43 protein-coding genes, 1 tRNA gene and 1 pseudogene (2 of these 45 only partly in view) are annotated in these 57,671 nt (G+C 70.9%); 17 read left to right on the forward strand and 28 right to left on the reverse strand.

What is annotated here, in order from left to right; translation table 11 throughout:
* From ACZ5U5_RS09575 to ACZ5U5_RS09590, 4 genes are all read right to left on the reverse strand, one after another.
* On the reverse strand, positions 1-967 hold the 5' portion of the coding sequence (locus ACZ5U5_RS09575; protein WP_469019388.1) for a Cys-Gln thioester bond-forming surface protein. It extends 476 nt beyond the left edge of the window; only the first 967 of its 1,443 coding nucleotides appear in the window; its start codon is at positions 965-967; its stop codon lies off the left edge, out of view.
* A 333-nt stretch (positions 968-1,300) separates the two neighbouring features.
* Positions 1,301-1,762, reverse strand: a complete 462-nt coding sequence (locus ACZ5U5_RS09580; protein ID WP_469018586.1) for a single-stranded DNA-binding protein — start codon at positions 1,760-1,762, stop codon at positions 1,301-1,303.
* A gap of 166 nt (positions 1,763-1,928) precedes the next feature.
* The gene (locus ACZ5U5_RS09585; protein ID WP_469018588.1) at positions 1,929-3,881 is read right to left on the reverse strand and encodes a GTPase; all 1,953 of its coding nucleotides are present in this window, start codon (positions 3,879-3,881) and stop codon (positions 1,929-1,931) included.
* A 5-nt stretch (positions 3,882-3,886) separates the two neighbouring features.
* Complete coding sequence (locus ACZ5U5_RS09590) at positions 3,887-5,551, reverse strand: dynamin family protein (RefSeq protein ID WP_469018591.1); 1,665 nt, start codon at positions 5,549-5,551, stop codon at positions 3,887-3,889.
* Positions 5,552-5,858: 307 nt separating this feature from the next.
* On the opposite strand from ACZ5U5_RS09590, the gene ACZ5U5_RS09595 reads away from it, so the two are divergent.
* Positions 5,859-5,931, forward strand: a tRNA-Arg gene (locus ACZ5U5_RS09595).
* A gap of 98 nt (positions 5,932-6,029) precedes the next feature.
* Here the strand turns inward: ACZ5U5_RS09595 and ACZ5U5_RS09600 are convergent.
* The 4 genes and pseudogenes from ACZ5U5_RS09600 to ACZ5U5_RS09615 form a co-directional block, all read right to left on the reverse strand.
* Positions 6,030-6,242, reverse strand: coding sequence for a hypothetical protein (locus ACZ5U5_RS09600; RefSeq protein ID WP_469018594.1), 213 nt, complete (start codon positions 6,240-6,242; stop codon positions 6,030-6,032).
* A 22-nt stretch (positions 6,243-6,264) separates the two neighbouring features.
* Positions 6,265-7,089: pseudogene (locus ACZ5U5_RS09605) on the reverse strand (FAD-binding protein); the annotation flags it as partial.
* Entirely contained in the window at positions 7,037-8,989 is a 1,953-nt protein-coding gene (locus ACZ5U5_RS09610) for an AMP-dependent synthetase/ligase (protein WP_469018596.1), read from the reverse strand. The pseudogene ACZ5U5_RS09605 and the gene ACZ5U5_RS09610, both read right to left, overlap by 53 nt.
* A 209-nt stretch (positions 8,990-9,198) precedes the next feature.
* Complete coding sequence (locus ACZ5U5_RS09615; protein WP_469018599.1) at positions 9,199-9,873, reverse strand: TetR/AcrR family transcriptional regulator; 675 nt, start codon at positions 9,871-9,873, stop codon at positions 9,199-9,201.
* Between the two features lie 69 nt (positions 9,874-9,942).
* Between ACZ5U5_RS09615 and ACZ5U5_RS09620 the strand changes: the two genes are divergently transcribed.
* The 3 genes from ACZ5U5_RS09620 to ACZ5U5_RS09630 all read left to right on the forward strand — a co-directional run bounded on the left by ACZ5U5_RS09620 (position 9,943) and on the right by ACZ5U5_RS09630 (position 13,589).
* Positions 9,943-10,413, forward strand: coding sequence for an SCP2 sterol-binding domain-containing protein (locus ACZ5U5_RS09620; RefSeq protein WP_469018601.1), 471 nt, complete (start codon positions 9,943-9,945; stop codon positions 10,411-10,413).
* A 39-nt stretch (positions 10,414-10,452) separates the two neighbouring features.
* Positions 10,453-11,676: an acyl-CoA dehydrogenase family protein gene (locus ACZ5U5_RS09625; protein ID WP_469018604.1), complete on the forward strand. Its 1,224-nt coding sequence runs from the start codon at positions 10,453-10,455 to the stop codon at positions 11,674-11,676.
* A 200-nt stretch (positions 11,677-11,876) separates the two neighbouring features.
* Positions 11,877-13,589 (forward strand): arabinofuranosyltransferase AftB family protein, encoded by a 1,713-nt coding sequence (locus ACZ5U5_RS09630; RefSeq protein WP_469018607.1) that lies wholly within the window; start codon positions 11,877-11,879, stop codon positions 13,587-13,589.
* A gap of 10 nt (positions 13,590-13,599) precedes the next feature.
* Here the strand turns inward: ACZ5U5_RS09630 and ACZ5U5_RS09635 are convergent, their stop codons facing one another.
* The 8 genes from ACZ5U5_RS09635 to iolC all read right to left on the reverse strand — a co-directional run bounded on the left by ACZ5U5_RS09635 (position 13,600) and on the right by iolC (position 25,508).
* Positions 13,600-15,258, reverse strand: coding sequence for a vWA domain-containing protein (locus tag ACZ5U5_RS09635; protein WP_469018610.1), 1,659 nt, complete (start codon positions 15,256-15,258; stop codon positions 13,600-13,602).
* Positions 15,259-15,743: 485 nt separating this feature from the next.
* Entirely contained in the window at positions 15,744-16,619 is an 876-nt protein-coding gene (locus tag ACZ5U5_RS09640) for an ABC transporter permease (RefSeq protein ID WP_469018613.1), read from the reverse strand.
* A complete protein-coding gene (locus ACZ5U5_RS09645; protein WP_469018616.1) occupies positions 16,616-19,270 on the reverse strand; it encodes an alpha/beta fold hydrolase in 2,655 nt (884 codons plus the stop codon). Before ACZ5U5_RS09645 ends, ACZ5U5_RS09640 begins: the two co-directional genes overlap by 4 nt.
* 125 nt (positions 19,271-19,395) lie before the next feature.
* Positions 19,396-20,898 (reverse strand): CoA-acylating methylmalonate-semialdehyde dehydrogenase, encoded by a 1,503-nt coding sequence (gene mmsA / locus ACZ5U5_RS09650; RefSeq protein ID WP_469018619.1) that lies wholly within the window; start codon positions 20,896-20,898, stop codon positions 19,396-19,398.
* A 24-nt stretch (positions 20,899-20,922) separates the two neighbouring features.
* Positions 20,923-22,797: a 3D-(3,5/4)-trihydroxycyclohexane-1,2-dione acylhydrolase (decyclizing) gene (iolD, locus tag ACZ5U5_RS09655; RefSeq protein ID WP_469018621.1), complete on the reverse strand. Its 1,875-nt coding sequence runs from the start codon at positions 22,795-22,797 to the stop codon at positions 20,923-20,925.
* 16 nt (positions 22,798-22,813) lie between these two features.
* Complete coding sequence (gene iolB / locus ACZ5U5_RS09660) at positions 22,814-23,629, reverse strand: 5-deoxy-glucuronate isomerase (protein WP_469018624.1); 816 nt, start codon at positions 23,627-23,629, stop codon at positions 22,814-22,816.
* Positions 23,630-23,638: 9 nt separating this feature from the next.
* Positions 23,639-24,520, reverse strand: coding sequence for a Cgl0159 family (beta/alpha)8-fold protein (locus ACZ5U5_RS09665; RefSeq protein ID WP_469018626.1), 882 nt, complete (start codon positions 24,518-24,520; stop codon positions 23,639-23,641).
* Positions 24,513-25,508 (reverse strand): 5-dehydro-2-deoxygluconokinase, encoded by a 996-nt coding sequence (gene iolC, locus ACZ5U5_RS09670; protein WP_469018629.1) that lies wholly within the window; start codon positions 25,506-25,508, stop codon positions 24,513-24,515. The genes ACZ5U5_RS09665 and iolC overlap by 8 nt, the downstream gene beginning before the upstream one ends.
* A 136-nt stretch (positions 25,509-25,644) precedes the next feature.
* Between iolC and ACZ5U5_RS09675 the strand changes: the two genes are divergently transcribed.
* From ACZ5U5_RS09675 to ACZ5U5_RS09690, 4 genes are all read left to right on the forward strand, one after another.
* Positions 25,645-26,544 carry a sugar phosphate isomerase/epimerase family protein gene (locus tag ACZ5U5_RS09675; protein WP_469018631.1) on the forward strand — a complete coding sequence of 300 codons (900 nt, stop codon included), beginning with the start codon at positions 25,645-25,647 and terminating at the stop codon, positions 26,542-26,544.
* A 254-nt stretch (positions 26,545-26,798) separates the two neighbouring features.
* Positions 26,799-26,996 (forward strand): MarR family transcriptional regulator, encoded by a 198-nt coding sequence (locus tag ACZ5U5_RS09680; RefSeq protein ID WP_451203820.1) that lies wholly within the window; start codon positions 26,799-26,801, stop codon positions 26,994-26,996.
* A 133-nt stretch (positions 26,997-27,129) separates the two neighbouring features.
* Positions 27,130-27,450 carry a heavy-metal-associated domain-containing protein gene (locus ACZ5U5_RS09685; protein WP_365816812.1) on the forward strand — a complete coding sequence of 107 codons (321 nt, stop codon included), beginning with the start codon at positions 27,130-27,132 and terminating at the stop codon, positions 27,448-27,450.
* An 82-nt stretch (positions 27,451-27,532) separates the two neighbouring features.
* Positions 27,533-29,770 (forward strand): heavy metal translocating P-type ATPase, encoded by a 2,238-nt coding sequence (locus ACZ5U5_RS09690; protein WP_469018634.1) that lies wholly within the window; start codon positions 27,533-27,535, stop codon positions 29,768-29,770.
* 433 nt (positions 29,771-30,203) lie between these two features.
* On the opposite strand, the gene ACZ5U5_RS09695 is transcribed toward ACZ5U5_RS09690, so the two are convergent.
* Complete coding sequence (locus ACZ5U5_RS09695; protein ID WP_363211302.1) at positions 30,204-31,496, reverse strand: citrate synthase; 1,293 nt, start codon at positions 31,494-31,496, stop codon at positions 30,204-30,206.
* A gap of 197 nt (positions 31,497-31,693) precedes the next feature.
* Complete coding sequence (gene recD2 / locus ACZ5U5_RS09700) at positions 31,694-33,946, reverse strand: SF1B family DNA helicase RecD2 (RefSeq protein WP_469018637.1); 2,253 nt, start codon at positions 33,944-33,946, stop codon at positions 31,694-31,696.
* Between the two features lie 280 nt (positions 33,947-34,226).
* Here recD2 and ACZ5U5_RS09705 point away from each other — a divergent pair, with 280 nt between their 5' ends.
* Positions 34,227-34,760 carry a DUF937 domain-containing protein gene (locus tag ACZ5U5_RS09705; RefSeq protein ID WP_469018639.1) on the forward strand — a complete coding sequence of 178 codons (534 nt, stop codon included), beginning with the start codon at positions 34,227-34,229 and terminating at the stop codon, positions 34,758-34,760.
* Between the two features lie 219 nt (positions 34,761-34,979).
* On the opposite strand, the gene ACZ5U5_RS09710 is transcribed toward ACZ5U5_RS09705, so the two are convergent.
* From ACZ5U5_RS09710 to ACZ5U5_RS09720, 3 genes are read right to left on the reverse strand one after another with little or no spacing between them, the layout of a single operon-like run.
* The gene (locus tag ACZ5U5_RS09710; protein ID WP_469018642.1) at positions 34,980-35,843 is read right to left on the reverse strand and encodes a sugar phosphate isomerase/epimerase family protein; all 864 of its coding nucleotides are present in this window, start codon (positions 35,841-35,843) and stop codon (positions 34,980-34,982) included.
* Positions 35,840-36,997 carry a dihydrodipicolinate synthase family protein gene (locus tag ACZ5U5_RS09715; RefSeq protein WP_469018645.1) on the reverse strand — a complete coding sequence of 386 codons (1,158 nt, stop codon included), beginning with the start codon at positions 36,995-36,997 and terminating at the stop codon, positions 35,840-35,842. Before ACZ5U5_RS09715 ends, ACZ5U5_RS09710 begins: the two co-directional genes overlap by 4 nt.
* Complete coding sequence (locus ACZ5U5_RS09720; protein WP_469018647.1) at positions 36,994-38,160, reverse strand: Gfo/Idh/MocA family protein; 1,167 nt, start codon at positions 38,158-38,160, stop codon at positions 36,994-36,996. Before ACZ5U5_RS09720 ends, ACZ5U5_RS09715 begins: the two co-directional genes overlap by 4 nt.
* Positions 38,161-38,282: 122 nt before the next feature.
* Here ACZ5U5_RS09720 and ACZ5U5_RS09725 point away from each other — a divergent pair, with 122 nt between their 5' ends.
* The 7 genes from ACZ5U5_RS09725 (at position 38,283) to ACZ5U5_RS09755 (ending at position 45,851) form a co-directional block, all read left to right on the forward strand.
* The gene (locus tag ACZ5U5_RS09725) at positions 38,283-39,341 is read left to right on the forward strand and encodes a LacI family DNA-binding transcriptional regulator (protein WP_469018650.1); all 1,059 of its coding nucleotides are present in this window, start codon (positions 38,283-38,285) and stop codon (positions 39,339-39,341) included.
* 41 nt (positions 39,342-39,382) lie between these two features.
* A complete protein-coding gene (locus ACZ5U5_RS09730) occupies positions 39,383-39,955 on the forward strand; it encodes a Uma2 family endonuclease (RefSeq protein ID WP_469018653.1) in 573 nt (190 codons plus the stop codon).
* 120 nt (positions 39,956-40,075) lie between these two features.
* Positions 40,076-41,023, forward strand: coding sequence for a bifunctional helix-turn-helix transcriptional regulator/GNAT family N-acetyltransferase (locus ACZ5U5_RS09735; protein ID WP_469018656.1), 948 nt, complete (start codon positions 40,076-40,078; stop codon positions 41,021-41,023).
* Positions 41,020-41,823 (forward strand): sugar phosphate isomerase/epimerase family protein, encoded by an 804-nt coding sequence (locus ACZ5U5_RS09740; RefSeq protein WP_469018659.1) that lies wholly within the window; start codon positions 41,020-41,022, stop codon positions 41,821-41,823. The genes ACZ5U5_RS09735 and ACZ5U5_RS09740 overlap by 4 nt, the downstream gene beginning before the upstream one ends.
* Before the next feature lie 162 nt (positions 41,824-41,985).
* Complete coding sequence (locus ACZ5U5_RS09745; RefSeq protein WP_469018662.1) at positions 41,986-42,912, forward strand: LysR family transcriptional regulator; 927 nt, start codon at positions 41,986-41,988, stop codon at positions 42,910-42,912.
* 363 nt (positions 42,913-43,275) lie between these two features.
* Positions 43,276-45,114 (forward strand): glycoside hydrolase family 3 protein, encoded by a 1,839-nt coding sequence (locus ACZ5U5_RS09750; protein ID WP_469018665.1) that lies wholly within the window; start codon positions 43,276-43,278, stop codon positions 45,112-45,114.
* Between the two features lie 113 nt (positions 45,115-45,227).
* Positions 45,228-45,851 carry a hypothetical protein gene (locus tag ACZ5U5_RS09755; protein ID WP_469018668.1) on the forward strand — a complete coding sequence of 208 codons (624 nt, stop codon included), beginning with the start codon at positions 45,228-45,230 and terminating at the stop codon, positions 45,849-45,851.
* A gap of 224 nt (positions 45,852-46,075) precedes the next feature.
* Here the strand turns inward: ACZ5U5_RS09755 and ACZ5U5_RS09760 are convergent, their stop codons facing one another.
* The 7 genes from ACZ5U5_RS09760 to ACZ5U5_RS09790 all read right to left on the reverse strand — a co-directional run bounded on the left by ACZ5U5_RS09760 (position 46,076) and on the right by ACZ5U5_RS09790 (position 57,354).
* A complete protein-coding gene (locus ACZ5U5_RS09760) occupies positions 46,076-47,494 on the reverse strand; it encodes a S28 family serine protease (RefSeq protein WP_469018670.1) in 1,419 nt (472 codons plus the stop codon).
* A 139-nt stretch (positions 47,495-47,633) separates the two neighbouring features.
* Entirely contained in the window at positions 47,634-48,029 is a 396-nt protein-coding gene (locus tag ACZ5U5_RS09765; RefSeq protein ID WP_469018672.1) for a hypothetical protein, read from the reverse strand.
* A 96-nt stretch (positions 48,030-48,125) separates the two neighbouring features.
* Positions 48,126-51,806, reverse strand: a complete 3,681-nt coding sequence (locus ACZ5U5_RS09770) for an ABC transporter ATP-binding protein (protein ID WP_469019390.1) — start codon at positions 51,804-51,806, stop codon at positions 48,126-48,128.
* A gap of 171 nt (positions 51,807-51,977) precedes the next feature.
* Entirely contained in the window at positions 51,978-52,916 is a 939-nt protein-coding gene (locus tag ACZ5U5_RS09775) for a serine hydrolase (RefSeq protein ID WP_469018675.1), read from the reverse strand.
* Positions 52,917-53,104: 188 nt separating this feature from the next.
* On the reverse strand, positions 53,105-54,790 hold the full coding sequence (locus tag ACZ5U5_RS09780) for a thiamine pyrophosphate-binding protein (protein ID WP_469018677.1): 1,686 nt from the start codon (positions 54,788-54,790) through the stop codon (positions 53,105-53,107).
* Complete coding sequence (gene speB, locus ACZ5U5_RS09785) at positions 54,787-55,785, reverse strand: agmatinase (protein WP_383277501.1); 999 nt, start codon at positions 55,783-55,785, stop codon at positions 54,787-54,789. The genes ACZ5U5_RS09780 and speB overlap by 4 nt, the downstream gene beginning before the upstream one ends.
* A gap of 99 nt (positions 55,786-55,884) precedes the next feature.
* Positions 55,885-57,354: a sodium:solute symporter family protein gene (locus tag ACZ5U5_RS09790; RefSeq protein WP_469018680.1), complete on the reverse strand. Its 1,470-nt coding sequence runs from the start codon at positions 57,352-57,354 to the stop codon at positions 55,885-55,887.
* A gap of 172 nt (positions 57,355-57,526) precedes the next feature.
* Between ACZ5U5_RS09790 and ACZ5U5_RS09795 the strand changes: the two genes are divergently transcribed.
* Positions 57,527-57,671: the beginning of a PucR family transcriptional regulator ligand-binding domain-containing protein gene (locus tag ACZ5U5_RS09795; protein ID WP_469018683.1), read on the forward strand. The gene runs 1,376 nt beyond the window's last position; only the first 145 of its 1,521 coding nucleotides appear in the window; the start codon lies at positions 57,527-57,529; its stop codon lies beyond the right edge, outside the window.

Consider the following 57,671-nt stretch of genomic DNA (forward strand, 5'->3'; position numbering starts at 1 on the left):
TCTTGGCCCAGGTCGCGCTCGCCGTGGCGGAGACCGTGGATTCGCTGGAGCCCGCGAGGATCTGCGTCTGGCTCCGGGTCTCGGAGGCGAAGGCCCGGCCGACCGGGATCGTGGTCGACGCCTGTACGGCGAGTGCCGCCGAGCCGTCGGGGGCGTCCTCGGGGATGTCGAAGAACAGCTGACTGCCGTTGGCCGCGGAGGTGACCGGCTTGCCGTTCTTGCCGATGATCTTCACCCCGCTCGTCGCCGCGTCCGCGGGCGGCGTCACGGACACGGCGTCCGCGTCCGTCCGCACGGTGACCGGACCTACCCGCTCCCCCGCGCGTCCGGAGACCGCGGGCGGGTCGAGGGTCAGTGAGGCCCTGGGCTCGGCGGCGCCGCGGGCGTTCTTGTAGAGGTAGTCCGCGAGCTTCTCGGCCTGCGGGTCGACCGCGTCCACGTCGGCGCCGTCCGAGTAGCGCCAGATCGCCACCTGAGTGCCGGCGGCGGCCTCCTGTTCGCTGAGCGCCCGCGCGCCCGCCTTGTCGGCCAGCGCCGCGAGGTCGTTCACCTGCGGGTAGGAGTTCTGCAGGATCCAGCGGATTCTGCCCGCGTCCTTGTTGCTGCTCAGCGACGTGCCGCTCCAGGGGGTCTCCTGGTACTTCGCGTCCTTCTGCGTGGGGTTCTGGATGTCGACGCAGTACGTCTGCAGGGTGCCGCCGTCGTCCACGGACATCTCGAAGAGCCCGGCGGGCACCTGCTGGCTCGTGCCGTTCTCACGGATGACGGCCTGGTCGTACGTCTGGAGCCCGCCCAGTGTCGCGACGGCTCCGCCCTGGTGCTGCGGAACCTCTTCCGCGGCCGCGGGACCCGCGGTGGCTATCGCGCCGGCCGCGAGGGCTCCGGTCGCCAGCGTCACCGCGGCGAGGCGCGTGGCGCCCCGTCTCCCCCGGGACGGGGCAGAGAACGCCGAGAACGCGGAAACCACTGAACGTGCAAAAGACACAGAATTCCCCTCCGGGCGGGACCCGTTCACGTCGAGGGGGGTGGTCCCGCCAGCAGATTGAAGGGGCAGAATCACCTGCCACCTGCGTGGCATCCACTACCAACTGCCCCGTGAGCTACCTTCGGCATCCTAGGGACGCGGCACACCACGGGCCCCCGTCCTACCGTTCGATAACCGATCCGACTCGGAATCGTTATCGCCAACAACCTTTCAGAACCGGGCTTATCGACAAATCAACGGCACCCATTCGCCGATAAGCCGCACATCGGTCGCCACCTCGGTCGCCACATCAGTCACCCTCTCTCTGACGGACCATCACCTCACCGGCTCGGGCTCAGGCATCGGCTCGGGCTCGGGGTCGGGTTCATGGCCGGGCACCCACTCGCGAGCCGCCGCCGGATCCGTCAGTGCCGCGTTGGCCTTCAGCACGCGCCGGAAAGCCGCCGTCCCGCGCGAGAGATCGTGGCCGACGGTCGTCGCGTCGATGTCCGCCGACGTCCAGTGCTGGCCGCCCCGCTCCTCGTCGCGCACCTTCAACTTGCCCTGCACGATGACGGGTTCACCGATCGTCAGTGAGCCCTGCACGTTCGCACCGAGCGACCGCCTCGCCCACACCGTGAAGAAGTTGGTGTGGCCATCCGCCCAGACGTTCCGCACCGCGTCGTAGTACCGCGCCGTCACCGCGAGCCGGAACCGTGCCACCGGCCCGGAGGGCAGCTCCCGGAACACCGGCGTCGTCGCGACGTTCCCCACCACCGTCACCAAGGTCTCGTTCATGTCGAACCCCTCCCTCGTCCACTCGTCCACTCCGCTTCCGCCGCCGCGGAGGTCGTCCCGCGGCTTCGATCTCAGAGTGGACCGGTCGAGGCGGCCCCGCTGAGCCCTGTGGTCTACCGGGCAGTTGTGGACAACTCCCTCACCCGGACGAGGGTGGGGACGGGGCTCACCCGACCGCCGCCCCCGTCACCCGCACGTACTGCTCCCGTACCTCCAGATACCGCAGCAGCTCCGCCGCCACCGGATCCAGGACCCTCGCGCGCCCGCACCCGGCGGCCGCCTCACGCAATCGCCGTTCCGCGTCCGCGCCGTAACGCCGCGCGGGCCCCCGCGCCGCCATCCGGCTCGCCCACTCCACACAGGGGCCGCCCACGATGCCGACCAGCATCAGCAACACCGGCACGCCCAGGTTCGGCTCGGAGACCCCGATGATCTGCGCCACCAGCCAGAGCCCGCCCACGACTTGGAGCAGCGTCATCGCCGCCTGGGCGAAGACCGCGACCGGCCACCATCCGGGCCGCGGCGGCTTCCCCTCCGGCACCCCGGCCGACGCCGTCAGCTCGTCGAGTGCCTCGGGCAGACCGTCCGAGCCGCGCGTCGCGGCCTCCCGCACCGCCTGCCCCCAGGGCTGCGGCAGCCCCCAGGCGGCCTCGTCGGCCACCGTGCGCACCGCGTTCTCGACGCGCTGCCGGGCCGTGGCCTCCTCGTCCGCGGGCGCCTGCGCCACGGGCCAGCCGATGCCGCGCGGCGAGCGCTGGGCCTCGTACCAACGCCACAGCCGCAACCACGGCGTCCCGCACGCCTTGCCCGCGTTGCGCCGCCAGGCCCGTTCCGCGGCCTGCCCGGCCGCGGCCGCTCCCACCGCGTCCGCGAGCCGGTCGGCGAACTCCTCGCGCGCCTCCTCGCTGAGGCCGATCCACGTGCGGCCCCCACGGCTTCCGTGCGATCCGGCCCCGGCCGCGTACACGGGCCACAGTTGGTCGGCGGTGGCGTCCAGGTCGGCCGCGATCCGCCGAGCGGCGGCGCCTCGCTCCTTGGTGAACTGACCGAGGGAGTCCCGGAGTTCATCGACCCCGTCGCCGGTCAGCGCGGACAGGGCGAGCACGGTGGCGCCGGGTTCGCCGTGCTCGCCGAGTGCGATGCCGTCCTCGTCGAGCAGCCGTCGCAGATCGTCGAGCACCTGGTCGGCGGCGTCACCAGGAAGGCGGTCCACCTGGTTGAGCACGACGAACATGACCTCGGCGTGCCCGGCCATGGGCCGCAGATAGCGCTCGTGGAGCATCGCGTCGGCGTACTTCTCCGGGTCGACCACCCAGATGACCGCGTCGACTAGCGCGAGGATGCGGTCCACGTGCGCGCGGTGCTCCCCGACCGCCGAGTCGTGGTCGGGCAGGTCGATCAGGACGAGCCCCTCCAGGGTGTTCAGGTCCGGGCCCTGGAGCGGACGTCTGCGCAGCCGCCCGGGGATGCCGAGCCGGTCGAGGAGCCCCGCCGCCCCATCCGTCCAGCTGCACCCGATGGGGGCCGCCGTGGTGGGCCTGCGGACGCCCGTGTCCGAGATCGTCACGCCGGCGAGGGCGTTGAAGAGCGTCGACTTGCCGCTCCCCGTGGCGCCCGCGATGGCGACGACGGTGTGCCGGCCGGAAAGCCTGCGCCGGGCGGCGGCCTCGTCCAGGACCCTGCCCGCCTCGGCGAGCGTGGCGCTGTCCAGCCGGGTGCGGGAGAGCCCGACGAGTTCCCGCAGAGCGTCGAGCCGGGCGCGCAGGGGCCCTTCGTAGGCGGTCGAAACACCGGACGACACGCTGGACGACGTACCGGACGGCGTACCGGATGACGTACTGGAAGGAGCACCGGATGGCTTAGTGGCAGGCGTGGTGAAAGGCGTGCCGGAGGGCGCCGCGGGCGGGGTTTCCGCGGGGGCGTACGCGTCGGCGCCGCCCCCCGTCCCCTGGGCGGAGCCGCTTCGTGTGGCGCCGCCGCGCCGCGCGATCAGCCCGTCGTCCCAGACGACTTCGGAGTCGCCACGGGCCTCCCCGGCGGCGCCATCGGGATTCGTCGGCTTCGGCTCCTTGGGGGGCTCGTCGCGCTCGTGCTCGGTGTGATCAGTGACGGCAGTCACCGCGGTCACCTCTCCTTCTGCAGTACGGACAGCGCGGCGATCAGGTCGGCCTGGGGTTCGGGGTTCACGTCGAGGCTGTCGAGGGGGGCGAGGCGCCGTTCGCGCTCCGCGTCCAGGACGTTGTCCAGGTAGGTGGTGAGCAGGCGTCCGCCCCGGTCCCGCAGCCGGAGCGCTCCTTGGGCGCCGATCCGTTCGGCGAGCGTCTCGCCCGCCGAACGTCCGCGGTCACCGCCGAGCAGGGCCGTGGCGAGCAGGGCGGCCACCATCTCGGGGTCGGGCACGAGGTTCTTCTCGATCCGGTCGAGCCCGCGGACCTCGTCCTCCGCGTACTCCTCCAGGATGCGTCGCCAGCGCCGTACGGCCATCCCGATGCGGTGCTCGACGCTCTCCGCGCTCTCGGTGCTCTGCACGGACCGGTCACGGCCGCCGAGCCCGGGTGCCGCGGCGGCCGGCTCACGGCGCCACGCCTCGTCGATCCGCTCGTCGGCGGCGGTCACCGCGCAGAGCAGCAGCGCCTCCAGGCTCTCGGCGACCGCGTCGAGGAGTTCACCCGCGCCGCAGTCCAGCGGATAGCTGCGCCACCGCTTCAGCGCGTCGCCCGCGAGGACGGCGCCCGCCTGCAGGCGCTCCCGCACGCGCGCGTGCTCGTGTCCATAGGCCTCGTCGACGGCCGCGGTGAGCCGCAGTGCGGCCGCGTACTGGATGGCGACGGCGCCCGCGAGTTCCGGGACCCGCACATTGAGGGACTGGATGACGCCATGCGCGGTGCGCGCGATGGCCTCCGCACGGGCCGTGGGCTCCTGGGACCGGTGGGTGAGCCAGGCCCGCAGCGGGGCGACGGCGGTGGCGGGGAGCAGCCCGCCACCGCCCGTGGATTCGGGCAGCTCGGGCACGGTGAAGCGCGGCACGTCGCCGAGGCCCGCCTTGAGGAGCAGCGCCCCGTACTGCCGCGACACCTCGGCCACCAGCTGGTGCGGCACGCGGTCGAGGACGGTGACGAGGGTCGCGTCGTGCTCCTTGGCGGTACGCAGCAGATGCCAGGGCACGGCGTCCGCGTACCGGGACGCGGTGGTCACCATGACCCAGACGTCGGCCGCGGAGATCAGTTCGGCGGCGAGGATCCGGTTGTCGGAGATGAGCGAGTCGACGTCGGGGGCGTCCAGGAGGGCGAGCCCCTTGGGCAGCGTCTCTGCGGTCTCGATGCGCAGCGCGCGCTCGCCGTCGGGCTCGGGCGGCAGCAGGTCGTCGCTGCCGTCGTCGTCCTCGTCCCGCCCGGCCGAAGGCTCCGGACGCGGCACCCACACGCGCGTGAGGTCGGGCAGTACGCGCATGCCGGCGAACCAGTGATGATCCTCCGGATGGCATACGAGGACCGGTGTGCGGGTCGTCGGCCGCAGCACCCCCGCCTCGCTGACCTGCCGCCCGACGAGGGAGTTCACCAGGGTCGACTTGCCCGCCCCGGTGGAACCCCCGATCACGGCGAGCAGGGGCGCTTCGGGGGCCCGCAGGCGGGGCACCAGGTAGTCGTCGAGCTGGGCAAGGAGCTCGTCCCGGTTGGCACGCGCGCGTGGCGCCCCCGGCAAGGGGAGCGGAAAGCGTGCGGCGGCGACACGCTCGCGCAGCGCGGAGAGAGCGTCGAGCAGTTGAGGCCGTACGTCCAAGGTCACCACATGCGAAGAATGCCCAATTTTGGTGGCTTTCTGAAGCATATGGGCACCCCTGCGCGCCGATCGGACACATGGGATGGAAGGGGCGACTGGGGCGCAGGCATAACGAGTGCACAACACCCGGGGCGTGAGACGCCAAAAGCGATGCGAGATTCGCACCTGCCTGCGATTATCAGGACCGCTTCACTGAACCTCCACATAGTGCCGCGGAGGCGAAGCACCAGGGACAAGGACCCGGGAGCCCTATCCTTGTCCCCGGCAAGGTCACGGCTCGTCCCAACCCGGGCTCCAGGCCACCGGCCACCATCCGGCCCCCGTAGCTCAGTGGATAGAGCAGGCGCCTTCTAAGCGCTTGGCCGCAGGTTCGAGTCCTGCCGGGGGCGCTTCGCGCCATCCCTGTTCGGCCCTCCCTCCGGGAGGGCCTTCTTGCTGGTCGGGGCGACCGGCCGTTCGGCGGCATCATCGACGTCGAGCCCACCGCTCACTCCGGCAGCCGTAGCTCCCCGTAAGCCCCCTTCGGGACAGTGGGCCTCTTCGGGATGACGGCCCGCACGCGCGCGTACCGCGTGCCCGGAGCCGGACGGGCGTCCGGATCGCCCTTGTTGGGCCAGTGCGCCATGGCCCGCTCCGCCTGTGCCGTGATCGTGAGCGACGGGTTCACGCCCAGGTTCGCGGAGATCGCCGAGCCGTCCACCACGGAGATCCCCGGGTGGCTCCGCGCCCGCCCGCTCGGCCAGGTACAGGTAGTTCTCGGTGAGCGTGTTCTTGGCGCCGACCTTGCAGCCCGTCATGCACGATCCGCACTCGGTGCAGGCCGCCCGCGCAGGACCGGCCCCGCCGAAGTACGGATCGGGAACTTCCGGGCGCGCCCCGGCCGTTGAAGGACTGGAGCCGGTGGCGCCGCCGGTACCGCCACTGACCCCAGCGGTCGCACCGCCGCCCGCGTCCGCCCCGTCACCGAAGAACACCCCCACGGGCGTCAGCCGGAAGGTGTCCGCCACCCCCATCCGGTCCGCCGCGGCCCGCAGGTGCTCGTCCGCCTCGGTCGTCGTCGGGTTCTGGCGTACGCCGAGCATGCGCCGGGCCTGGTCGTAGTACGGGGCGAGTTCTGTCTGCCAGTCCGTGATGCCCGCCCACTGCTTGTCCCGGAAGAAGGGGGGCGGCGGTACGTAGAGGGTGTTCGCGTAGTTCAGCGAGCCGCCGCCCACCCCGGCGCCCGCGAGGACCATGACGTTGCGCAGGAGGTGGATGCGCTGGAGGCCGTAGAGACCGAGGGCAGGGGCCCAGAGGTAGTTCCGCAGGTCCCAGGAGTGCCGGGGCAGGGAATCGCGGGTGAAGCGGCGCCCCGCCTCAAGGACGGCGACGCGATAGCCCTTCTCGGTCAGGCGCAGGGCGGCCACCGAACCGCCGAAGCCCGAGCCGACCACCAGTACGTCGAAGTCGAAGTCATGGTCATGCGCCTCCTGAGCCCCGGCGGCCCCCGCCCCCTCACTCACCGTAGAGCGCCTCGATCTCGTCCTCGTACGCCGCCGCCACCGCATGCCGCTTGATCTTCAGGGACGGCGTGAGCAGGCCGTTGTCCTCGGTGAACTCGCCCTCGACGAGGGAGAACTTGCGGATGGACTCCGCCCGCGACACCGCCTCGTTCGCGTAGTCCACGGCCTTCTGGATCTCCGCGATCATCTTCGGGTCCCGGCACAGTTCGGCGAGCGGGGTGTCCTTCGGGCGCTTGCGCACGGCGAGCCAGTGCTCGACGGCCTCCGGGTCCAGCGTGATGAGCGCGGCGACGTACGAACGGTTGTCGCCCACGACGATGCACTGGCCGACCGGCGCCCTGCTGCGCAGCCGGTCCTCCAGGATCGCCGGGGAGACGTTCTTGCCCCCGGACGTGACGATGATGTCCTTCTTGCGCCCGGTGATCGTGAGATAGCCGTCGCCGTCGAGGGCGCCCAGGTCACCGGTGGCGAACCACTCGTCCCGCAGCACGGCATCCGTCGCTGCCGGGTTGTTCCAGTACGAGCCGAAGACGATGCCGCCCTTGATGAGCACCTCGCCGTCGTCCGCGATGCGCACGGCCGTGCCCGGCACCGGAAGGCCCACCGTGCCTGGGCGGGGCTTGAGCGGCGGCGTGATGGTCGCGGCGGCCGTGGTCTCCGTCAGGCCGTACCCCTCGTAGATGATGATCCCGGCGGCGTAGAAGAAGAGGTTGAGGCGCCGGTCCAGGGGCGAGCCACCGCTGATGGCATAGCGCAGCCTGCCGCCGACCTCCTTGCGGATACGGCGGTAGACCAGCAGTTCGTACAGCGCCCAGCCGAGGTGGAGCCCGAGGGAAGGTCCGGGGGCGCGCCTGCCCTTGCCCTTCCCCGCGTCGAGGAACTTGTTCAGGTACGCCTCGCCGAACCGCACCGCGATCCCCTCGGCCCGGTCGAAGGACGCACCGCGCCCGATCTTCTCCGCGGTCGCGCGCCCCGTGTCGTGGATCTTCTCGAAGAGGTACGGGACGCCGACGACGAACGTCGGCCTGAACGAGCGCAGTTCGGGCCGCAGTTCGTCCGGCTTGATGCTCGGGCAGTGGCCGAGTTCGATGCGGGCGAGCATGCAGGCGATCTGGATGGTGCGGCCCAGGATGTGGGCGAGCGGCAGGAAGAGCAGTGTGGAGGCGACCTGGCCCGTGATCTCCTTGAAGATCGGGTGCAGCAGGTCGACGGTGTTCGCGGCCTCGGCGTGCAGGTTGGCGTGGGTCAGGACGCAGCCCTTGGGCTTGCCGGTCGTGCCCGACGTGTAGCAGATGGTGGCGATCGAGTCCGGGGTGAGGGCGGACCTGCGCTTGGTCACCTCCTCGTCGGACAACTCCGCGCCCATGTCGGCCAGTTCGCGCAGGGCCCCGTCGTCGATGCAGAGGATGCGCGGCGGCGCGGCGAGCCCCCCGTCCGCCGCCCCGATCGCCGCCTCGGCCGTCGCGACGTTCTCCGCCGTCTCCGCGATCAGCAGCGTCGCGCCGGAGTCCCGCACGATCCACTCGATCTGTTCCGCCGCCGATGTGGCGTACACGGGCACCGTCTGCCCGCCCGCCGCCCAGATCGCGAAGTCCAGTACGGCCCACTCGTAGCGCGTACGGGACATCAGCGCGACCCGGCCGCCCGGCTGGAGCCCGGCCGCGATCAGCCCCTTCGCCGTGACGGTGACTTCCTGCGCGAAGGCCGCCGCGGTGACCGGACGCCACTGGTCGCCCTGCTTGCGGCGCAGGACGACCGCGCCGGGCGCCTCGGCGTCGTTGGTGAAGGGGATGTCGGCGGTACTGCCCGCGGTGGGCTCCGCCGCGAGCGGGGCGGTGCGCGCCTCGCGCACCGTGCCGTGCTCGTCCCGGACGATCGCCACCGTGGCGCGCTCCGCGAGGCCGCGGTGGCGTTGCGCCCGTTTCAGATCCTTGCGTACGCCCATGACGGCTCCCGGCTCCCGGCTACCAACTGACGTGCCTAGCAACTGACGTGCCTGACCACTGACGTGCAGAGGTCGCGCTGACGTGGTGCGGTGCGTACTTACTGGGAGGTCAACTTACCCACGCGTAGGGAAAGTTCAATGGGTTGGGCGGCAGAGAAATCAGGGAGCCATCCGCACCCAGGTGACAAGAACCAGGACGAGAGGAGCGATCACCCCGAGGAAGGGCCGGACCCCGGGACCCACACCTCCCCCTCAAGCACCCGCCCCATCCCCACCCACACCATGTTCATCAGCCGCAGGGTGACCCCCTCCGGCGACTGGCCCGGATGGCCGCCCATCCAGTCGGTGAGCGAGTCCGCCGCGCCGACCAGCGCGTACGCCACGAAATCGGCGTCCTCGTCGTCCAGTTGGGACCCGCCAGGGTTCTGCGCGATGCCGTCCCAGACCAGGCCGGCGACCTCCGCCATCACCGCACGCCGCGCGTCGGCGACGGCGGACGCGATCGCCTCGCTCAGCTCCGACGCCTGGCGGTGCAGCACGACCCAGCTGTCGCGGTGCTCGGCGACGAAGGCGAAGAACGCCGAAAGCCCCGCGTGCAGGCGCAGTTCGGGCGCTTCACCGCCGGCCCGTGCCGCGTCCTGGAACGCGGCGACCAGGCGGTCGGCCTCGCGCCGCAGACAGGCGAGGAAAAGTCCCTCCTTGGAGTCGAGATAGAGATAGACCATCGGCTTGGAGATCCCGGCCAGTTCGGCGATCTCGTCCACGGACGCGGCGTGATAGCCGCGCTTGGCGAAGACCGTCACCGCCACATCGATGATCTGCTGCTCGCGCTCCTGGCGCGGAACGCGCTTTCGCCGTCCCTCAGTTCTCCCGTTGACCGTCACCCTTGCAGCCTCCCAGACTCGGGGCTACCTTACCCTTTAGTAAGTTTACTCTTGAGTAAGGAGATTGCCATGGCGGACGGCATCGGCGGCCCCGAGGGCCTGGCCGGCCTTGACTTCGCGAGCGTCACCCCCGAGGAGTTCGCGAAGATCGTGAAGGGGCTCTCCGGCAAGGAGATCACCGCGATCGCCCAGGACGCCGAGCTGCGCGCCCGCGTCCTGCAAGAGGTGTTCGGGCGGATGGGCCGGCAGTTCAAGCCGGAGGCCGCGGGCACCGTCGAGGCGCTGATCCGCTGGAAGATCACCGGGGTCGACGAGGCGGTCTACGAGACGGAGATCTCCCAGGGCACCTGCACCGTCCGCGAGGGCCGCTCGGACGCCGAGCCGCGCGTCACGCTCGTGATGGCCGACGCCGAGTTCCTCAAGCTGGTCTCCGGCAATTCCAGCCCCGTGACGATGTTCATGATGCGCAAGCTCAAGATCGTGGGCGATGTGGCGTTCGCCGCCGGTCTGACCCGCTACTTCGACATCCCGAAGGCCTGACCCCGTACGTCTGAACCGACCCCCTGAAGGGAGCACACCATGGCCTTCTCGCTCGAACTGACCGAGGAGCAGCGGGACCTGCGCGGCTGGGTGCACGGCTTCGCCGCCGACGTGGTGCGGCCGGCGGCCGCCGAGTGGGACGAGCGCGAGGAGACGCCCTGGCCCGTCATCCAGGAGGCCGCGAAGATCGGCCTGTACGGATTCGAGTCCCTGGCCGACCTGTTCGGCGACCCCAGCGGACTCTCGCTGCAGATCGCCAACGAGGAGCTGTTCTGGGGCGACGCGGGCATCGGGATGGCCCTGTTCGGCACGTCGCTCGCGGTGGCCGGGATCTTCTCCGCGGGCACGCCCGACCAGCTCGCCGAGTGGGTGCCGCAGTGCTTCGGTGACGAGGACGACCCCAAGGTCGCGGCGTTCTGCGTCTCCGAGCCCGACGCTGGCTCGGACGTGTCGGCGATGCGGACGCGCGCGACGTACGACGAGGCACGCGACGAGTGGACCCTGTCGGGCCAGAAGGCGTGGATCACGAACGGCGGCATCGCGAACGTCCATGTGGTGGTCGCCTCCATCGACCCGTCGCTGGGCTCGCGGGGGCAGGCGGCCTTCATCGTGCCGCCCGGCACACGCGGCCTCGAAGGCGCCAAGAAGATCAAGAAGTTGGGGCTGCGCGCCTCGCACACCGCGGATGTCTTCCTGGACGACGTACGCGTGCCCGGACACTGTCTGCTCGGCGGCAAGGAGCGTCTCGACGCCCGGCTCGCGCGGGCCCGGGAGGGGACCACATCCGGTTCCGGGGGGCGCGCGCAGGCCGCCATGGCGACCTTCGAGGTGAGCCGCCCGACGGTGGGGGCGCAGGCGCTGGGCATCGCGCGGGCCGCGTACGAGTACGCCCTCGACTACGCGGGCTCCCGGGTCGCCTTCGGCCGCCCCATCATCGAGAACCAGTCCATCGCCTTCGCGCTCGCCGACCTGCGGACCGAGATCGAAGCCGTGCGGCTGCTGATCTGGCAGGCGTCGTGGATGGCGCGCAACGACAAGGCGTTCGACGCGGGGCAGGGCTCGATGTCCAAGCTGCGCGCCGGTGAGCTGGCCGTTTCGGCGACCGAGAAGGCGGTGCAGGTGCTGGGGGGTGCGGGGTACAGCAGGGAGCATCCGGTGGAGCGGATGTACCGGGACGCGAAGATCTACACGATCTTCGAGGGGACGAGTGAGATCCAGCGCCTGGTGATCGCGCGGGCGATCTCGGGGCGGCAGATTCGCTGAGGCGGCGTGAGGGGGGGGCAAACAGCGGGCCCGAGGCGTGAGGCGGGCAAGCAGCGGGCCCGAAGCCTCGCGCGCGCCCCGGATCACCGGCTCCGCCGAGTTCGTCCTCAAACGCCGGACGGTCCGCCGAGTTCGTCCTCAAACGCCGGACAGGCTGAAAATCCCTCAAGCCCCACCTGAGCTGCGCCGATGAAAAGATCATGACGTCGACGCAACTCTCCCTCCGCGAGCCCGACGCCGTCCTCGGGCTGATCAACAGCCGAAGCGACGCCGGGCGCAGGCTCCGGCGCGGCGTCCTCTGTCTGCTGCCGGCCTGTGTCATCGCGTTCGCCGGGTTCCAGCGGCGCTGGATGTCCGACGACGGGCACATCTACGTCCGCACGGTCCGGCAGATCCTGGTCGGCAACGGCCCCGTCTTCAACGCGGGCGAACGCGCCGAGTCCTCCACCGGCACCCTCTGGCAGTGGCTGCTCGTGCTCGCGGGGCTGCCGGGCCTCGACATCGCCAGGGCCGCGATGTACGGCGGGCTGCTGCTGACCGCGGCCGGGTTCGCGCTCGCCTCGCTCGGGGCGCTGCGGTTGAACGCACGTCACGCGAACAGCACGACCAAGGCGGTCCTCCCCCTCGGCTGCCTCGTCCTGCTCGCGCTGCCGCCCGTCTGGGACTTCGCCACCTCGGGCCTGGAGACCGGGCTCGCCACCTGCTGGATCGCGGGCGCCTGGCTGCTCCTGGTGACCCGGGCGGGGTCGCTCAGCACGTGCGTGGTCCTGGGGCTCGGCCCTCTCGTGCGCCCCGACCTGGCGCTCGTGTCCGCCGTCTTCCTCGGTGCGCAGTGGCTGATGGCGCGGCCCTCGCGGCGGGCCGCCTTCGGTGGCCTGGGAGCGGCCCTCGCGCTGCCGGTCGCGTACGAGGTCTTCCGGATCGGGTACTACGGGCAGCTGATGCCGCTGCCCGGCGTGACCAAGGAGGCCTCGCTGAGCCTGTGGGGGCGCGGGTTCGATTACCTCGCGGACTTCGCCGGGACCTATCTCCTCTGGGTGCCCGCGCTGTTCCTGCTCGCCGCGCTGCTGCCCGCGACGGCCGTCCGGCGGGACGTCGCCTCCCTCGTCCCCGCGCTCGCACCCGTCGTCGCGGGGCTCCTCTGCTGGGTCTACGTCATCAAGGTGGGCGGCGACTTCATGCACGGCCGGATGTTCCTGCCGGGGCTGCTCCTCATGCTCCTGCCGGTCTTCCTGGTGCCCTGCACGCGCGCGTGGGCGATCGCGGTGGCGGGGGTCGGGATCTGGGCCGTGGCCTGCGCGAGCTGGCTGCGGATTCCGTACGAGGGGCGGATCGGTCCCGGCGGCGTAGCGGACGAGCGTGGTGTGTACGTCCAGCAGAACGCGGCGGCCCACCCCCTCCACCACGACTTCGCGGGCCACCCGAGCAACGTCGCGTACGCCCGTCTCGTACGCGAGGCGGATCGCGCGGGCACGCCCGGCCTGTTCCTCGCAAGGACCCCCGTCGGTGCCAACTCCCCCACGATCACCGGCGTCTACAGCACCCTCGGCTTCAGCGGCACCGTGGTGCCCCTGGAGGGCGCCGCCCTCGACCCGATCGGGCTCGCCTATCCGCTGGCCGCGCACTCCGAGCGCATCGCCGGCCGGGTGGGCCACGACAAGCGGCTGCCGGACACGTGGATCTTCGCCGACCGTGGCCGTGGCCCCCTCCCCGAGGGCCTCGACCCGGCGGGTGTCGCCGCCGCCCGGCGTGCGCTCGACTGCGGCCCGCTGGCGGAGCTGCGGGCGGCGACGCGGGACCCGATGACGCCCGGCAGGTTCCTGCGCAATGTCACCGGCGTCTGGGAGCGCACCTCGTTCCGCTTCCCCAACGACCCGGTGCGGGCCGAGCGTCAGCTCTGCGGTCGCCGTTAGCCGGTGACCGCTAGCCGGTGATCTCGCCCTCGTCCTCTCCCCCGCCTCCGCCGTGCCCGGAACCGCCTGTGAGGCGGTCCGCATGTCGGACGGCGGTCGCGAGGTCACGCAGGGACTTGTCGCCGTCCGCATCCGACGACAACTCGCCGGCTGTCCGCGCCAGTTCCGCGAACGTGGGCGCGCCGGGCAGCGGCCGCCAGGAGGCGGAGCCGTTGGAGGTGGACATCGGCTCGGGGACGTCGGCCGTCGTGCCGGTGCCGTGCCGCAGCCCGTCCGCGAAGTAGGCGGCCACCGCCGCGGTGCGCAGGCCGCGGTCGGCGTCGCCCAGGGCGCCCTCCATGTCCCCGGACTCGATGTCGTTCGACTCCTCGTGCGGGACACGGCTGTCGGGGTCGAGCCAGCGGACACCGGCCGTCGCCACGTGTCCGGTCTCGCCCGGCCTCATCCGTACGGCATACAGCGCGGTCACGGTATGTCCGGGACCGACCTCGCCGCCGTCCACGCTGTCGTCGCGGAAGTCGTCGTCGGCGACCGCGCGGTTGTCGTAGCCGATGAGCCGGAACTGCTTGACGGTCTGGGGGTCGAAGGCGACCTGTGCCTTCGCGTCGCGGGCCCGCAGTTCGATGTTGGCGGGGAGCTGCTCGCAGAAGACCTTGCGGGCTTCCTCGGTGTCGGACACATAGGTGGTGTGGCCGTCGCCCTTGTCGGCGAGGCGCTCCATCAGGGCGTCGCCGTAGTCGCTGCCGACGCCGACCCCGAAGAGGGTGATGCCGTGTTCGCGGCGAGCGTCGGAGATGCGGTCCAGGATGCCGTCGGCGCTGGTCTCACCGGTGTTGGCGAGGGCGTCGGAGAGGAGCACGACGCGGTTGGTCGCGCCGTCGCGCCGGCCGCCCACCGCGGTGTCGTACCCCGTGCGGACGCCCGCCTCCAGGTTGGTGGACTGGGTGGGTTCCATGGCGCTGATGGCCGTGTGCACCTTGTCGCGATGGTCACCGAGGCGGGTCATGGGCAGCACGGTCTCCGCACTGTCGCTGAAGGTGACGAGCGCGATGGAGTCGTCGTCGCGCAGCTCGTCGGTCATGATCGCGAGCGACTCCTTGACCAGGTCGAGCCGGCCGGGCTCCGCCATCGAACCGGAGACGTCGATCACGAAGGTGAGGGCGGCGGGCGGGCGTTCGCCGTCCGATGTGTCGCCGCGGGTGGCGAGGCCCACCCGTAGCAGGGACCAGTCGTCGTCCTCGGTGCGGGCGCCGTCCACGTTCACCGAGAAACCGTCGCCGTCGGGGCGCGGATAGTCCTGGCGGAAGCTGTTGACGAACTCCTCGGGGCGTACGGTCGCCGGATCCGGGAGGCGGCCATCGGCGAGGGTGCGGCGGGCGAAGCCGTAGGAGGCGGTGTCCACGTCGAGGGCGAACGTGGAGAGGTAGTCCGGGCGCGGGGCGAAGTCGCGTTCCTTGCCGTCCTGTTGCTCACCGGGGGTGGCCGCGTCGCCGGTGCCGGGCGATGCGGGGCCCGGGGCGGGCAGCGGGGCCGTGCCCCGCCGCTCCCTCCCGCTCTTGTCGGCGGCGGACCGGTCCGTGTTCTCGGCGCCGGAACTGCATCCGGTGAGCAGGAGCCCGCCCGCCACGGCTGCGGCGAGCAGTCCCCGCCGTACTTTCCAGGTCCGCATCCTGGCCCCCTCGCGTCGTCGGTTCACATGACTGTGACGCGGGGGGCACCACGAACGCTCGCTCGAAACCGTTGCGGAAGCGTCTCAAAGAGGGGACGGGCCCCTGGGCCTTGCGCCCCCTTGATCACCGGCTCCGCCGAGTTCGTCCTCAAGCGCCGGACGGGCTGAAACCCGTGGGAACGAGCCCCTAGGCCCTGCGCGGCGTCAATCACCGGCTCCGCCGAGTTCGTCCTCAAACGCCGGACGGGCTGAACGCCCCCGGGAACGGGCCCCTGAGCCCTGCGCGGCGTCAATCACCGGCTCCGCCGAGTTCGTCCTCAAACGCCGGACGGGCTGAACGCCCCCGGGAACGGGCCCCCAAGCCCAGCGCCCCGTCAATCACCGGCTCCGCCGAGTTCGTCCTCAAACGCCGGACGGGCTGAAAATCCTCCGGCCAGGCTGTGGTTCACCAGCCCAGCCGGGAGTTGAGGGTCGGTCAGGCCCCCTCACGACACCACGTCCTTGCGCGCGAACCCCCGGAACGCCAGCGCGAACAGCACCAGTGCGTACGTCACCGAGACCGCGGAGCCCTGGATCATTCCGCCCCATTCCATCTTCGGCTGGATCGCGTCCGCCCACGCGAACTGCCAGTGCGCGGGCAGGAAGTCGCGCCAGCTGCCCAGTGCCGTCACCGCGTCCAGGACGTTGCCGACGATGGTCAGGCCGACCGCGCCGCCCACCGCGCCCAAGGGTGCGTCGGTCTTCGTGGAGAGCCAGAACGCGAGGGCGGCCGTGACCAGTTGGGAGACGAAGATGTAGGCGACCACGATCAGCAGGCGCTGCGCCGCCGTGCCCGCGGGCAGTACCCCGCCGGTCGGGATCTCCAGCGGGCCCCAGCCGTAGGCCACCGTCCCGACCGCGAGGGCGATCAGGGGGAGCAGCACCATGGCCGCCGCGCTGAGTCCTAGCGCCACGGCCAGCTTCGACCACAGGAGGCGGGCCCGTGGGACGGGAGCCGCCAGCAGGTAGCGCAGTGACGACCAGCTCGCCTCGGAGGCGACCGTGTCCCCGCAGAACAGCGCGACGGGGATGACCAGGAGGAAGCCGGCGGAGACGAACAGACACGTCGCCGCGAAGTTCCCGCCGGAGGCCGTGGCCGTGTCCATCAGCGTCACCCGGCCGCTGCGGGACTCCGGCGAACCGGCGATGGCGAACGCCGCGACGAGCACGAAGGGCAGCAGGCCCATCACCCCCGCCATGACCAGGGTCCTGCGCCGCTTCAGCTGGCGGACGGCCTCGACCCGCAGCGGCAACGTGCGGCCGGGGCGGTATCCGGGGGCCGTGGCGCGCTCAGTGCCCGGCCCGGTGGCTGTGGCGCTCATGCGGTGCCTCCGTCGATCAAAGTCAGGAACGCGTCCTCGAGGCGGCGGTGCGGGCCCATGGACTCCACCGGCAGCTCCAGGCGCACCAGTTCGGGCAGCAGCCGTGCCGCGCTGCCTGCCTCCGTGCCGTCCAGGCGTACGAGGAGGCCGCCGTCGGCGCGGACCGCCGACGCGACGCCGGGCAGCGCGGCCACCTTGTCGACCATGGGGTCGGAGACGTCCTCCGCGAGGCCGACGAGCAGGGTGTCGCCGGAGCCGATGATCTCCGCCACCGGACCCGCTTGGATCAGTCGGCCGCGGTCCATGACCACCAGGTGGGTGCAGGACTGTTCGACCTCGGCGAGGAGATGGCTGGAGACGATGACCGTGCGGCCGCCTCGCGCGTACCGGATCATCACCTCGCGCATCTCGCGGATCTGTGGCGGGTCGAGGCCGTTGGTCGGTTCGTCGAGGATCAGCAGGTCCGGCATGCCGAGCATCGCCTGGGCGATGGCGAGCCGCTGCCGCATGCCCTGCGAGTACGTGCGCACCGCGCGGGCCAGCGCGTCGCCGAGCCCGGCGATCTCCAACGCCTCGTCCATGCGGGCGTCTTCGGCGGGGCGGCCGGTGGCCTTCCAGTACAGTTCCAGGTTCTCGCGGCCGGAGAGGTGCGGCAGGAAGCCCGCGCCTTCGACGAACGCGCCGACCCGGGAGAGGACCGGGGCGCCGGGCCGGATCGCCTGGCCGAAGACGCGGATCTCGCCCGCGTCGGGCCGGATCAGGCCCATGAGCATGCGCAGGGTCGTCGTCTTGCCCGCGCCGTTCGGGCCGAGGAGGCCGAGCACCTGGCCCTTCTCGACGCTGAAGGAGACATCGCGGACCGCGTAACGGTCGGTCGACTTGGCGTACCGCTTGCTCAAGTCCGTGATCACCAGTGGGACTTCGGCGAGCTGCGGGTCCGGTGCGGGCGCCGAGGTGCGGCGCCTGGCGGTGACCAGGAGCAGGACCGCGATCACCGCTCCGGTCGCCGGGAGCCACCACACCCAGGCGGGCAGCGGGGCCGCCGCCGTCTTCACGCCGGGCGCAGTCGGGACCGACAGGTCGCCCTTCACGGACACCGTGTACGTGGCGGGCTTCGCCGGTGAGGCATAGCCCAGGTCCGTCGAGGCGAGGACGAGGCGAAGGCGGTGGCCCTTCTGCACGTCGTGGTCGACGGCCGGCAGGGTGATCGTGACGTCCTTGCCCGCCTTCGCGCCCTCCACGCGGATCGGCGAGACCAGCTGCGAGGGCAGCACCTTCTGGCCGCCGCCGGGCCCGACGTCGTACACCTTGCCGAAGAGCACGGCGTCCTCGCTGTCGGACTTGACGTGCACCCGCACCTTCGGTGATCCGGTGATCCGCAGGTCGTCCTTGAGCGGCGCCGACTGGAACGCGGCGTGCTGGCCGGGGAAGTCGAGGGAGACGCCGACGCCGAGCGAGGAGAGCTGGTTGAGTCCGCCGCCGCCCGCGCCGGGGAGCGCGGAGATGGCGGGCGGCGCGGCGCCCGCGGGGTTCTCGACGCGTTGCGGGTCACGTCCGCTGAGCGCGATCTTGCGCTGCCCGCTCTCCAGGCCGGGGTACCGGTCGCCGCTCGCGCCGCGCAGCTGTGCGGCGCCGTCGGTGGAGTCGATGCCTCCGGTGCGGGTGACGCGGAACGCGGGGCCGGTGTCCGCGCCCTTGTCGTCCTTCAGGTAGCGGTCGAACCACGAGCCGACGCGGGCTTCCACCCGGCCCGTCTCGCGGTCGCCGCCGTCGTGGCCGCCCGAGATCCAGTCGACGGACACGGGCGCGTGGTTGCCCCGGATCGCCCGGGAGATGGCGTCGGCGTGGCCGAGCGGGAAGAGGGAGTCGGACTGGCCCTGGAAGAGCAGGGTGGGCGCGTCGATGCGGTCGCCGACGGCTTCGGGGCTGCGGGCGGCGAGCAGCTTCTGTGCGGCGGCGTCCGGCTTCCCGGCCTCCGCGACGCGGTTGTACATCTCACACAGCTGCTTCTCGAAGCGCTCGCAGCCGCCGCCGGTGTTGATGAAGAGCCCGGCCCAGAGCTTCTTGAAGACGCCGTTCGGGAAGAGCGCGTCGCTGAGGTTCCAGTACGTGATCTGGGGGGCGATGGCGTCCACCCGGTCGTCGTACCCGGCGGCCAGGAGGGAGACCGCGCCGCCGTACGAGGCACCGGTCATGCCGACACGGGGGTCGCCCTTCTTGTCCAGCTGCACCTCGGGGCGCTTGGCCAGCCAGTCGATCAGCCGGCGGGCGTCGGCGACCTCGCCCTTCGGGTCGTTCAGGCCGATCTTGCCGGTGGACTTGCCGAAGCCGCGGGCCGACCAGGTCAGTACCGCGTACCCCTTTTCGGCCAGGGTCTGGGCCTGGGCGCGCAGGTCGTTCTTGCTGCCGCCGAAGCCGTGGCCGATGAGGACGGCGGGGCGCTTGACGGAGGGGTCGCCCGCGGTGAAGTACGACGTGTCGATCGTCGCGCCGCCCGCGCCCGTCATCCGCATCATGCGGTCCGAGCGGTGCACGGCGGGCCCGTCGTCCGATGCCGCCGCCGTCCAGGTGCCTGCGCCCGCGAGCACCGCGAGAGCGGCCGCCGCGGCGAGCAGTCCGCGCTTGGGCAGCTTCGGCAGTCGTAGATCCATGCGTCAACCGTACGGGTGAGGGCTGCCATCCGAGGCAGCCGGTGGTCTGAACCCGGCTGCCTACCTGGGGAGTAGGCGAGCGGGCCCGCGTACCGCGGTCGCGGTACGCGGGCCTCCATGTGCCCTCAGTGATTGCGCGGAAACCCGAGATCCACGCCCGCGGGGGCGTCCGACGGGTCCGGCCAGCGGGTGGTGACGACCTTGCCGCGGGTGTAGAAGTGCGTCCCGTCATTTCCGTAGATGTGGTGATCCCCGAACAGGGAGTCCTTCCAGCCACCGAAGGAGTGGTAGCCGACCGGCACCGGAATCGGCACGTTCACGCCGACCATGCCCGCCTCGATCTCCAGCTGGAAGCGCCGCGCGGCGCCGCCGTCACGCGTGAAGATCGCGGTGCCGTTGCCGAAGGGCGAGGCGTTCATCAGCGCCACACCCTCGTCGTAGGTGTCGACGCGCAGCACGCACAGGACGGGACCGAAGATCTCGTCCTTGTACGCGGCGGCCGTCACCGGCACGCGGTCAAGGAGCGAGAGGCCGATCCAGTGGCCGTCCTCGAAGCCCTCGACCGTGTGGCCCGTGCCGTCGAGGACGACCTCGCAGCCCTCGGCGGCGGCCCCGGTGACGTACGAGGCGACCTTGTCGCGGTGGGCCGCGGTGATCAGCGGGCCCATCTCGGACGTCGGGTCGTTGCCGGGACCGATCTTGATCTTCTCGGCCCGCTCCTTGATCTTGGCGACCAGTTCGTCGCCGATCGAGCCGACCGCGACGACGGCCGAGATGGCCATGCAGCGCTCGCCCGCCGAGCCGTACGCCGCCGAGACGGCGGCGTCGGCCGCCGCGTCGAGGTCCGCGTCCGGCAGGACCAGCATGTGGTTCTTGGCGCCGCCGAGCGCCTGGACGCGCTTGCCGTTGGCGGTCGCGGTGGTGTGGATGTACCGGGCGATCGGGGTGGAGCCCACGAAGGAGACCGCCGCCACGTCCGGGTGCTCGAGGAGCGCGTCGACGGCCACCTTGTCGCCGTGCACGACGTTGAAGACGCCGTCCGGCAGACCGGCCTCGCTGAGCAGCTCCGCGATCTTCAGCGCGGCCGACGGGTCCTTCTCCGAGGGCTTCAGGACGAAGGTGTTGCCGCACGCGATGGCGAGCGGGAACATCCACATCGGCACCATGGCCGGGAAGTTGAACGGCGTGATGCCCGCGACGACTCCGAGCGGCTGGCGGATGGACGAGACGTCCACGCGCGAGGCCACTTCCGTCGACAGCTCGCCCTTCAGCTGGACCGTGATGCCGCAGGCCAGGTCCACGATCTCCAGGCCGCGGGCGACCTCGCCGAGCGCGTCCGAGTGCACCTTGCCGTGCTCGGCGGTGATCAGCTCGGCGATCGCGTCACAGTTGGCGTCGAGCAGCGCGCGGAAGGCGAAGAGGACCGAGGTGCGCTTGGCGAGCGACGACTTGCCCCACGTGGCGTACGCCTCGCGCGCGGAGGCGACAGCGGCGTCCACCTCCTCCACGGAGGCGAAGGCGACCTGTGTGGTGACGGCGCCGGTCGCGGGGTCGGTCACCGGGCCGTACGTACCCGACGCGCCCTCGACAGTCTTGCCACCGATCCAGTGGTTGACGGTCTTCGTCATGACAAGCATCCCTACTCTCACATCTCACAGGTGGCGGCGTCGGGCTGAGACGTGCCGGTCGTACTCTTTCCTGGCCTCGACCGCCGACGGTCGGTCCGCGATCTCGGCCACGGGCACATCCCACCACGCCTGCGCCGGAGGCGGGGGCGACACTGTGTCTGCCGTTTCCGTCTCCACGTAGACACATGTGGGACCGTCGGCCGCACGCGCCCGTGCAAGAGCATCCCGCAGGTCAGCCACTGTTTTGGCGCGGATCACCCGCATCCCGAGCGAGGCCGCGTTGGCCGCGAGATCCACGGGCAGCGGGGCGCCGGTGTACGTCCCGTCCGCCTCCCGGTAGCGGTAGGCCGTGCCGAACCGCTCCGCGCCCACGGACTCGGAGAGCCCGCCGATGGACGCGTACCCGTGGTTCTGCAGGATCACGACCTTGACCGGAATGTTCTCCTGGACGGCCGTGACGATTTCGGTGGGCATCATCAGATACGTCCCGTCGCCCACCAGCGCCCAGACCGGTCGGTCCGGCGCCGCGAGGGCGACGCCGATCGAGGCGGGGATCTCGTATCCCATGCAGGAGTAGCCGTACTCGACGTGGTACTGCCGGGGCGAGCGCGTCCTCCACAGCTTGTGGAGATCGCCGGGGAGCGAGCCCGCCGCGTTGATGAGCACGTCCTCGTCCGTGACCAACTCGTCCAGCAAGCCGAGGACTTGTAGCTGTGTGGGCCGTACGTCTGGTTCGTCGGTCGCGTACGCCGCGTCGACGCGATGCTCCCAGCGCGCCTTGTCCCCGGTGTACTCGGCGACGTACGCGGGCGGCACCCGCCACCCCTCCAGGGCTCCGGTCAGCGCCTCCAGACCGGCGCGCGCGTCCGCGACGAGTGGCGTGCCCGCCATCTTGTGGCCGTCGAACGCGGTGATGTTGAGGTTCAGGAAGCGGACTCCGGGCTCGGTGAAGAGCGTGCCGGACGCGGTGGTGAAGTCGCTGTAGCGGGTGCCGACGCCGATCACCAGGTCGGCGGCGCGGGCGAGTTCGTCGGCCGTGGCGGTGCCCGTGTGCCCGATGCCGCCGACGTCCGCGTGGTGGTCGAACCGCAGGGAGCCCTTCCCGGCCTGGGTGGAGGCGACGGGGATGCCGGTCGCGTCCACGAGGCCCCGCAGTGCCTCCTCGGCCGCGCTGTGGTGGACTCCGCCGCCCGCGACGATCAGCGGGCGCCGCGCCGCGCGCACGGCCCGTACGGCGGCGTCCAGTTCCCGCGGATCGGGAGCCTGACGGCGTACGTCCCACACCCTCTCCGCGAAGAACTCCTCCGGCCAGTCGTACGCCTCGGCCTGCACGTCCTGCGGAAGCGCGAGCGTGACGGCGCCGGTGTCCGCCGGGTCCGTCAGGACGCGCATCGCGGCGAGCGCGGCCGGGATCAGGGCCTCGGGGCGGGTCACGCGGTCGAAGTACTTCGACACCGGGCGCAGGCAGTCGTTCACCGACACGTCGCCCGCGTACGGGACTTCGAGCTGCTGGAGCACCGGGTCGGCGGGGCGGGTCGCGAAGATGTCGCCGGGCAGGAGCAGGACGGGCAGGTGGTTGATGGTCGCGAGCGCGGCGCCGGTGACGAGGTTGGTCGCGCCGGGGCCGATGGAGGTGGTGACGGCGTGGGTGGACAGACGGCCCGACTGGCGGGCGTACCCGACGGCGGCGTGCACCATGGCCTGTTCGTTGCGGCCCTGGTGGAAGGGCATCTCGTCGGCGTACTCGACGAGCGCCTGGCCGATGCCCGCCACGTTGCCGTGCCCGAAGATGCCCCAGGTGGCGCCGATGAGCCGCTGCCGCTCGCCGTCGCGCTCGGTGAACTGCCGGGACAGGAAACGGACGAGGGCCTGTGCGGTGGTCAGCCTGATCGTGGTCATCGCTTTCCCTCCACTGTCATCGGTATCCCTCCGTGTGGTCGGGGTGGAAGCAGATCCGCCACTCCCGCTCCTCGCCGGGACCGGCCATCACGTTCAGGTAGTACATGGCGTGACCGGGCTGGGCGATGGACGGCCCGTGCCAGCCGTCGGGGACGAGGACCGCGTCCCCCGTCCGGACCTCGGCCAGGACGTCGGTGCCGCCGGGGCGGGACGGGAACACGCGCTGGTAGCCGAAGCCTTCTTGTCCTGCGTCGCCGGCCTCGATCTCGAAGTAGTAGATCTCTTCGAGTTCGGCCTCCACACCCGGGCGGTGCTCGTCGTGCTTGTGCGGCGGGTACGAGGACCAGTTGCCGCCGGGGGTGATCACCTCGACGGCGATGAGGCGGTCGCAGTCGAAGGCGTCGGCGGACGCGAAGTTGCGGACCTCGCGGGCGCAGGTGCCGCTGCCGCGGTGTTCGACGGAAACCTCCGGCGCGGAGCCGTAGCGGGCGGGGAGTCGACGCTCGCACTTCGCTCCTGCCAGGGCGAAGCGGCCTCCCGCGCCGGAGGCGATCTGGATCTGGGCGTCACGAGGCACGTAGGCGAAGTCGCTCACTCCGCTGAACACACTTTGACGGCCCAGCAGTTCAATGATCTCGCCTTCTGCGTGCACCGTACAGCCGCCGGTCAGCGGGAGCACGATCCATTCACTCTCCCCGGTGGCGAAGGAGTGCGTGGTGCCGGGTTCGATGTCGACCACGCGCAGCGCGGAATAGATCAGACCGGACCGCTTGGGGTCGAGTTCGAGGGCGTACGGCCCTTCGGCCGCGCTGCCCTTCGGTACGTACGTCATGTGGCCCTCCTACAGCAGTCCGACGGCGGTGTCGACGGCGCCCGCCACGTCGCCGTCCGCCGGGTAGAGCAGCGTGCGCCCCGCGACGAGGCCGTGCACGGTCGGCAGTTGGAGCGCCCCGCGCCACTTCTCGTACGCGGCGTCGCTGTCGTCACCGAGGTCACCTCCCAGGAGGACGGCGGGCAGGGTCGAGGTCTCCATGACGCGCGCCATGTCGTCCGGATTCTCGGTCACCGGGACCTTCAGCCAGGTGTACGCCGATGTCCCGGCGAGCCCCGAGGCGATGGCGATGGACGTCGTGACGGCCTCCGCGCTCAGGTCGTTGCGCGGCGGCCCGCCCTCGGGGGCGCGGCGGCAGAGGAACGGCTCGACGAAGACAGGCAGTTTGCGCGCGGCCATGGCGTCGACGGCGCGGGCGCTGGAGTGCAGCGTGTCGAGCGAGCCGGGATCGTCGTAGTCGACCCGCAGCAGCAACTTCCCGGCGTCGAAATCGAGCCGGTCGATGTCCTCGGCCCGGTAGCCCGTGAACCGGTCGTCCAGCTCGAACGAGGCGCCGGCGAGCCCACCCCGGTTCATCGACCCCATGACGACCTTGCCGTCGAGGGCGCCGAGCAGCAGAAGGTCTTCGAGGATGTCGGCGGTGGCAAGGACGCCGTCCACGCGGGGCCGCGAGAGCGCCAGGCAGAGCCGTTCGAGCAGGTCCCCGCGGTGGGCCATGGCCAGCTTGTCCCCGCCGACGGCGAGGGCGCCCCTGGCGGGGTGGTCGGCGGCGATGATCATCAGCCGTCCGCTGTCGCCGAGCAGCGGACGCCGGACGCGCCGGGCGGCTGCTTCGGCGATGGCCTCGGGGTGCTGGGCCCTGATCCGGATGAGCTCGGCGAGGTCAGTCACGGGTCACGGCTCCCGCCGCGAGCGCGGCCTCGACCTCGTCCGGGAACGGCATCGCGGAGGAGCACTCGAGCCGGGAGGCGACGATGGCCCCCGCCGCGTTCGCGTACCGCATGACCCGCTCCAACTCCCAGCCCGCGAGCAGCCCGTGGCACAGCGCCCCGCCGAAGGCGTCCCCGGCGCCGAGGCCGTTGAGCACCGTCACGGGCAGCGGCGGCACCTCCGCGCGCTCACCCGCGCGGTTCATCGCGAGGACTCCCTTGGGGCCTTGCTTGACGACGGCGAGTTCGACGCCGGAGTCCAGCAACGCGCGGGCGGCGGCGTCGGGTTCCCGCACGCCCGTGGCGATCTCGACCTCGTCGAGGTTGCCGACCGCGACAGTGGCCTGCGCGAGCGCCTGGGCGTAGAAGTCCCGCGCCTCGTCGGCCCGCTGCCAGAACATCGGCCGCCAGTCGAGGTCGAAGACGGTGAGCCCCGCCTTCGCCCGGTGGCGCAGCGCGGCCAGCGTCGTCGATCTGCTGGGCTCCGCGCAGAGCCCCGTACCCGTCATCCAGAACACCCGGGCGGACGCGATGGCGGCCAGGTCGAGCTCCCCCTCGTACATCTCCAGGTCGGGCGCCTTGGGCTGCCGGTAGAAATAGAGCGGGAAGTCATCCGGCGGGAAGATCTCGCAGAAGGTCACCGGGGTCGGCAGGCCGGCGACCGCGCTCACCCACCGGTCGTCGACACCGAACTCCCGCAGCTCTCGGTGCAGATAGTCCCCGAAGGGGTCGGCGCCGGTGCGGGTGACGAGCGCGACGCGGCGGCCGAGCCGGGACGCGGCGACGGCGACGTTCGACGCGGAGCCGCCCAGGAACTTGCCGAAGGTGCTGACGTCGGCGAGCGTCACCCCGGCCTGCAGGGGATACAGATCCACCCCGATCCGGCCCATCGTGATCACGTCGTACGGATCGCTGACGTCGTACGGATCGCTGACGTACGGATCGGTCACCCTGCACTCCCTTTCGGCATCGCCCCCTTGCGGCCACCCCTAGGTCTATTCCGCCCCATGACCCCTGTCAACACATTGTCCTGACATTCGGACCACTCCTTGACACCGTTCCGCGGCGGCCTGAAAGCTTGAAGACATGACGACGCTGTCACGCATCCGGATCGGTTCGGCGCCCGACTCCTGGGGGGTGTGGTTCCCCGAGGACCCGGGCCAGGTCCCGTGGACCCGCTTCCTCGACGAGGTGGCGGACTCCGGGTACGAGTGGATCGAGCTCGGTCCGTACGGCTACCTGCCGAGCGATCCGGCCGTGCTGACGGCCGAGACCCGGAAACGTGGCCTGAAGGTGTCGGCCGGGACGGTCTTCACGGGTCTGCACCACGGTCCCGCCGTCTGGGACAAGACGTGGGCGCATGTGGCCGAGAACGCCGCGCTCGCGCAGGCGATGGGCGCCGAGCACCTCGTCGTCATCCCCTCCTTCTGGCGCGACGACAAGACCGGCGTGGTCCTGGAGGACCGCACGCTCACCCCGGAGCAGTGGCGTCAGCTCACGCTCCAGACCGAGCGGTTGGCGTACGAGGTGCGCGAGCGGTACGGCCTGCGTGTGGTCGTCCACCCGCACGCCGACACGCACATCGACGACGAGGCGAACGTCACCCGCTTCCTCGACGCGACCGACCCCGACCTCGTCTCGCTCTGCCTGGACACGGGGCACTACGCCTACTGCGGCGGCGACAGCGTCAAGCTGATCGAGACGTACGGCGAGCGCATCGGCTATCTGCACCTCAAGCAGGTCGACCCGGCCGTCCTGGCCGAAGTGCGCGCGCAGGAGATGCCGTTCGGGCCCGCCGTGGCCCGCGGTGTGATGTGCGAGCCGCCGACCGGGGTGCCCGCGATCGAACCGGTCCTCGCGGCGGCCCAGAAGCTGGGCGTCGACCTGTTCGCGATCGTCGAGCAGGACATGTACCCGTGCCCGCCGGACAAGCCGCTGCCCATCGCCCGCCGCACCCGCTCGTATCTGCGTTCCTGCGGCGCCTAGGACCCTTCTGACGGACCCTGGTTCCCGATTCCTCCGGCTCGCCTTCGCATCACACGCGTCACAAAGAACCTCTTTCTGTCACACATGTCCCGTATACGCGGGCTCCTCGTCACAGCCGGTCGACAGCCGCCCTCCCATGGTCACTCCGCGTCGTTCTCCGGGAACAGGCTGAGTTGATCGCCAGCGTCACGCCGCAGCTCCCCCGACGGCTCCCCCCGAGCCGCCCCTGCGGCGCGCGCAGGGAGGTGCCACTGATGACCGACCGCAAGCTCTGGTCCTACAAGGACATCGCCGCACACATCCGCGTGCAGCCCGACACCGTGCGCTCCTACCGCAAGCACGGCCTGCTTCCCGACCCCGACCACGTGGAGTCCGGAAAGCCCTACTGGTACGCGGACACCATCCGCGCCTGGGTCGCCGCGAGGCCCGGCAACCGCGGGCGCAGAGACTGACCTTGAGGTGTACCCCCTAGGGGTATACAGTGGTGAGTGTCAGGAGGCCTCCGGGAACACCGGGACAACTCCTGCACATTACGACGCATATACAGGCACGCACACACGCCGCACCCTCATCGAGGAGAACGACATGAGCGCCCAGACCGAGCTCCCGCAGGCCGAGACCACCGGCTCCTGCTGCTCCCCCAGCGGTTCCTGCCACTCCGACGGCGCCGCCGGGACGCCGCAGGGCGCCGTGACGACGGTGTACGAGGTGACCGGCATGACCTGTGGTCACTGCGAGGGCGCCGTCAGCGAGGAGATCTCGGAGATCGCCGGCGTCAGCTCCGTCAAGGCGGTGGCCGCCACCGGCCTGGTGACCGTGGTCTCCGAGGCCCCGCTCGACGAGGCCGCGGTCCGCGCCGCGGTCGACGAGGCGGGCTACGAACTCGCCGGTGTCAGCAAGGCCTGACCCACCCCCTGCCGGGTACCCCGGGCCCTGTGACACCGTCGCAGGGCCCGCAGCCGCTTCACCCCAGCCGCATGAAAGAGCCATGAACGAAGTCGAACTCGCCGTCGGCGGAATGACCTGCGCCTCCTGTTCCGCCCGTATCGAGAAAAAGCTGAACCGCGTGGAGGGCGTGACCGCGTCGGTCAACCTCGCCACGGAGAAGGCGAAGGTCTCGTACGCGGAAGGGGTCGAGGTCGGGCAGCTGATCGCGACGGTCGAGAAACTGGGCTACAGCGCGGCGGAGATCGTCCCGGCTCCCCCTGAGCCGGAGGCTCCCGCGACCACCGCGGACATCACCGAGCCGGACACCCTGCGCCAGCGGCTCATCGGCTCGGCGGTGCTCTCGCTGCCGGTCGTCCTGCTCGCGATGGTCCCCTCCCTCCAGTTCGACAACTGGCAGTGGCTCTCGCTGACGCTGGCCGCGCCGGTCGTCGTCTGGGGCGGATACCCCTTCCACCGTGCCGCGTTCACGAACCTGCGGCACGGCGCCGCGACCATGGACACGCTGGTGTCGGTGGGCACGCTCGCCGCGTTCGGCTGGTCGCTGTGGGCGCTCTTCCTCGGCGACGCGGGGATGCCGGGGATGCGGCACGGCTTCGAGTTCACCGTCTCGCGTGCCGACGCCGCCTCGACCCTCTATCTCGAAGTCGCCGCGGGCGTCATCACGTTCATCCTGCTCGGGCGCTGGCTGGAGGCCCGCTCGAAGCGGAAGGCGGGCGCGGCCCTGCGCACGCTGCTCGAACTGGGCGCCAAGGACGCGGCCGTACTGCGCGACGGCACCGAGGTCCGCACGCCCGTCGCGCGTCTTGTGGTCGGCGACCGGTTCGTCGTACGCCCCGGGGAGACCGTCGCGACCGACGGCACCGTCGTCGACGGCGCGTCCGCGGTCGACGCCTCGATGCTGACCGGCGAGTCCGTCCCGGTGGACGTGGCCGCGGGCGACGCGGTGACCGGGGCGACCACCAACGTCTCGGGGCGGCTCGTCGTCGAGGCGACGCGCGTCGGCTCCGACACCCAACTGGCCAGGATGGCGAAGCTCGTCGAGGACGCGCAGACCGGCAAGGCCCAGGTGCAGCGCCTGGCCGACCGGATAGCGGGGATCTTCGTGCCGGTGGTCCTGATGATCGCCACCGCGACGCTCGGCGGCTGGCTCGGCGCCACCGGCGACGTGACCGCCGCCTTCACCGCGGCCGTCGCCGTCCTGATCATCGCCTGCCCGTGCGCCCTCGGCCTCGCGACCCCGACCGCCCTGATGGTCGGCACGGGGCGGGGCGCGCAGCTCGGCATCCTCATCAAGGGCCCTGAAGTCCTGGAGTCCACGCGGCGGGTGGACACGATCGTCCTGGACAAGACCGGGACGGTGACGACGGGCCGCATGACCCTGCGGGACGTGTACGCCACCGGGGAGACCGAGGAGAAGCAGTTGCTGCGGCTCGCGGGGGCCCTGGAGCACGCCTCCGAGCACCCCGTGGCACGAGCCGTCGCCGCGGGTGCCGCCGCGGAGTTGGGGCTCTCGGTGGGCGCGCTGCCGGCCGTGGAGGGCTTCGAGAACGTCGCGGGGTCGGGCGTGCGCGGCACGGTGGACGGGCATGTGGTGCTCGCGGGCCGTGAACGGCTCCTGGCGGACGCGGGAGTCACGGGACTCGCCTCAGTGGCCTCGCTCAGGGCGGAGGCCGAGGCGGCGGGCCGTACGGCCGTCCTGGTGGCCTGGGACGGCGTGGCGCGCGGTGTCCTCGCCGTCGCCGACACCGTCAAGGACACCAGCGCCGACGCGGTGCGTGAGCTGCGTGCCCTGGGTCTGTCGCCGGTGCTGCTCACCGGCGACAACCGCGCCGTGGCCCGGGCGGTGGCCAAGTCCGTGGGCATCGAGCCGGATGCCGTGTACGCCGAGGTGCTGCCCGAGGACAAGGTCGACGTCGTGCGGCGACTGCGGGACGAGGGCAAGGTCGTCGCGATGGTCGGGGACGGGGTGAACGACGCCGCCGCGCTCGCCACCGCCGATCTGGGCCTCGCGATGGGCACCGGCACGGACGCGGCCATCGAGGCGAGTGATCTGACGCTGGTGCGCGGGGACTTGCGCGGGGCGGCCGACGCGATCAGGCTCTCCCGTAAGACCCTCGCCACGATCAAGGGCAATCTGTTCTGGGCCTTCGGTTACAACGTCGCCGCGCTGCCGCTCGCCGCCGCCGGGCTCCTGAATCCGATGATCGCCGGGGCCGCGATGGCATTTTCCTCGGTCTTTGTTGTCACCAATAGCCTCCGCCTCAGGAACTTCACATAAGCTCTTCACATCTTGGTCGCAGCATTCTCACGCCTGAGTCTCGATCGGCATATCGGGCCTCTTGCGCATGTACAGGACATATGCAGGAGACGCAGATCACAGCGATCCCAACGTAACCATTCGGGGGGCTCGTGAGTCTAAGAGGACGATGCCAGGGACGTCTTGGGGGACGTCTCTAGACATCGGGGACATCTTGGGGGATGTTCCTAGGAATGCGTTGGCCGGGACACGTGCACCGGGGAGCTTTGAGCGGCCCTCCCGATCCGTACGGGTCCCGGCAGATCGCAGCACGACTGGCGCGCTGCCACCACAGACGCCCGGCCGGATCCCGTGGGGGGAATCCGCACCGGGAAACAGGAAAGCGCCCCGACCGTCGACCCGTGGGGGGATCGACGGCGGGGCGCTTTTCGCTTGGCCCGGCGGCCTCGATTGGTCAGCGGCCCTCGACCGGGACGAAGTCCCGGAGAACCTCGCCGGTGTAGATCTGGCGCGGGCGCCCGATGCGGGATCCCGGCTCCTTGATCATCTCGTGCCACTGGGCGATCCAGCCCGGCAGCCGGCCCAGCGCGAAGAGCACCGTGAACATCTCGGTCGGGAAGCCCATCGCGCGGTAGATCAGACCCGTGTAGAAGTCCACGTTCGGGTAGAGCTTGCGCTCGACGAAGTAGTCGTCGGCCAGCGCGTGCTCTTCGAGCTTCAGCGCGATGTCAAGGAGCTCGTCGTCCTTGCCGAGAGCCGAGAGGACGTCGTGCGCCGCCGCCTTGATGATCTTCGCCCGGGGGTCGAAGTTCTTGTAGACGCGGTGCCCGAAGCCCATGAGCTTCACGCCGTCTTCCTTGTTCTTCACCTTGCGGATGAAGTTGTCGACGTCGCCGCCGTCCTGCTTGATGCCCTCGAGCATCTCCAGGACGGACTGGTTGGCGCCACCGTGCAGCGGGCCCCACAGGGCCGAGATGCCGGCGGAGATCGAGGCGAACATGTTCGCCTGCGACGAGCCCACCAGACGCACGGTGGAGGTCGAACAGTTCTGCTCGTGGTCCGCGTGCAGGATCAGGAGCTTGTCCAGCGCGGAGACGACGACCGGGTCCAGGTCGTACTCGGCGGCCGGCACCGAGAAGGTCATGCGCAGGAAGTTCTCGACGTAGCCGAGGTCGTTGCGCGGGTAGACGACCGGGTGGCCCACGGACTTCTTGTAGGCGTACGCCGCGATCGTCGGAAGCTTGGCGAGCAGGCGGATCGTCGAGAGGTCGCGCTGCTCCTCGTCGAACGGGTTGTGACTGTCCTGGTAGAACGTCGACAGCGCGCTGACCACGGACGACAGCATCGCCATCGGGTGGGCGTCACGCGGGAAGCCGTCGTAGAACCGCTTGACGTCCTCGTGCAGCAGCGTGTGCTGCGTGATGTCGTTCTTGAAGCTGGCGAGCTCGTCGACCTTCGGCAGTTCGCCGTTGATCAGCAGGTACGCCACCTCGGTGAAGGTGGAGCGCTCGGCCAGCTGCTCGATCGGGTATCCGCGGTACCGGAGGATGCCCTGCTCGCCGTCGAGGTAGGTGATGGCGGATTTATAGGCGGCGGTGTTGCCATAGCCGCTGTCCAGGGTCACCAGACCGGTCTGGGCGCGGAGCTTCCCGATGTCGAAGCCCTTGTCGCCGACAGTTGAGTCGATCACCGGGTAGGTGTACTCGTCGCCATCGCCGTACCGCAGTACTACAGAGTTGTCGCTCACGTCATCCCTCACCGACGTTGTGCCTCTTCTTCGAGGTGCCCTGACTGTCTCTACCATCCCCCATTTGGCCCTGGAGAGTGCACTCGGGGTCGACCATTGGGCCTATTGGCGGCACTGAGTGCCGCCAACCTACTCATCCTGCCCCCTGTGCCCCGGTTGCGGAAGTGCTCTGTGACCTTTCCTACTCGTTTGATCGATCAAAACTTCCCACGGCCTCCGGCGAGCCGGAAATCCAGGGCCGTACAGCGTCTGCCCGCGGAGACCGTGCGCACCGCTTGCCCCAGAGCCTTGCGCGAACCGACCAGGACGACCAGCTTCTTGGCGCGGGTGACCGCCGTGTAGAGCAGATTCCGCTGGAGCATCATCCACGCGCCCGTGGTCACGGGGATCACCACCGCCGGGTACTCGCTGCCCTGGGAGCGATGGATCGTGACCGCGTACGCGTGCGCCAGTTCGTCCAGTTCGTCGAAGTCGTACGCGATCTCCTCGTCCTCGTCCGTAAGGACCGTGAGCCGCTGCTCATCGGAGTCGAGCGAGGTGACTACTCCGACGGTGCCATTGAAGACGCCGTTCTGCCCCTTCTCGTAGTTGTTGCGGATCTGGGTGACCTTGTCGCCGACGCGGAACACCCGGCCGCCGAAACGCTTCTCCGGTACGTCCGGTCTGCTGGGGGTGATGGCCTGCTGGAGCAGGCCGTTCAGGTTCCCCGCGCCCGCGGGGCCGCGGTGCATGGGCGCGAGCACCTGGACGTCGCGGCGCGGGTCGAGGCCGAACTTCGCCGGGATGCGGCGCGCGGCCACGTCCACCGTGACCCGGCCCGCGTCCTCGGTCTCGTCCTCCACGAAGAGGAAGAAGTCCGAGAGCCCCTGGGTGATGGGCGGCACCCCGGAGTTGATGCGGTGGGCGTTCGTGACGACGCCGGACTGCTTGGCCTGGCGGAAGATGTGGGTGAGCCGGACCGCGGGGACGGGGCTCCGCTCGCTGAGCATGTCCCGCAGCACCTCGCCGGCGCCGACGCTCGGCAGCTGGTCCACGTCCCCGACGAACAGGAGGTGGGCGCCGGGGGCGACGGCTTTCGCCAGCTTGTTGGCGAGCAGCAGGTCCAGCATGGACGCCTCGTCGACCACGACGAGGTCGGCGTCGAGCGGGCGGTCCTTGTCGTAGGCGGCGTCTCCTCCCGGCTTCAGCTCCAGGAGGCGGTGGACGGTGGAGGCCTCGGCGCCGGTGAGCTCGGCGAGGCGTTTGGCGGCACGGCCCGTGGGGGCGGCGAGGACGACCTTGGCCTTCTTGGCGCGGGCCAGCTCCACGATGGACCTCACCGTGAAGGACTTTCCACAGCCGGGGCCTCCGGTGAGGACGGCGACCTTCTGCGTCAGCGCGAGCCTGACCGCCTCCTCCTGCTCGGGGGCGAGGTCGGCCCCCGTACGGGTGGCGAGCCAGGACAGGGCCTTGTCCCAGGCCACGTCCCGGAAGGCCGGCATGCGGTCCTCCGGGGTCTTGAGGAGGCGCAGGAGCTGGGCGGAGAGGGAGAGTTCCGCGCGGTGGAAGGGGACCAGGTAGACCGCCGTGACGTCGCCTTCGCCCTCGGAGCCGCCGTCGGGTCCCGGAACCGTCTCGCGTACGACGCCTTCGTCCTCCGTGGCCAGCTCCGCCAGGCAGTCGATCACCAGGCCCATGTCCACCTGGAGCAGCTTCACCGCGTCGGCGATGAGGCGCTCCTCCGGGAGGAAGCAGTTGCCCTGGTCGGTGGACTGGGACAGTGCGTACTGCAGGCCGGCCTTGACCCGTTCCGGGCTGTCGTGCGGGATGCCGACGGACTGGGCGATGCGGTCCGCGGTGAGGAAGCCGATGCCCCAGACGTCGGCGGCGAGGCGGTAGGGCTCGTTCCGCACTATGGAGATCGAGGCGTCCGCGTACTTCTTGTAGATGCGGACGGCGATGGAGGTGGACACGCCCACGCCCTGCAGGAAGACCATGACTTCCTTGATGGCCTTCTGCTCCTCCCAGGCCGCCGCGATCATCTTGGTCCGTTTGGGGCCGAGGCCCGGGACCTCGACGAGGCGCTTGGGCTCCTGCTCGATGATGTCGAGGGTGTCCACGCCGAAGTGGGTGGTGATGCGGTCGGCCATGACGGGGCCGATGCCCTTGATGAGGCCCGAGCCCAGATAGCGGCGGATGCCCTGGATGGTGGCGGGGAGGATGGTGGTGTAGTTCTCCACCGTGAACTGCTTGCCGTACTGGGCGTGGGAGCCCCAGCGGCCCTCCATGCGGAGGGACTCTCCCACCTGGGCGCCGAGCAGTGCGCCCACGACGGTGAGGAGGTCGCCGCCGCCGCGGCCGGTGTCCACGCGGGCGACCGTGTACCCGTTCTCCTCGTTGGCGTACGTGATCCGCTCCAGGACGCCCTCGACCACCGCCGAAGCGGCCGCTGCTTTGGCTGGACTCGACATGGGCCGACGCTATCGCCAGGCACTGACAGCGTGCGAAGCCTGTGGACAACTCCGCGGCTGCCGGGCAGTGGTGGTGGCCGCAGCTTCGAGGGGGCCCGGTCTCCCGACCGGGCCCCCTCGGGTCTCCCCTCCCCTGTCAGAACTCCGCTGATCCCCCCAGATCTCCCCCCACGGAAGTCCCGACGCACAGTACGACCCGCGTCGGGCGGGAAGGGTTGTACGGGCAGGACGAAGAATTTTCGGGGTGCCGACGAAGTCGGGCAGACGTAACTTTTAACGCATGAGCGAAGAATCTCCCGAAAACTCCACGCCCGAGACCTCGCTGGAGAAGGACGTCCTCGACGAACTCGGCGACGACAGGCTCCAGGAGATCGCGGGGCTCCTCGGTACGGACGCCGCGGGGGCGCAGGACGTGGTGGGCACCACGGTGACCGCGCTCTCGGGGAACCTTCAGGAGAAGGCGGAGGATCCCGCGGAGGCGGCGGAGGTCGAGCAGGCGCTCGCCGAGACGGCGCCCGCTGAACCTCCTCCGCAGGGGATCGCCGGGTTCGGGGGCTTCGGCGGTCTCGCGGCGGGCGGGATGCTGTCCGGGGTCCTTGCGAAGATGAGCAGGCCGTTGGCGGCCGCGGTGGCGAAGAAGACGGGGTTGCCCGCGGCTTCCGTGACCCGGGTGATCGAACTCCTGATCCCGGTGCTCCTGACGGTGCTGACGAAGCGGGCCCGGAAGTCGCCGAAGCCGGGCGCCACGGGTTCCCCCGGGGGCGGCGGCATCGGCGACCTCCTGAACCAGATCCTGGGCGGCAAGAAGCGGTAGCCCTGCGGGCTTTGGCGGTGCTGCGGGGCTGGTCGCGTCCGGGGGGCGCCGTGCATTCACCGGTGCGCCCCGAGGGCCCCCGGAGCGCGGTTCGCTGTACTCCGGGCCCGAAGCAGCACACCGGCCACCGGACGACGGCGAGGACGGCCATAACGGCGCGGCCCGGCCCCACACACACGGACCGGCCGGTCCCGCAACCCGCAGCAACCGAGGCCCGGTTCAGCAGGCGTGGCGTACGTACTCCGTGGCCGTTTCCGCGAGGAGTTCGCGCCCGTCCCCCGACCACAGGGTGTCGTTGAAGAGTTCCACCTCGATGGGGCCCTCGTAACCCGCCTTCTCCACCAGGGCGCGCCACGACCGCAGGTCGACCGACCCCTGCCCCAGCTGGCCACGCCCGTTCAGGACGCCCTCCGGCAACGGAGTCACCCAGTCCGCCAGTTGGAACGCGTACAGGCGCCCGCCCCGCCCCGCGCGGTCGATCTGCGCGGGAGCCGTGTCGTCCCACCACACGTGGTACGTGTCGACGCAGACCCCGACCTGCGAAGCCGGAAACCGCTCCGCCAGGTCCAGCGCCTGGGCCAGCGTGGAGACCACGCAGCGGTCCGAGGCGAACATGGGGTGCAGGGGCTCGATGGCCAGGCGGACCCCGCGAGACGCCGCGTACGGAGCGAGCTCCGCCAGGGCCTCGGCGATCCGCGAACGGGCCCCGTGCAGGTCCTTGCTGCCGGCGGGCAAGCCGCCGGAGACCAGGACGAGCGTGTCCGTGCCGAGAGTCGCGGCCTCGTCGATCGCCGCCTTGTTGTCGTCGACGGCCGCCACGCGCGCGTGCGGTTCGACGGCCGTCAGGAAACCGCCGCGGCAGAGCGTGGTCACCGTCAGACCCGCGTCGCGCATCAGCTTGGCGGTCGCCTCGAGACCGTACGCCTGGACCGGCTCCCGCCAGAGACCGACCCCGGGGACGCCCAAGTCCGTGCAGGCGGCAACCAGTTCCGGCAGCGACAGCTGCTTGACGGTCATCTGGTTGATGGAGAACCGCGCCAGGTCGCCGCTCCCGGTCCCGGTTCCGCTCCCGATCACGCTCATTGCTGGACTCCGTACGTGGTGAGCAGGGATTTCATGCGGGACTCGGCCAGGGCCGGGTCCGGGAACAGGCCGAGCCCGTCCGCCAGTTCGTAGGCGCGGGTCAGGTGCGGCAGCGAACGGGCCGACTGCAGGCCGCCCACCATCGTGAAGTGGCTCTGGTGGCCCGCCAGCCACGCCAGGAAGACCACTCCCGTCTTGTAGAAGCGGGTGGGCGTCTGGAAGAGGTGGCGGGACAGTTCGACCGTGGGGTCGAGACAGGCGCGGAACCCCTTCGTGTCACCGGTGTCCAGCAGGCGTACCGCCCTCGCGGCCAGCGGCGCCAGCGGGTCGAAGATGCCGAGCAGGGCGTGGCTGAAGCCCCGGTCGTCGCCCGCGATCAGTTCGGGGTAGTTGAAGTCGTCGCCCGTGTAGCAGCGGACGCCGTCCGGGAGGCGGCGGCGCAGGGCGATCTCGCGCCCCGGGTCGAGCAGGGAGATCTTGATGCCGTCGACCTTGTCCGGATGCGCGGCGATGACCTCCAGGAAGGTCTCGGTCGCCGCGTCCAGATCCTCGCTGCCCCAGTAGCCGGTGAGCGCCGGGTCGAACATCGGGCCGAGCCAGTGCAGGATCACCGGCTCGCTCGCCTGGCGCAGGAGGTGGCCGTACGTCTCCAGGTAGTCGTCCGGCGACTGCGCCACCGCCGCGAGCGCCCTCGACGCCATCAGGATCACCTGGGCGCCGCTCGACTCGACCAGGGTCAGCTGTTCCTCGTAGGCCCCGCGGACCGTCAGGAGGTCCGCGGGGCCGGTCAGTTGATCCGTGCCCGCGCCGCAGGCGATCGCGCCGCCCACCGACCTCGCCTCCGCCGCGGAGCGCGTGATCAGTTCCGCCGCGCCCTTGAAGTCCAGGCCCATCCCCCGCTGCGCCGTGTCCATCGCCTCGGCCACGCCCAGGCCCTGCGCCCACAGGTGGCGGCGGAAGGCGAGGGTCGCGTCCCAGTCGACGGCCGCCGGGGAGTCCGGGGACACGTCGGCGCAGGGGTCCGCGACCACGTGGGCCGCCGAGAAGACCGTGCGGGAGGTGAGCGGGGAGGTGCCGGCGTCAGCGGGCAGAGGGGCGCGGCCCGGTCCGTACGCGTACGTCGTGCCGTCCGGCCGCGGCAGCAGAAGCGTCACTGTGCGATCTCCGGCACCTCGATGCGGCGGCCCTCGGCCGAGGACTTCAGGCCCAGTTCGGCGAGCTGTACGCCGCGCGCGCCCGCGTGCAGGTCCCAGTGGTAGGGCGCGTCCGCGTACACGTGCTTCAGGAAGAGCTCCCACTGCGCCTTGAAGCCGTTGTCGAACTCCTGGTTGTCGGGGACCTCCTGCCACTGGTCGCGGAACGAGTGGGTGACCGGCAGGTCCGGGTTCCAGACCGGCTTGGGGGTGTTGCTCCGGTGCTGTACGCGGCAGTTGCGCAGGCCCGCGACCGCCGATCCCTCCGTGCCGTCCACCTGGAACTCGACGAGTTCGTCGCGGTTCACGCGGACCGTCCAGGAGGAGTTGATCTGGGCGATCGCGCCGCCTTCGAGCTCGAAGATGCCGTACGCGGCGTCGTCCGCCGTCGCGTCGTACGGCTTGTCCCGCTCGTCCCAGCGCTGCGGTACGTGCGTCACGGCGAGCGCCTGGACGCTGCGTACGCGGCCGAACAGCTCGTGCAGGACGTACTCCCAGTGCGGGAACATGTCGACGACGATGCCGCCGCCGTCCTCCGCGCGGTAGTTCCAGGAGGGGCGCTGGGCGCTCTGCCAGTCGCCCTCGAAGACCCAGTAGCCGAACTCGCCCCGGATGGACAGGATCTTGCCGAAGAAGCCGCCGTCGATGAGGCGCTTCAGCTTGAGCAGTCCCGGCAGAAAGAGCTTGTCCTGGACCACGCCGTGCTTGATGCCGGCGGACTGGGCGAGGCGAGCGAGATCGAGGGCCCCGGCGAGGCCCGTCGCGGACGGCTTCTCGGTGTAGATGTGCTTGCCCGCGGCGATGGCCCGCTTGATGGCTTCCTCGCGCGCGGAGGTGACCTGCGCGTCGAAGTAGATGTCGATGGCGGGGTCGGCGAGGACGGCGTCCAGGTCGGTCGAGACGGCCTTCTCGGCGTCAAGTCCGTGGCGCTCCGCGATCTCCCGCAGGGCGTGTTCCCTGCGGCCCACCAGGACCGGCTCGGGCCACAGCACCGTGTTGTCGGCGTCACCGAGGGGGAGCCCGCCCTGCTCGCGCAGGGCCAGCAGCGAGCGGACGAGGTGCTGGCGGTAGCCCATCCGTCCCGTCACACCGTTCATGGCGATGCGCACCGTCTTGCGAGTCACAGGGGGTCCCTCCGTACGCAGGTAAGCGTATAGCAAGCGCTTTCTATACGAGAAGAAGCTAGCCTGCCGCACAAGGTTCGGACAAGGGCTTCGGACCAGAGCCGTGACCGGAGGACGACGAGATGACCGTGACCCTGGCCGATGTGGCGGCCCGCGCCCAGGTCTCCCCCGCGACCGTCTCCCGCGTGCTGAACGGCAACTACCCCGTGGCCGCGGCCACCCGGGAGCGCGTCCTGCGGGCCGTGAACGACCTCGACTACGTCCTCAACGGGCCCGCGAGCTCGCTCGCCGCCGCCACGTCCGACCTGGTCGGCATCCTGGTGAACGACATCGCCGACCCCTTCTTCGGGATCATGGCGGGCGCCGTCCAGTCCGAGATCGGCGGTCCCGGCGGGCGCGCCGGCGGCGAGCGCATGGCCGTGGTCTGCAACACCGGGGGCTCACCGGAGCGCGAGCTGACCTATCTGACCCTGCTGCAGCGCCAGCGTGCCGCCGCGGTCGTCCTGACCGGCGGCGCCCTGGAGGACCCCGCGCACGCCGCCGCGATGTCCGCGAAGCTGGCACGCCTCGCGGACGCGGGCACCCGGATCGTGCTCTGCGGCCGGCCGCCCCTCGCGGACTCGGACGCGGTGGCGGCCACGCTCACCTTCGACAACCGCAGCGGCGGGCGGCGGCTCACGGAGCATCTGCTGACCCTTGGACACCGCAGGATCGGGTACGTCGCGGGCCCGATGGAGCGGACGACCACCCGGCACCGCCTGGAGGGCCACCGGGCCGCGCTCGCGGCGTCGGACACGGGCAAGGGCGACCAGGACGAACTGACCGTCCACGGCCCTTACACCCGCCGCTCCGGCTACGAGGCGACCCTCGAACTCCTGCGCCGCGAACCGGATTTGACGGCCATCGTGGCCGCCAACGACACGGTCGCCCTCGGCGCGTCGGCCGCCCTGCGCGACCAGGGCCTGCGCATCCCCCAGGACATCTCGGTGGCCGGCTTCGACGACCTGCCCTTCGCGATCGACGCCGTCCCCGCACTGACGACCGTACGGCTGCCGCTGCACGAGGCGGGCGCCCGAGCGGGCCGCCTGGCCACCGGCGCGGAGGAGGCCCCGCCCGGGGGCGTGGCGACGATCGGGGCGGAGCTGATGGTGCGGGGGTCCACGGCGCCGCCGTGTCGGTGAGGCCCCGATGTCGTTGACATCATCGGGAAAAGGAGGCTCATATGGCAGTCATGGTCATGGATGCACCCAGCGCCTGGGACGTACTGGACGGCGTCAACCTTCCCCGCGGTTACCGCGTCGAGATCACCGAGGGGAAGATCATCATGACACCGCAAGGTGAGTACCAGTGGAAAGTCATCCTCAAGGCGGCCCCTCAGATTGAGCAACAACTCGCCGCTCACGGTGACATCCTCTCGGACGTCATGATCGATTTCCCGTCCAGCCAGTACGGCTACGCACCAGACCTGGCGATCGTCGCCCCCGGATCCGAGCGCAACAGCCGAGGCCGCTTCGAGTGGCACAGCCTGGAGGCGGTCGTCGAGGTCGTCTCACGGAGCAGCCGGGACAACGACTTCGCCAAGAAGTTCCACCTCTACGCGGAATGCGGCATCCCGCTGTACGTGGTCATCGATCCCGAGGACGGGGTCTGCACCGTCCACCGCGGCCCGACCAGGACCGGGAGATACGAGGACGAGGCCAAGATCCCCTTCGGCCAGGACCTCGTACTGCCCCTCCAGGGACGCGACATCACCATCACCACCGACGGCTTTCCGAAGGCTGGGGAGCTGGGCTGAGCGGGGCCCTTCGCTTGGCGGAGTTCGCCCCCGGCGAGGCATGGCGGTCATGGGTGTGACAGGCGTACCGTTGACTCAGTCAAGGGTAATTCGCCTCGGTGCCCCCTGGAGTGATCCACGATGCTGCACGCGCCCGCCACGCCCGTCCAGGAGATCCGCGCCTTCAACCGCTTCTACACGAACCTGATCGGCGCCCTCGACTACAGCCGTCAGCTGTACGTCCCTTACACCCTCACCGAGGCCCGCGTCCTCTACGAGCTCAACCACGCTCGTCACCTCGACGCGGCCGACCTGCGCGCTGAACTCTGCCTGGACGCCGGGTACTTGAGTCGTCTGCTCGGCAAGCTGGAGAAGGCGGGGATCGTCGAGCGCGAGCCATCGGAGCGTGATCCGCGGCGCCAGCGCATCACGCTCACCGCACGGGGGCGCGAGACCGCCGCCCTGCTGGACGAGCGGTCGAGTGAGGCCGTCGGTTCACTGCTCTCGCAGGTTCCTGCCGCCCAGCGGCCCCGCCTCGCGTCCGCCCTGCGCACCGTGCGGGAGATCCTCGGCGACCGGGACGGAAAGGATCCCTCGCGCCCTTTCCTGCGCGAGCCCGGCCCCGGTGACCTCGGGTGGATCGTGCAGCGCAACGCCGCCCTGTACACGGCGGAGTACGGGTTCAACGCCGACTACGAGGGCCTGGTCGCCCGGATCATCGCCGACTACGCCGAGGACCACGACCCGCATCTGGAGCGGACGTGGATCGCCGAGCTCGACGGGCGGCCCGTGGGGTGCGTGATGTGCGTGCGCGACGACGCGCCCGGCACCGCCCGGCTGCGGCTCCTGCTCGTCGAGCCCGACGCGCGGGGCCATGGGATCGGTGACCAACTGGTGGGCGCCTGCGTCGAGTTCGCGCGCGGCGTGGGCTATCGCGAGATGGTCCTGTGGACCAACGACATTCTCGGCGCCGCCCGCTCCATCTACCAGAAGCACGGTTTCGTCCTCGTCGACGAGAAGCCGCACCGCTCCTTCGGCGTGGACCTCGTGGGGCAGGACTGGCAACTGCACCTAGGGTCTGCGACATGAAACTCGCCTTCTCCACCCTCGGCGTTCCCGGGCTCCCCCTCGCCGACGTGCTGAGCCTGGCCACCACCCACGGCTATCACGGCATCGAACTGCGCGCGCATCCCGAGGAACCGGTCCACCCTGGGATCGACCTCGCCGAACGGGCCGACGTGGCCGCGCAGTTCAAGGCCGCGGGCATCGAGATCCTCGGCATCTCCGGGTACGCGCGCGTCGCCGAGCCGGGCGACGACGGGCCCGTACTCGAAGAGATACATTCCCTGCTCACCCTCGCCCGCGACCTGGGCGCCCCCTTCGTCCGCGTCTTCCCCGGCGGCGGCACCGAGCAGAGCCCCGACGAGGCCGACGCGACGGCGGCACGACGCCTCGGCACCGCGGCCGAGTCCGCCGCGGACTTCGGCGTACGCATCCTGCTGGAGACGCACGACTCGCACCGCACCGGCGCCGCCGCGACCCGCGTGCTCGGCGCGGTCGGCCACCGAAACGCGGGCGCCCTGTGGGACGTGATGCACACCTGGCTCGGCGGCGAGTCCCCCACCGAGAGCCACGCGGCGCTCTCCCCGTACCTCGGCTACGTCCAGGTGAAGGACATCGCGTCGGCCGACGACACGACGCCGCTGGGTCTGGGCGAGGGCGTCCTGCCGCTCGCCGAGTGCGTGGAGGTGCTGCTCGGCGGAGAGCACCGGGACGGCTGGCTGTGCTGGGAGTACGAGAAGCGGTGGTACGAGGAGGCTAAGCCGCTGCCCGAACTCCTGGGCCAGGGAAGGGACTTCCTGTCCCGCCTCCTGAACCGCCACGCCTGACACCGGTACCGGCCGATCCCGAACCGCCACGCCTGACGCCGGACCCGGCCGATCCCGAACCGCCACGCCTGACGCCGGACCCGGCGCCTGAACCGCCAAGAAGCAAAGCCAAGCAAACCGAAGGCGCCGACGGACGTCGCCGCCCCCTGGGAAGGGCTTCCCGTGCTCGATCTCGCCCGGCTCCGCGCCCTGCACGCCGTCTCCGTGCACGGCACCGTCGGTGCCGCCGCCACCGCACTCGGCTACACCCCCTCCGCCGTGTCCCAGCAGATCGCCAAGCTGGAGCGCGAGACCCGCACCACCCTCCTCGAACGGCAGGGCAGGGGCGTGGCGCTCACCGAGGAGGCACGCCATCTCGCGTCCACCGCACAGGAGTTGATGGCCATCGTGGAGCGTGCCGAGACGGAGCTGGAGGAGCGGCGCGGGCTGCCCGCGGGGCGGCTGACCGTCGCCGCGTTCCCCTCCGCGGCGCGCGGTCTGCTGCCCGGCGTCCTCGCGGATCTGGCCCGGCGGCATCCCGCGCTCGACGCCCGCATGTCCGAGGTCGACCCGCATCTCTCCATCGACCTGGTGGCCAAGGGCGCGGTGGACATGGCGGTCGTGCACGACTGGGACATCGCGCCGCTGCCGACGCCACCCGGCGTCGAACAGGCCGTCATCGGGGACGACTCCTGCGATCTCGTGGTGCCCGCGGCGCACCCGCTCGCGGGGCAGCTCTCCGTACGCCGCGAGGACCTCAAGGGAGAGCGTTGGATCACCCAGCCGCCGGGGCTCATCTGCCACGAGTGGCTGGTGCGCACCCTGCGCGAGGCGGGCTGCGAGCCGGACATCGCGCACACGGCGGAGGAGAATCCCACCCTGGTCGCCCTGGTCGCGGCAGGGCTCGGCATCGCGCTCATCCCGCGCCTCGGCCGCGGCCCCGTCCCGGACGGCGCGGTCACCCTGCGGCTCGATCCGCTACCGGTGCGGCGGCTGTACGCGCTGTGGCGGACCGGGGCGTCGCGGCGCCCCGCGATCGCGGAGACGGTACGGACGCTGCAGAGCCACTGGGCCGAGGCGGCGCCCGGAAGAGAGGCCCCGGCCTCCTGAGCCTCAGGATTCCCCTGCGCACCTCTTTCCGGAAAACGCCTGCTGCGGGGAACCCGCCCGGACCGACCACCGTCAAACCGCCGTGCTGCCGGGTGAGTCTCCGCGAGGCGGTGTCGGCATCGCTGCTGGCTGCGAACGCTGACCACCCTCTCTGCCGCCCGTGGCCGGCAGCATGCCGTCACCGGTGCGCCCCCTCCACCAGCGCCGGTGACGGCCCCTCTCCTCCACAGTGGCTGCCGAGTCCCTTGACCGGCAGAAATCTTCGGGATATCCGTGGCACTCGGAAAGTTTCCTTCAGCCGGTTTCCCCAGCCCGGCTCCGGTCCGGCATCCGTCCCCGAAGGACGTCCCCGAAGGAGCGCACATGACCCACCGCAACGCCTCCAGACGCACCCTGCTCACCGCCACAGCCGTCGCGGCGACGGCCCTGGCCGCGCCGTCCGCCGCCCAGGCGGCCGGCAGCGGCGACCGCGGTCGCGACCGGAAGCTGCGGGAGCTCATCTCCCGCATGAGCCTCGAGGAGAAGGTCGGCCAGCTCTTCGTGATGCATGTGTACGGCCACTCCGCCACCGCGCCCGACCAGGCCGACATCGACGCCAACCTCAAGGAGCTCGGCGTGCGCACCGCCGCGGAGGCGGTGGCCAAGTACCACCTCGGCGGCATCATCTACTTCGGCTGGGCCCACAACACCCGCGCCCCGCACCAGATCGCCGACCTCTCGAACGGCATCCAGCGCGCCGCCCTCACCCCGGACGCCCCGGGGCAGTCCCCCACCGCCCGCATCCCGCTGCTCATCTCCACCGACCAGGAACACGGGGCCGTCGCGCGTGTCGGCATCCCCGCCACGCTCCTGCCCGGCGCGATGGCCCTGGGCGCCGCCGGCTCGCAGTCCCTCGCACGCAAGGCGGCCCGCATCGCGGGCACCGAACTGCGCGCGCTCGGCATCCGGCAGAACTACGCCCCGGTCGCCGACGTGAACGTCAACCCGGCCAACCCCGTCATCGGCGTACGGTCCTTCGGCTCGGACCCCGAAGCGGTCGCCGATCTTGTCGCCGCGCAGGTCAAGGGCTACCAGGGCGCGGACATCGCCTCGACGTCCAAGCACTTCCCCGGGCACGGCGACACCAAGGACGACAGTCACTCCAAGCTGCCGTACATCCACCACACGCGTGAGCAGTGGGAGACCCTGGACGCCCCGCCGTTCCGGGCGGCAGTGGCCGCGGGCATCGACTCGATCATGACCGCGCACATCGTGGTCCCGGCCCTCGACCCGGCGGAGGACCCGGCCACGCTCTCCCGGCCCATCCTCACCGGCATCCTGCGCGAGGAACTCGGCTACGACGGGGTCGTGGTGACGGACTCGCTCGGCATGCAGGGCGTGCGCACGAAGTACGGCGACGACCGCGTGCCGGTGCTCGCGCTGAAGGCGGGCGTCGACCAGCTCCTGAACCCGCCGAAGCCGGAGATCGCCTGGAACGCGGTGCTCCAGGCCGTACGGGACGGCGAGTTGACGGAGGCGCGGCTCGACGAATCGATCCTGCGGATCCTGCGCCTCAAGGCGAAGCTGGACCTCTTCTCCGACCCGTACGTCACCTCGCGCGGCGTCGACCGCGCGGTCGGCACGCGGGCACATCTCGCCGCCGCCGACCGGATCGCGGAGGAGACGACGACGCTCCTGATCAACACGGACGGGCTGCTTCCGCTCTCGCGGCGCACACAGCGGGACGTGCTCGTCGTGGGCGCGGACCCGGCGTCCCCTTCGGGGACGACGGGGCCGCCGACGACCGTCATCGGGCGCGAGCTGACGGACCTCGGCTTCACGCCGACGGTGCTGCCGACGGGCACGGCCCCCTCCGCCGCCAAGATCGCCGAGGCAGTGGCGGCGGCCGCGGGCAAGGACGCGGTGCTCGTGGGCACGTACAACGTGGGGGCGGGAAACGCTCAGATCGCCCTGGTGGAGGCGCTGGTGGCGACCGGCGTCCCGGTCGTCGCGCTCGCGATCCGCAATCCGTACGACGTGGCGCGCCTTGGTGGCGTGGGCGCGTCCCTCGCCGCGTACTGCTGGACTGACGTCGAACTGCGCGCCGCGGTACGGGTGATCGCGGGGCGGACCGAGCCGCGCGGGAAGCTGCCCGTGCCGGTGCAGCGTGCGGATGACCCGGCGCAGGTGCTGTACCCGGTCGGGCACGGCCTGACGTACTGATCCGTACGCCGGGCCGACGGCGCACCACCGCCACCTGACCCAAAGCACCCCCCGAACCTGGCGTGCGCCCGCTTCAGCGGGCCACGCTGGGTGCACATATCGGGGGGTTCGCCATGCTTGTCATGCTTGGCCGGAGGTGTGCGGGGCTGCTGCTGGTGGTGGTGTTCGTCGGCGTGACCGGCTGCCAGAACTCCTCGGACCCGGGATCGGAGTCGTCCGGCCGGCGGCCGTCCTCGGCGGCGGCTTCCGGGCACGGAGCGGTCTTCCTCGCGGTGGACGAGTGCAGTTCGCGGGGGCGCGAGACCTTCACGGAGGTGTCGTGCACTAGTGAGCGGGCGGCGGCGAGGGTCATCGCGCGTTACGACGTCAAGGTCGCGGACGGCCCTTCGTGCCCCGCCCGCACGGACTTCGTGCTCCACATCAGCGAGAACCGGCCCGCGGTGGACGAGGACGGGAACGGTGAGGTGCCGCGGGGCTACGCCTGTATGCGGAACCTGGAGCTGCCGCATCCCGGGGATCCCGGGGGTGGGGGTGGACCCCGGACTGTTGTCGGGGACTGTGTGTACGGGGTGGGGCGGGGGGAGGTGCGGGAGACCGCTTGCGACGGCTCCGGGGCGAAGCCCCCTGAGTACAGGGTGACTTCGGCGGCCCCTTCCCGCGACGCGTGTCCCGCCACCACTCAGCTGTACGTGTCGCTGGGGGGTGGGAAGCCGGTGGGGTGTGCGGTGCGGGTTTGAGCGGGTTTCTTTTCCCCGATCCCACCCCTTCCCGGCTGTGACATTTGCGGCTCCGCCGCGCAGGGGCTCCGCCCCAGACCCCGGTCCTCAAACGCCGGACGGGCTGATTTTCAGCCCGTCCGGCGTTTGAGGACGAACTCGGCGAAGCCGGTGATGACGGCAACCAAGGCCCCCGCGCCGAGCGGGTTTGTGGGAAGGGGTGGGGTTGGGGAAAATCTCGGTCCCTACGGGCGCAGGGTCAGCTCCTTCTGCGCGTCCTTGCGATCAAGCTTCGCGTCGTAAGAAGCCAGCGGCTTCGGGGAAGCCGAAGTGGAGACACCGGCCCAGGCCTGGATCCGCTCCGTCGCCTTCGCCTTGTCCGCCGCGACGAGGCCCGCCACGTTCGCGCCGTGGTTGGCGCCCGGCGCGGTGAAGACGTGGGAGTCGTGCTTCGCGCCCCTGGCGGGACGGAACGGCTCGGCACCCCACGGGTCGTTCTCGCCGTAGACGTACATCATCCGCTGCGCGTTGTGCCGCACCCAGCGGTCCACGTCCTTCATGACGCCCGACTGGAACTTCATCGGAATCTCGCGCGGCACGAAGTTCCGCGGCGGCTGGTAGCCGTAGCGGCTCAGGTCGCCGAGCCAGGGCTGCGAGATGTCGGGCGAGCCCAGCTGCGTACCGGCCTGGTAGTAGTACGGCGTGTACGGGGTCAGGCCCTGGTCGGTGTAGGAGGCCCAGCCGCCCACCGAGTCGACGTAGTCGAAGATCACCTGGTCCGAGGCGGACGACGCGTCGGGGACGTCCGCGCACGCGGACTCCGGCTGGTACTGCCAGAAGCCCCACACCATGTCGAGGACGACGGCCTCGTAGGCCTTGTCCAGGTTGCCGACGGTCTTGAAGGTGTAGTTGCCGGCCTCGGCGAACTCCGCGTACTTCTTCTCCAGCGGCTCGCGGCGCACGAGCGCCTCGCGCTGCACGGCCTCCAGCGCGGCGCGGCACTCCTTGGTGCCGACCGTCTCGAAGAACTCGTCGTAACGCGAGTCCTCCTTGTTCACCACGTCGTTCGGGGCGACGTACGCGACGACGCCGTCCATGTCACGCGGGTAGAAGCGCTCGTAGTACGTGGCGGTCATGCCGCCCTTCGAGCCGCCGGTCGCCACCCACTTCTTGTCGTAGACCGGCTTGAGCGCCTTGAAGATGCGGTGCTGGTCGCTCGCGGCCTGCCAGATGTCGAGCTTGGACCAGTCGGCGGGCTCGGGGCGGGACGGCGTGAAGAAGCGGTACTCCATGGAGACCTGGTTGCCGTCGATGATCCGCGTCGGCTCACTGCGGCTGGGGTTCGTAGAGACCCCGTAGCCGCTGGTGAAGAAGGCCGTGGGGCGGGCGGTGTCCTTGTGCAGGACCGTCAGGCGCTGCTTGAAGGTGCCCTTGGAGGGGTGCCGGTGGTCGATCGGCTGGGTGTAGTTGAGGACGAAGTAGCGGTAGCCGGTGTACGGCTTCTCCTCGATCAGGCTCATGCCCGGTATCGCGAGGAGCCGGTCCTTGATGTCGGTGGCCTGCGGCTTCGCGGCGGTGGCCGCCCCTGCCGCACTCACTGTGCCCGCGGTGCCGATGCCTATCAGCACGACGAGCGACAGCAGCCATCTGAGCGCCTTGCGCATGCACTCTCCCCTAAGTTCGCGATTGCGTCCGCCGGAACTTATCGGAGCAACTCGCTCACCACTAGGGGCTCTTGCGTCACGTCAGGACGCAGTACGCCACAAAGGGGCCCACAACGCTCAACATGCGATCAGTAAGCCGTCAGCACAGGATCCAGCCCGAGCTGGTGCTCCCCCCGCCGACCCTCCCCTTGACCCACACGCACCGTTGTCCCGCGTACACCGTCACCGGGCCCGCGCGATGCGTGTAGCGGCCCTTGTCCCTGGCCGGGCGGAGGCCGCGGGCCTGGACGCTGACGGACATCGTCTTGCGGGCGCCGGGGCGCTTGGCGGCGGTGACGGCGCAGACGTGGCCGCGGCTCTTGTAGACGAGGACCTTGCCGGTGCTGAACGAGAGGGTGCGCACCTTGTGCCCGGCGCAGCGCCCGGCCGACGCCTGCGCCTGTGCGGCACCCGCGCCCGCGACACCGAGCAGGACGGCAGCCGCAACGACGACGGCGCCGAGCACAAGGCTCCGCCGTATTCGACCACTGCTCACCGGTTTCCCTCCCGACACTTCCGCATCAGCGTACTGATGTACGGACGCGGACCGTGGGGCACCTGGTTGCGCGCCCGCCCCCATTTGTTCGCCGGGTCAGGCGGCCGTCGGCTCCGCCTCGCCCACGAACGTCCGCCACAGCGTCGCGTACCGCCCGTCGAGCGCGAGCAGCTCCTCGTGCGTGCCGTCCTCCGCGACCCGGCCGTGGTCCATCAGGATCACCCGGTCCGCGCGGGCCGCCGTGGTGAGGCGGTGGGCGACGACCAGGGTGGTGCGCTTGCCCGCGATGCGGTCGGTGGCCTGGTTGACCTGCGCTTCCGTGGCGAGGTCGAGGGCCGCGGTCGCCTCGTCGAGGAGCAGGATGTCCGGGTCGACGAGCTCCGCGCGGGCCAGGGCGATCAGCTGGCGCTGGCCCGCGGAGAGGTTGCGTCCGCGCTCGGAGACCTCGTGGAGGTAACCGCCGTCCAGGGTGGCGATCATGTCGTGCGCGCCGACCGCGCGGGCCGCGGCCTCGACCTCGGCGTCGGTGGCGTCGGGCCGCCCGTAGGCGATCGCGTCGCGCACCGTGCCCGCGAAGAGGTAGGCCTCCTGCGGGACGACGCCGAGCCGGTGGCGGTACGAGGTCAGGTCGAGGGACCTCAGGTCCGTGCCGTCCACCGTCACCCGGCCGCCGGTCGGGTCGTAGAACCGGGCGACGAGCTTGACGAGCGTTGACTTGCCCGCGCCGGTCTCGCCCACGAAGGCGACGGTCTGGCCCGCGGGGATGCGCAGGCGCACGTCGCTCAGCGCCTCTTCAGGTTCGTCGGCGGAACCGTACGCGAAGTCGACGTCCTCGAAGGCGATCTCGCCGCGCAGGGAGAGCACGTCGAGCGGCTCGTCCGCGGCCTTCGTCGAGGTCGGCTCCCGGAGCAGCTCCTGGATGCGGCCGAGCGAGACGGTGGCCTGCTGGTAGCCGTCGAAGACCTGGGAGAGCTGCTGGACGGGGGCGAAGAACAGGTCGATGTAGAGGAGGTAGGCGACCAGGGCGCCGGTCGTCAGCGTCCCCGCCTCCACACGCCCCGCGCCGACCATCAGGACCGCGGCCGCCGCGACCGCCGAGAGCAGCTGCACGAACGGGAAGTAGATGGAGATCAGCCACTGCCCGCGGATACGGGCACTGCGGTAGTCGTCGCTGGCCTGCGCGAACTTCTTGCCGCCGGAGCGCTCGCGCCGGAAGGCCTGCACGATGCGCAGCCCCGCGACGGACTCCTGGAGGTCGGCGTTGACCACCGAGACGCGCTCACGCGCCAGCTCGTACGCCTTGACGCTGGAGCGGCGGAAGAAGAACGTGCCGATGATCAGCGGCGGCAGCGTCGCGAAGACCACGAGCGCGAGTTCCACGTCGATGACGAGGAGCGCGACCATGATGCCGAAGAACGTGACGACGGAGACGAAGGCGGTGACAAGGCCCGTCTGGAGGAAGGTGGACAGGGCGTCCACGTCCGTCGTCATGCGGGTCATGATGCGCCCGGTCAACTCCCGCTCGTAGTAGTCGAGTCCGAGCCGCTGGAGCTGGGCGAAGATCTTCAGGCGCAGGGCGTAGAGGACGCGCTCGCCCGTCCGTCCCGTCATCCGCGTCTCGCCGATCTGGGCCACCCACTGGGCGACCACGGTGAGCAGTGCCAGTCCGGCGGCCACCCACACGGCGCCGAGCGCGAGCTGTGAGACGCCCTCGTCGATCCCGTGCCGGATCAGCACGGGGAGCAGCAGGCCCATGCCCGCGTCGATCGCGACAAGCAGCAGGGCGAAGAGCAGCGGCTTCCCGAATCCGGCGAGGAGGCGGCGCAGACCGTACGACTCCTCCGGGGTGACCGCGCGGGCTTCGTCGATCTGGGGGGTGTCGGTGGCCGGGGGCAACGTGTCGACCTGCGCGAGGAGTTCGGGCGTCGCGGGCATCCCCGCCATGGCGGTGTCCTTCGGCTCCCGGTCACCGACCCAGAGCGGCGGGGTGATGCCGCGCTCGGCGTCGAACTCCGCGTCCAGCTCATCGCGTACGGAGGTGTCCTCGGGGATCTCGACCGGGACCGCGCGGCCCGGCGAGACGCCGCCGAGCTCGTCCGGGTCGGTCAACAGGCGCCGGTAGAGCGCCGATTGCTCGGTCAGCTCCTCGTGCGTGCCGATGGCGGCGAGGCGTCCGCCGTCCAGTACGGCGATGCGGTCGGCGAGGTTCAGGGTGGAGCGGCGGTGGGCGATGAGGAGGGTGGTGCGGCCCGCCATGACGCCGCGCAGCGCCTCATGGATCTCGTGCTCGACCCGCGCGTCCACCGCGGACGTCGCGTCGTCCAGGACGAGGAGGCGGGGGTCGGTGAGGATGGCGCGGGCGAGGGCGACGCGCTGGCGCTGGCCGCCGGAGAGGGTCAGGCCGTGCTCGCCGACGGTGGTGTCGTAACCGTCGGGCAGCTCGGCGATGAAGCGGTCGGCCTGGGCGGCGCGGGCCGCCGTCTCGATCTCCTCCTGGGTGGCGTCCGGCTTTCCGTACGCGATGTTGGCGCGGATGGTGTCGGAGAAGAGGAAGGAGTCCTCGGGCACGAGGCCGATGGCGGCCCGCAGCGAGTCAGTGGTCAGCTCGCGCACGTCGTGCCCGCCGATGAGGACGGCGCCGTGCGTCACGTCGTAGAAGCGGGGCATCAGCAGCGAGACGGTGGACTTGCCGCTGCCGGACGTGCCGACGACGGCGAGGGTCTCACCGGGCCTGATCTCGAAGGAGAGGCCGGCGAGGACGGGGCGGTTGTCCTCGTAGGCGAAGGAGACGTCGTCGAACTCGACGGTGGCCGGGGCGTCGGCGGGCAGTTCCTTGGTGCCGTCCGTCAGCGTCGGCTCGGTGTCGATGAGCTCCAGGACGCGCTCGGCGCCCGCGCGTGCCTGCTGGCCCACGGTGAGGACCATGGCGAGCATCCGCACGGGCCCGACGAGCTGGGCGAGATAGCTGGAGAAGGCGACGAACGTACCGAGCGTGATCTGCCCGCGCACCGCGAGCCAGCCGCCGAGCGCGAGCATCGCGACCTGCCCGAGCGCGGGCACGGCCTGCAGGGCGGGCGTGTACTTGGAGTTCAGCTTGATGGTGCGAAGGCGGCCCGCGAAGAGCTTGCGGCTGACCTCCCTGATCTTCCCGGTCTCCTGGTCCTCCTGACCGAAGCCCTTCACGACGCGTACGCCGGAGACGGAGCCGTCCACGACTCCCGCGACGGCGGCGGCCTGGGCCTGCGCGTACCAGGTGGAGGGGTGCAGGCGGCCCCGGCTGCGCTTGGCGATGAACCAGAGGGCGGGGGCCACGGCGAGTGCCACGAGGGTGAGCGGGATGGAGAGCCACGCCATGATCACGAGGGAGATCACGAAGAGGAGGATGTTGCCGATGGTCATCGGCAGCATGAAGAGCAGGCCCTGGATGAGCTGGAGGTCGCTGGTGGCGCGTCCGACGACCTGACCGGTGGACAGCTCGTCCTGCCGCCGTCCGTCGAGCTTGGTGATCGTCCCGTACATCTCGGTGCGCAGGTCGTGCTGGACGTCGAGGGCGAGACGTCCGCCGTAGTAGCGGCGGATGTAGGTGAAGACGTAGACGAGGACAGCGGCGCCGATGAGGGCGCCGACCCAGGGGCCCATGTCGCGCGACTTGTCGCCGATGACGTCGTCGATGATCACCTTGGTGATCAGCGGGACGAGCGCCATGACGGCCATGCCGGCGAGCGAGGAGCCGAGCGCGAGCACGACGTCCTTGGGGTAGCGCCACGCGTACCCCATCAGGCGTTTCGCCCAGCCGGATTCCTCCGGCTCGGCACCCCCGGATTTCTCCGCCTCGACCCCGCCCCGTTGCTCCACCACGTGCTGCCTCCCGTCGACCTGACCTGCCGAGAGGCCCAACGCGGCGGGATGCGGATTTCATCCCGCCGCAACAAAGAGGGGCCGGAGGTCCTAGGACCCGGGTACCGACACGAACGCCTCCCGCGGTGTGGTCGTCGGGGCGTAACGCCCGGCCGCGGAGGCCCTGGGCGCCAGGTCCTTGTGGACGGCCTTGGCCACGCCCTGGATGGTGGCGACGCCGTAGTTCATGGTGCTGTTGCCGTGGGTGAGCACGGTGAGCGTGTAGTCGTGGCCGCCGCCCTTGAACGCGCCGATGCTGTGCACCCGCCAGCCGTGGGTCGACCGCTGCAGCCAGCCGTTCTTGACGTGGATCTTGACGGCGGACGGCGCGCCCGCCGGGGTGCCCCAGCGCTGCGAGGCGACGACCTTGTTCATCAGCTTGAGGATGTAGGCGCGCGCGTTGTCGCTCAGGACGGTGTTCTTGGCGGTGATGAGAGCGAGGAGCTTCTGTTCGTCGGCCGCGTTGATCCGGGTCAGGCCCCAGTAGCCACCGGAACCCGGCACCGTCTTCGTCATCTTCGCGGCCCTGAGGAAGCCGTTGATCTTCCCCGTGCCGAGCTGACGCCAGAGCTTGCTCGTCGCCGCGTTGTCCGACTTGGTGATCATGGCGTACGCGAGGTCCGACTCTCGGGCCGAGAGCTTGCGGTCGGTCTTCTTCGCGTCCCACAGCAGCGCCGCGAGGACGGTCGTCTTGACGACGCTCGCCGAGTCGAACGAGGTGGTGGAGCGCAGGGTGCAGGTGGTGCCCGTGGAACGGTCGTGGAGGCCGACCGCGATGGTGCCCTTGCGGTTCTTCAGGGCCGCCGTGATGTCCTTCGTGAGCTTGGCGGCCAGGCCGGACTGCGCGGAGGTGCAGGTCACCTTCGGCGGCGTCGCGGCGGCGGCGGGCGTGGCGAGCGAGGCCGTACCGAGCGGCACGAGCACTCCGGCGGCGAGGCCCGCCGAGAGTATGCGGGCACGCCTGGATGTCCCGGATACCGGGTGAGTCATGGAGTTTCCCCATCCCCTTGGGTCAGTACAAGACCCTCGGGGCCCGTACAAGCGCGCCCCCCGGCGCACTCGCCCCAGATGACTCACCGGTACCCGTACATGGATGCACGAGTTTGAGAACAGATGACCGATCTGTGATCAGTCCGTGTCCCGGCACCCGCCGGGACTTCGCTGCGGCCCGCTCGGACTCAGAGGTGCGTCGGCTCGAACATCCGCAGCACCGCCGGGAGCACGACCACCGAGGGCCCGGGTTCCGCGAGCGCCTTCGTCAGGTCGTCGCGGAGGTTCTCCGGGGTCGTCCGGACGCCCGGCACCCCGAAGGACTCCGCGAGCGCGACGAAGTCGGGGCGGGAGAGCTCCGTGGCCGTGGGCTCGCCGAACGCGTCCGACATGTACTCCCGGAGGATTCCGTAGCCCCCGTCGTCCACGATCAGCCAGGTGACCGGCAGCCCGTGCTGCTTGGCGGAGGCCAGTTCCGCGATCGAGTACATCGCGCCGCCGTCACCCGAGACGGCGAGCACCGGCGTCGATGGGTCGGCGGCCGCCGCTCCGATGGCCGCCGGGAAGCCGTACCCGAGGCCGCCCGCGCCCTGCGCCGAGTGCATCGTGTTCGGGCGCCGCGCGTCGAAGGCGGACCAGGCCCAGTAGGCCAGGATCGTCATGTCCCAGAAGGACGGCGAGGCGTCCGGCAGGGCTTCCCGCACCGACGCCAGGACCTGCTGCTCCAGGGTGAGCTCCTGGGCGGCGATGCGCTCCTTGACCTTCGAGAGGACCGTACGCACCCGCTCGGGGGCCGTGGAGTCCTCCCTGGGGGTGTCGATCGTCTCCAGGAGCGCCGAGAGCGCGAGCCGCGCGTCCGCGTGGATGCCGAGCGCCGGGTGGTTGGACTCCAGCTTCCCCGCGTCGGCCTCGATCTGGATGACCCGGCCGCGCGGCTTGAACGTGTGGTAGTTCGAGGAGAGCTCGCCCAGGCCCGAGCCGACCACCAGGAGGACGTCCGCGTCCTCCAGGAAGTCCGTGGTGTACCGGTCCTCCAGCCAGGACTGGAGCGACAGCGGGTGCTCCCAGGGGAAGGCGCCCTTGCCGCCGAAGGTCGTGACCACGGGCGCGTTCACCAGCTCGGCGAGCGCGAGGAGCTTCTTGGAGGCGTCCGAGCGCACGACTCCGCCGCCCGCGATGATCGCCGGGCGCTCGGCCCGGGACAGCAGGTCGGCCGCCACGGCGGTCAGCTCGGGGCGCGGGACGACCTCGTCCGGGGTCGCGTCCATGGCCGTGACGACGGGCAGGGTCGTCTCCGCGAGCAGCACGTCCTGCGGGATCTCCACCCACACCGGGCCGTGCGGGGCGGTGAGCGCCGACTCCCAGGCCGCGGCGATCGCGGAGGGGATCTGCGAGGCCGTCCGGACCGTGTGGACTGACTTCACGATGTCGCGGAACGACGCCTGCTGGTCGCGCAGCTCGTGGAGGTAGCCGTGCCGGCCGCCGCCGAGCCCGGCCACCGGGATCTGGCTGCCGATCGCGAGCACGGGCGAGGACCCGGCCGCCGCCTCCTGGAGCGCGGCGAGCGAGGTCAGGGCGCCGGGGCCGGTGGAGAGCAGCAGCGGGGCCACCTCACCGGTGATCCGGCCGTACGCGTCCGCGGCGAAGCCCGTGTTGTTCTCCACGCGCAGGCCGACGTACGACAGGGACGAGCGCCGCAGGGCGTCGAACATGCCGAGCGCGTGCTGGCCGGGGAGACCGAAGACGGTCGTCGCGCCGAGGCCCTGGAGGGTCTCCACGACGAGGTCGCCGCCGTTGCGCCCCGAAGGCGGGTTCAGGGCCGCCTCCGTCTGGGCCTCGGTGGGCCGCAGTACTACGTCGTGGTCGTGCGTCACTTGGCCGCGCTCCCCTCGGTGATCTGGCGGGCCTCCGCGATCTGGCGGGACATGATCGTCGTCAGCTCGTACGCGGTGTGCGAGGCGGCGACGGCCGTGATCTCCGCGTGGTCGTACGCGGGGGCGACCTCGACGACGTCCGCCGAGACGAGGTTGCAGGAGGAGAGCCCCCGCAGGATCTCCAGGAGCTCGCGCGACGTCATGCCGCCCGCCTCCGGGGTGCCCGTGCCGGGCGCGTGGGCCGGGTCCAGGCAGTCGATGTCGATGGATATGTACAGCGGGCGGTCGCCGATGCGCTGGCGCAGCTGGTCGGCGACCTCGTCGGCGCCGCGGCGGTAGATGTCCGCCGAGGTGACGATGCCGAAGCCCATCTTCTCGTCGTCCGTGAGGTCCTGCTTGCCGTACAGCGGGCCGCGCGTGCCGACGTGGGAGAGCGCCTCGGTGTCGAGGATGCCCTCCTCGACGGCCCGGCGGAACGGCGTGCCGTGGGTGTACTCGGCGCCGAAGTACGTGTCCCAGGTGTCCAGGTGCGCGTCGAAGTGCAGCAGGGCGACGGGGCCGTGCTTCTTGGCGACGGAGCGGAGCAGCGGCAGGGCGATGGTGTGGTCGCCGCCGAGCGTCATCATGCGGGCGCCCGAGCCGAGGAGGTCGTCCGCCGCGGCCTCGATCGTCTCGACCGCCTCGTTGATGTTGAACGGGTTCGCGGCTATGTCGCCCGCGTCGGCGACCTGCGCGAGCGCGAAGGGCGAGGCGTCCTGCGCGGGGTTGTACGGACGCAGGAGGCGCGAGGCCTCACGGATCGCGTTGCCGCCGAAGCGGGCTCCGGGGCGGTACGAGACACCGGTGTCGAAGGGCACGCCGACCACGGCGATGTCCGTCTTGCCGCCCACCTCGTCGAGGCGGGGCAGCCGGGCGTAGGTCGCCGGGCCCGCGTACCGAGGAACGCGGGAGGAATCGACCGGGCCGCGGGGGGTCGGGGTCTCGGCGCTGCTCATGGTCGGTTTCCTCCTGCTGGTACGAGTACTGCGTTGCTGCTGGGACAAGTGTCGCGCGGCCCACTGACAGTGGTGTCGGCAGTGGGCCGCGCGGGAGAACTAGACGGCCACCGGTGTTTCCGGTTCCGCTTCTTCGGACCCCCGGCCCGCGAGCCGCTCACGCCAGGCCGCGAGGACCCGGGCGTCGGTCGGCTTCGTGGCGAGGGAGACGACGACGTACACGGCCAGGGAGATCAACAGGCCGTAGTAGATGGGCTCGTTGGCGAGGATTCCGTATCCCCACATGAGCCCGACGACGGAGAGCCCACCGGCGACGACGGCCGCCAGCGCGCCCTCGGCGGTGCCGCGCTTCCACAGCAGTCCGCCGAGGATCGGCACGAGCAGACCGGCGACGAGCAGGTTGTAGGCGACGGTGAGCGCCTGGACCACGTCGTTGAGGGCGATGGCGATGCAGACGACGGCGATGCCCATGATCAGGATGAAGAGGCGGTTGCCCTTCACCTCGTCGTGCGGCTCGTCGCCCGCCCCGTCGGACTTCACGACCCCGCGCAGCCGCGACCAGATGTCGTTGTTGGCGACGGTCGCGCAGGCGATGAGCGCTCCGGAGGACGTGGACATCACGGCGGCGAGCGCCGCGGCGAGCACGAGACCCCGTACACCCATGGGCAGTTCGTCCTTGACGATGGTCGCGAAGGCCGCGTCGGCGCTCGGCAGCTTCGGGTACATGACCTTGGCCGCCGTGCCGATGACGGCGCCCGCGATCGCGTAGACGAGACAGTAAGTACCGGCGACGGTGCCGCCGTAACGGGCGACCTTGTCGCTGCGCGCGGTGAACACGCGCTGCCAGATGTCCTGCCCGATGAGCATCCCGAACGTGTAGATCAGGACGTACGTGAAGATCGTCTCGCCGCCGATGCCCAGCGGGTCGAAGTACTCGGTGGGCAGCTTGGCCTTCATCTCGCTGAAGCCGCCCGCCTTGACGACGGCGATGGGGAGAAGGAGCAGCAGCACGCCGATGGTCTTCACCACGAACTGCACCATGTCGGTGAGCGTGATGGACCACATGCCGCCGAGCGTCGAGTACGCGACGACGATCGAGCCGCCGAGGATGATCGCGAGCGTGCGGTTCATGTCGAAGATGACGTCGAAGATCGTGGCGTACGCGATGGTCGAGGTGACCGCGAGCATCAGCGTGTACGACCACATGACCACTCCGGAGATGACGCCCGCGCGCCCGCCGTAGCGCAGGTCGAGCATCTCGGAGACGGTGTAGACCTTCAGCCGGGCGATGCGCGCCGAGAAGAAGACGCTCAGCGCGAGCAGCCCGAGACCGATCGTGAAGACCATCCAGGCACCGGAGAGCCCGTACTGGTAGCCGAGGCCGACACCGCCGATGGTGGAGGCGCCGCCGAGGACGATGGCGGCCATGGTCCCGGAGTACATCCACGGTCCGAGGCGGCGTCCGGCGACCAGGAACTCGCTCTTGGACTTGGCGCGGCGCATGCCCCACCAGCCCATCGCGAGCATGCCGGCGAGATAGACGACGATCACTGTGTAGTCGACGGCCATAGGGCCCTCCTTCGCGCACCTCGGTGGCGTGTCGTGCAGATGGGGTGGGGGGGGGTGGCAACGACCGGCCCGCGGGGACATCCGCCCGTACCCGCGGCCTGGGGTCGGCACGACCTTAGGTGGCCGGAAAGCAACGCTGAAGTGTACGTTTCATCCACTCCCCGTGATCGATATGGATGGAACATCCACCGTGCCGGACCCCGCCGCCCCTCCCATCACTCCCCCGACTCCGCCGGTCCCGCTGACCGCGCTCCTGGCCCGGGAGGATCTGGGCCTGCGCCAGATCGCGGGCCCCGACGCCGGGGAGAGCGGGGCCG

Source organism: Streptomyces sp. NPDC033177 (genome assembly GCF_055577715.1).

Coding starts and splice junctions, on each gene's coding strand:
- ACZ5U5_RS09580 (WP_469018586.1), bottom strand. CDS start 1,762: ATGAACGAGACCTTGGTGACGGTGGTGGGGAACGTCGCGACGACGCCG.
- ACZ5U5_RS09610 (WP_469018596.1), bottom strand. CDS start 8,989: ATGGGCGTACGCAAGGATCTGAAACGGGCGCAACGCCACCGCGGCCTC.
- ACZ5U5_RS09620 (WP_469018601.1), top strand. CDS start 9,943: ATGGCGGACGGCATCGGCGGCCCCGAGGGCCTGGCCGGCCTTGACTTC.
- ACZ5U5_RS09625 (WP_469018604.1), top strand. CDS start 10,453: ATGGCCTTCTCGCTCGAACTGACCGAGGAGCAGCGGGACCTGCGCGGC.
- ACZ5U5_RS09630 (WP_469018607.1), top strand. CDS start 11,877: ATGACGTCGACGCAACTCTCCCTCCGCGAGCCCGACGCCGTCCTCGGG.
- ACZ5U5_RS09635 (WP_469018610.1), bottom strand. CDS start 15,258: ATGCGGACCTGGAAAGTACGGCGGGGACTGCTCGCCGCAGCCGTGGCG.
- ACZ5U5_RS09640 (WP_469018613.1), bottom strand. CDS start 16,619: ATGAGCGCCACAGCCACCGGGCCGGGCACTGAGCGCGCCACGGCCCCC.
- ACZ5U5_RS09645 (WP_469018616.1), bottom strand. CDS start 19,270: ATGGATCTACGACTGCCGAAGCTGCCCAAGCGCGGACTGCTCGCCGCG.
- mmsA (WP_469018619.1), bottom strand. CDS start 20,898: ATGACGAAGACCGTCAACCACTGGATCGGTGGCAAGACTGTCGAGGGC.
- iolD (WP_469018621.1), bottom strand. CDS start 22,797: ATGACCACGATCAGGCTGACCACCGCACAGGCCCTCGTCCGTTTCCTG.
- iolB (WP_469018624.1), bottom strand. CDS start 23,629: ATGACGTACGTACCGAAGGGCAGCGCGGCCGAAGGGCCGTACGCCCTC.
- ACZ5U5_RS09675 (WP_469018631.1), top strand. CDS start 25,645: ATGACGACGCTGTCACGCATCCGGATCGGTTCGGCGCCCGACTCCTGG.
- ACZ5U5_RS09680 (WP_451203820.1), top strand. CDS start 26,799: ATGACCGACCGCAAGCTCTGGTCCTACAAGGACATCGCCGCACACATC.
- ACZ5U5_RS09685 (WP_365816812.1), top strand. CDS start 27,130: ATGAGCGCCCAGACCGAGCTCCCGCAGGCCGAGACCACCGGCTCCTGC.
- ACZ5U5_RS09690 (WP_469018634.1), top strand. CDS start 27,533: ATGAACGAAGTCGAACTCGCCGTCGGCGGAATGACCTGCGCCTCCTGT.
- recD2 (WP_469018637.1), bottom strand. CDS start 33,946: ATGTCGAGTCCAGCCAAAGCAGCGGCCGCTTCGGCGGTGGTCGAGGGC.
- ACZ5U5_RS09705 (WP_469018639.1), top strand. CDS start 34,227: ATGAGCGAAGAATCTCCCGAAAACTCCACGCCCGAGACCTCGCTGGAG.
- ACZ5U5_RS09710 (WP_469018642.1), bottom strand. CDS start 35,843: ATGAGCGTGATCGGGAGCGGAACCGGGACCGGGAGCGGCGACCTGGCG.
- ACZ5U5_RS09725 (WP_469018650.1), top strand. CDS start 38,283: ATGACCGTGACCCTGGCCGATGTGGCGGCCCGCGCCCAGGTCTCCCCC.
- ACZ5U5_RS09730 (WP_469018653.1), top strand. CDS start 39,383: ATGGCAGTCATGGTCATGGATGCACCCAGCGCCTGGGACGTACTGGAC.
- ACZ5U5_RS09735 (WP_469018656.1), top strand. CDS start 40,076: ATGCTGCACGCGCCCGCCACGCCCGTCCAGGAGATCCGCGCCTTCAAC.
- ACZ5U5_RS09740 (WP_469018659.1), top strand. CDS start 41,020: ATGAAACTCGCCTTCTCCACCCTCGGCGTTCCCGGGCTCCCCCTCGCC.
- ACZ5U5_RS09750 (WP_469018665.1), top strand. CDS start 43,276: ATGACCCACCGCAACGCCTCCAGACGCACCCTGCTCACCGCCACAGCC.
- ACZ5U5_RS09755 (WP_469018668.1), top strand. CDS start 45,228: ATGCTTGTCATGCTTGGCCGGAGGTGTGCGGGGCTGCTGCTGGTGGTG.
- ACZ5U5_RS09760 (WP_469018670.1), bottom strand. CDS start 47,494: ATGCGCAAGGCGCTCAGATGGCTGCTGTCGCTCGTCGTGCTGATAGGC.
- ACZ5U5_RS09770 (WP_469019390.1), bottom strand. CDS start 51,806: ATGGGGTACGCGTGGCGCTACCCCAAGGACGTCGTGCTCGCGCTCGGC.
- ACZ5U5_RS09775 (WP_469018675.1), bottom strand. CDS start 52,916: ATGACTCACCCGGTATCCGGGACATCCAGGCGTGCCCGCATACTCTCG.
- speB (WP_383277501.1), bottom strand. CDS start 55,785: ATGAGCAGCGCCGAGACCCCGACCCCCCGCGGCCCGGTCGATTCCTCC.
- ACZ5U5_RS09790 (WP_469018680.1), bottom strand. CDS start 57,354: ATGGCCGTCGACTACACAGTGATCGTCGTCTATCTCGCCGGCATGCTC.